This is a genomic window from Streptomyces sp. NPDC059247, assembly GCF_042754005.1.
Taxonomy (GTDB): Bacteria; Actinomycetota; Actinomycetes; order Streptomycetales; family Streptomycetaceae; genus Streptomyces.
On the sequence record NZ_JBHYZW010000005.1, the window covers coordinates 282,153 to 338,814 of the forward strand.

Annotated in this window: 50 protein-coding genes (2 of these 50 only partly in view); 18 read left to right on the forward strand and 32 right to left on the reverse strand. The window is 73.4% G+C overall.

What is annotated here, in order from left to right:
* The 17 genes from ACFXGN_RS13100 to ACFXGN_RS13180 form a co-directional block, all read right to left on the reverse strand.
* Positions 1-640, reverse strand: partial view of a VWA domain-containing protein gene (locus ACFXGN_RS13100; RefSeq protein WP_384857750.1) — the start only. 1,916 nt of this gene lie to the left of the window's left edge; the window shows 640 of its 2,556 coding nt (coding positions 1-640); it begins with the start codon at positions 638-640; its stop codon lies off the left edge, out of view.
* Between the two features lie 8 nt (positions 641-648).
* Positions 649-1,290 carry a Pycsar system effector family protein gene (locus tag ACFXGN_RS13105; RefSeq protein WP_384857436.1) on the reverse strand — a complete coding sequence of 214 codons (642 nt, stop codon included), beginning with the start codon at positions 1,288-1,290 and terminating at the stop codon, positions 649-651.
* Positions 1,287-2,966 (reverse strand): hypothetical protein, encoded by a 1,680-nt coding sequence (locus ACFXGN_RS13110; RefSeq protein ID WP_384857439.1) that lies wholly within the window; start codon positions 2,964-2,966, stop codon positions 1,287-1,289. The genes ACFXGN_RS13105 and ACFXGN_RS13110 overlap by 4 nt, the downstream gene beginning before the upstream one ends.
* Positions 2,963-5,452, reverse strand: coding sequence for a hypothetical protein (locus tag ACFXGN_RS13115; RefSeq protein ID WP_384857443.1), 2,490 nt, complete (start codon positions 5,450-5,452; stop codon positions 2,963-2,965). Before ACFXGN_RS13115 ends, ACFXGN_RS13110 begins: the two co-directional genes overlap by 4 nt.
* 6 nt (positions 5,453-5,458) lie before the next feature.
* Positions 5,459-6,442: a hypothetical protein gene (locus ACFXGN_RS13120; protein WP_384857445.1), complete on the reverse strand. Its 984-nt coding sequence runs from the start codon at positions 6,440-6,442 to the stop codon at positions 5,459-5,461.
* A gap of 92 nt (positions 6,443-6,534) precedes the next feature.
* Positions 6,535-7,260, reverse strand: a complete 726-nt coding sequence (locus tag ACFXGN_RS13125) for a Crp/Fnr family transcriptional regulator (protein ID WP_384857753.1) — start codon at positions 7,258-7,260, stop codon at positions 6,535-6,537.
* Positions 7,261-7,707: 447 nt separating this feature from the next.
* Positions 7,708-10,257, reverse strand: a complete 2,550-nt coding sequence (locus tag ACFXGN_RS13130; protein WP_384857449.1) for a polynucleotide kinase-phosphatase — start codon at positions 10,255-10,257, stop codon at positions 7,708-7,710.
* Positions 10,254-11,726 (reverse strand): 3' terminal RNA ribose 2'-O-methyltransferase Hen1, encoded by a 1,473-nt coding sequence (locus ACFXGN_RS13135; RefSeq protein ID WP_384857452.1) that lies wholly within the window; start codon positions 11,724-11,726, stop codon positions 10,254-10,256. Before ACFXGN_RS13135 ends, ACFXGN_RS13130 begins: the two co-directional genes overlap by 4 nt.
* A gap of 170 nt (positions 11,727-11,896) precedes the next feature.
* Entirely contained in the window at positions 11,897-12,808 is a 912-nt protein-coding gene (gene mmuM, locus ACFXGN_RS13140; RefSeq protein WP_384857454.1) for a homocysteine S-methyltransferase, read from the reverse strand.
* 13 nt (positions 12,809-12,821) lie between these two features.
* A complete protein-coding gene (locus tag ACFXGN_RS13145) occupies positions 12,822-13,745 on the reverse strand; it encodes an LLM class F420-dependent oxidoreductase (RefSeq protein ID WP_384857457.1) in 924 nt (307 codons plus the stop codon).
* Between the two features lie 586 nt (positions 13,746-14,331).
* The gene (locus ACFXGN_RS13150) at positions 14,332-14,817 is read right to left on the reverse strand and encodes a DUF6099 family protein (protein ID WP_384857460.1); all 486 of its coding nucleotides are present in this window, start codon (positions 14,815-14,817) and stop codon (positions 14,332-14,334) included.
* Positions 14,818-14,944: 127 nt separating this feature from the next.
* Positions 14,945-15,370, reverse strand: coding sequence for a nucleotide pyrophosphohydrolase (locus ACFXGN_RS13155; protein WP_384857463.1), 426 nt, complete (start codon positions 15,368-15,370; stop codon positions 14,945-14,947).
* 63 nt (positions 15,371-15,433) lie between these two features.
* Positions 15,434-16,834, reverse strand: coding sequence for an AAA family ATPase (locus ACFXGN_RS13160; protein WP_384857466.1), 1,401 nt, complete (start codon positions 16,832-16,834; stop codon positions 15,434-15,436).
* Between the two features lie 55 nt (positions 16,835-16,889).
* Positions 16,890-17,321, reverse strand: coding sequence for a cell division protein SepF (locus ACFXGN_RS13165; protein WP_384857469.1), 432 nt, complete (start codon positions 17,319-17,321; stop codon positions 16,890-16,892).
* 177 nt (positions 17,322-17,498) lie between these two features.
* Positions 17,499-18,062, reverse strand: a complete 564-nt coding sequence (locus ACFXGN_RS13170; RefSeq protein ID WP_384857472.1) for a DUF1707 domain-containing protein — start codon at positions 18,060-18,062, stop codon at positions 17,499-17,501.
* Positions 18,063-18,109: 47 nt separating this feature from the next.
* Positions 18,110-19,336 (reverse strand): PLP-dependent aminotransferase family protein, encoded by a 1,227-nt coding sequence (locus ACFXGN_RS13175; RefSeq protein WP_384857476.1) that lies wholly within the window; start codon positions 19,334-19,336, stop codon positions 18,110-18,112.
* Between the two features lie 380 nt (positions 19,337-19,716).
* On the reverse strand, positions 19,717-20,526 hold the full coding sequence (locus tag ACFXGN_RS13180) for a GntR family transcriptional regulator (RefSeq protein ID WP_384857479.1): 810 nt from the start codon (positions 20,524-20,526) through the stop codon (positions 19,717-19,719).
* Between the two features lie 298 nt (positions 20,527-20,824).
* Here ACFXGN_RS13180 and ACFXGN_RS13185 point away from each other — a divergent pair, with 298 nt between their 5' ends.
* Positions 20,825-22,072, forward strand: a complete 1,248-nt coding sequence (locus tag ACFXGN_RS13185; protein WP_384857481.1) for an SLC13 family permease — start codon at positions 20,825-20,827, stop codon at positions 22,070-22,072.
* A gap of 139 nt (positions 22,073-22,211) precedes the next feature.
* Positions 22,212-22,667, forward strand: coding sequence for a tellurite resistance TerB family protein (locus ACFXGN_RS13190; protein ID WP_384857484.1), 456 nt, complete (start codon positions 22,212-22,214; stop codon positions 22,665-22,667).
* A 64-nt stretch (positions 22,668-22,731) separates the two neighbouring features.
* Here ACFXGN_RS13190 and ACFXGN_RS13195 read toward each other — a convergent pair whose 3' ends face one another.
* Both ACFXGN_RS13195 and ACFXGN_RS13200 read right to left on the reverse strand, forming a co-directional pair.
* Positions 22,732-23,664 carry a M56 family metallopeptidase gene (locus tag ACFXGN_RS13195; RefSeq protein ID WP_384857487.1) on the reverse strand — a complete coding sequence of 311 codons (933 nt, stop codon included), beginning with the start codon at positions 23,662-23,664 and terminating at the stop codon, positions 22,732-22,734.
* A gap of 5 nt (positions 23,665-23,669) precedes the next feature.
* A complete protein-coding gene (locus ACFXGN_RS13200) occupies positions 23,670-24,074 on the reverse strand; it encodes a BlaI/MecI/CopY family transcriptional regulator (RefSeq protein WP_384857490.1) in 405 nt (134 codons plus the stop codon).
* Positions 24,075-24,254: 180 nt separating this feature from the next.
* On the opposite strand from ACFXGN_RS13200, the gene ACFXGN_RS13205 reads away from it, so the two are divergent.
* The gene (locus ACFXGN_RS13205; RefSeq protein WP_384857493.1) at positions 24,255-24,746 is read left to right on the forward strand and encodes a hypothetical protein; all 492 of its coding nucleotides are present in this window, start codon (positions 24,255-24,257) and stop codon (positions 24,744-24,746) included.
* A gap of 142 nt (positions 24,747-24,888) precedes the next feature.
* Positions 24,889-26,319: a flotillin family protein gene (locus tag ACFXGN_RS13210; protein WP_384857496.1), complete on the forward strand. Its 1,431-nt coding sequence runs from the start codon at positions 24,889-24,891 to the stop codon at positions 26,317-26,319.
* Between the two features lie 129 nt (positions 26,320-26,448).
* Here the strand turns inward: ACFXGN_RS13210 and ACFXGN_RS13215 are convergent, their stop codons facing one another.
* Positions 26,449-27,909: a cation:proton antiporter gene (locus ACFXGN_RS13215; RefSeq protein WP_384857499.1), complete on the reverse strand. Its 1,461-nt coding sequence runs from the start codon at positions 27,907-27,909 to the stop codon at positions 26,449-26,451.
* Positions 27,910-27,916: 7 nt separating this feature from the next.
* Positions 27,917-28,387, reverse strand: a complete 471-nt coding sequence (locus ACFXGN_RS13220; protein ID WP_384857502.1) for a cation:proton antiporter regulatory subunit — start codon at positions 28,385-28,387, stop codon at positions 27,917-27,919.
* 222 nt (positions 28,388-28,609) lie between these two features.
* On the opposite strand from ACFXGN_RS13220, the gene ACFXGN_RS13225 reads away from it, so the two are divergent.
* The 9 genes from ACFXGN_RS13225 to ACFXGN_RS13265 all read left to right on the forward strand — a co-directional run bounded on the left by ACFXGN_RS13225 (position 28,610) and on the right by ACFXGN_RS13265 (position 38,941).
* Positions 28,610-29,560 carry a histidine kinase gene (locus ACFXGN_RS13225; RefSeq protein ID WP_384857505.1) on the forward strand — a complete coding sequence of 317 codons (951 nt, stop codon included), beginning with the start codon at positions 28,610-28,612 and terminating at the stop codon, positions 29,558-29,560.
* Positions 29,557-30,219, forward strand: coding sequence for a response regulator (locus tag ACFXGN_RS13230; RefSeq protein ID WP_384857507.1), 663 nt, complete (start codon positions 29,557-29,559; stop codon positions 30,217-30,219). The genes ACFXGN_RS13225 and ACFXGN_RS13230 overlap by 4 nt, the downstream gene beginning before the upstream one ends.
* Positions 30,220-30,312: 93 nt before the next feature.
* The gene (locus tag ACFXGN_RS13235) at positions 30,313-32,322 is read left to right on the forward strand and encodes a hypothetical protein (protein WP_384857510.1); all 2,010 of its coding nucleotides are present in this window, start codon (positions 30,313-30,315) and stop codon (positions 32,320-32,322) included.
* A gap of 612 nt (positions 32,323-32,934) precedes the next feature.
* On the forward strand, positions 32,935-34,524 hold the full coding sequence (locus tag ACFXGN_RS13240; RefSeq protein ID WP_384857513.1) for an aldehyde dehydrogenase family protein: 1,590 nt from the start codon (positions 32,935-32,937) through the stop codon (positions 34,522-34,524).
* A complete protein-coding gene (locus ACFXGN_RS13245; RefSeq protein ID WP_384857516.1) occupies positions 34,521-35,006 on the forward strand; it encodes a type II toxin-antitoxin system RatA family toxin in 486 nt (161 codons plus the stop codon). Before ACFXGN_RS13240 ends, ACFXGN_RS13245 begins: the two co-directional genes overlap by 4 nt.
* A 25-nt stretch (positions 35,007-35,031) precedes the next feature.
* The gene (locus ACFXGN_RS13250; RefSeq protein ID WP_384857519.1) at positions 35,032-36,936 is read left to right on the forward strand and encodes an NAD(P)-binding domain-containing protein; all 1,905 of its coding nucleotides are present in this window, start codon (positions 35,032-35,034) and stop codon (positions 36,934-36,936) included.
* On the forward strand, positions 36,933-37,541 hold the full coding sequence (locus tag ACFXGN_RS13255) for a YdeI family protein (protein ID WP_384857522.1): 609 nt from the start codon (positions 36,933-36,935) through the stop codon (positions 37,539-37,541). Before ACFXGN_RS13250 ends, ACFXGN_RS13255 begins: the two co-directional genes overlap by 4 nt.
* Positions 37,538-38,284, forward strand: a complete 747-nt coding sequence (locus tag ACFXGN_RS13260) for a 4'-phosphopantetheinyl transferase family protein (RefSeq protein WP_384857526.1) — start codon at positions 37,538-37,540, stop codon at positions 38,282-38,284. The genes ACFXGN_RS13255 and ACFXGN_RS13260 overlap by 4 nt, the downstream gene beginning before the upstream one ends.
* Positions 38,285-38,335: 51 nt before the next feature.
* On the forward strand, positions 38,336-38,941 hold the full coding sequence (locus ACFXGN_RS13265) for a DNA-binding response regulator (protein ID WP_384857529.1): 606 nt from the start codon (positions 38,336-38,338) through the stop codon (positions 38,939-38,941).
* A 31-nt stretch (positions 38,942-38,972) separates the two neighbouring features.
* Here the strand turns inward: ACFXGN_RS13265 and ACFXGN_RS13270 are convergent, their stop codons facing one another.
* The 11 genes from ACFXGN_RS13270 to ACFXGN_RS13320 all read right to left on the reverse strand — a co-directional run bounded on the left by ACFXGN_RS13270 (position 38,973) and on the right by ACFXGN_RS13320 (position 52,357).
* A complete protein-coding gene (locus tag ACFXGN_RS13270) occupies positions 38,973-40,208 on the reverse strand; it encodes a sensor histidine kinase (protein WP_384857532.1) in 1,236 nt (411 codons plus the stop codon).
* Between the two features lie 76 nt (positions 40,209-40,284).
* Positions 40,285-41,772, reverse strand: coding sequence for a SagB family peptide dehydrogenase (locus ACFXGN_RS13275; RefSeq protein ID WP_384857535.1), 1,488 nt, complete (start codon positions 41,770-41,772; stop codon positions 40,285-40,287).
* Positions 41,773-41,805: 33 nt separating this feature from the next.
* Positions 41,806-44,085 (reverse strand): TOMM precursor leader peptide-binding protein, encoded by a 2,280-nt coding sequence (locus ACFXGN_RS13280; RefSeq protein ID WP_384857537.1) that lies wholly within the window; start codon positions 44,083-44,085, stop codon positions 41,806-41,808.
* A gap of 276 nt (positions 44,086-44,361) precedes the next feature.
* Positions 44,362-44,496, reverse strand: a complete 135-nt coding sequence (locus tag ACFXGN_RS13285; RefSeq protein ID WP_384857540.1) for a hypothetical protein — start codon at positions 44,494-44,496, stop codon at positions 44,362-44,364.
* Positions 44,497-44,619: 123 nt separating this feature from the next.
* The gene (locus tag ACFXGN_RS13290) at positions 44,620-45,933 is read right to left on the reverse strand and encodes a sulfate adenylyltransferase subunit 1 (RefSeq protein WP_384857755.1); all 1,314 of its coding nucleotides are present in this window, start codon (positions 45,931-45,933) and stop codon (positions 44,620-44,622) included.
* A 20-nt stretch (positions 45,934-45,953) separates the two neighbouring features.
* Positions 45,954-46,919 (reverse strand): sulfate adenylyltransferase subunit CysD, encoded by a 966-nt coding sequence (gene cysD, locus ACFXGN_RS13295; RefSeq protein ID WP_384857543.1) that lies wholly within the window; start codon positions 46,917-46,919, stop codon positions 45,954-45,956.
* Positions 46,916-47,512, reverse strand: a complete 597-nt coding sequence (cysC, locus tag ACFXGN_RS13300) for an adenylyl-sulfate kinase (RefSeq protein ID WP_384857546.1) — start codon at positions 47,510-47,512, stop codon at positions 46,916-46,918. Before cysC ends, cysD begins: the two co-directional genes overlap by 4 nt.
* Positions 47,509-49,368 carry a M20/M25/M40 family metallo-hydrolase gene (locus ACFXGN_RS13305; RefSeq protein WP_384857549.1) on the reverse strand — a complete coding sequence of 620 codons (1,860 nt, stop codon included), beginning with the start codon at positions 49,366-49,368 and terminating at the stop codon, positions 47,509-47,511. Before ACFXGN_RS13305 ends, cysC begins: the two co-directional genes overlap by 4 nt.
* Before the next feature lie 293 nt (positions 49,369-49,661).
* On the reverse strand, positions 49,662-50,432 hold the full coding sequence (locus ACFXGN_RS13310; protein WP_384857552.1) for an SDR family NAD(P)-dependent oxidoreductase: 771 nt from the start codon (positions 50,430-50,432) through the stop codon (positions 49,662-49,664).
* Positions 50,433-50,437: 5 nt separating this feature from the next.
* Positions 50,438-51,397 (reverse strand): sulfotransferase, encoded by a 960-nt coding sequence (locus tag ACFXGN_RS13315; protein ID WP_384857555.1) that lies wholly within the window; start codon positions 51,395-51,397, stop codon positions 50,438-50,440.
* 66 nt (positions 51,398-51,463) lie between these two features.
* Positions 51,464-52,357, reverse strand: a complete 894-nt coding sequence (locus ACFXGN_RS13320; RefSeq protein ID WP_366441244.1) for a family 3 encapsulin nanocompartment shell protein — start codon at positions 52,355-52,357, stop codon at positions 51,464-51,466.
* Between the two features lie 302 nt (positions 52,358-52,659).
* Between ACFXGN_RS13320 and ACFXGN_RS13325 the strand changes: the two genes are divergently transcribed.
* From ACFXGN_RS13325 to ACFXGN_RS13345, 5 genes are all read left to right on the forward strand, one after another.
* The gene (locus ACFXGN_RS13325) at positions 52,660-53,724 is read left to right on the forward strand and encodes a LysR substrate-binding domain-containing protein (RefSeq protein ID WP_384857558.1); all 1,065 of its coding nucleotides are present in this window, start codon (positions 52,660-52,662) and stop codon (positions 53,722-53,724) included.
* Between the two features lie 208 nt (positions 53,725-53,932).
* Complete coding sequence (gene lysW, locus ACFXGN_RS13330; RefSeq protein ID WP_384857561.1) at positions 53,933-54,115, forward strand: lysine biosynthesis protein LysW; 183 nt, start codon at positions 53,933-53,935, stop codon at positions 54,113-54,115.
* Between the two features lie 38 nt (positions 54,116-54,153).
* Positions 54,154-55,017: a RimK family alpha-L-glutamate ligase gene (locus ACFXGN_RS13335; RefSeq protein WP_384857565.1), complete on the forward strand. Its 864-nt coding sequence runs from the start codon at positions 54,154-54,156 to the stop codon at positions 55,015-55,017.
* Positions 55,014-56,039: an N-acetyl-gamma-glutamyl-phosphate reductase gene (gene argC / locus ACFXGN_RS13340; RefSeq protein WP_384857568.1), complete on the forward strand. Its 1,026-nt coding sequence runs from the start codon at positions 55,014-55,016 to the stop codon at positions 56,037-56,039. Before ACFXGN_RS13335 ends, argC begins: the two co-directional genes overlap by 4 nt.
* A gap of 40 nt (positions 56,040-56,079) precedes the next feature.
* Positions 56,080-56,662, forward strand: the 5' portion of a protein-coding gene (locus ACFXGN_RS13345) for a transketolase (RefSeq protein WP_384857571.1). It continues 353 nt past the right edge of the window; 583 of the gene's 936 nt are visible here — the first part of the coding sequence; the start codon lies at positions 56,080-56,082; the stop codon falls past the right edge of the window.

Below are 56,662 nucleotides of genomic sequence, written 5' to 3' on the forward strand. Positions count from 1 at the left end.
GCCGCCCGTCGGTGAGCAGGAAGACGACCTTGGGGACGGCGGGTGTCCCGGCGGCGGTGGGCGTCCGGCCCTCGGTGAGACGGGTGACGGCCTGCCGGACGGCGGCGGGGAAATCGGTGCCGGGGCCGGTGCGGGCGGAGTCGCGGTCGTTCAGGAGCTGGACGCAGTCGCTGAGCCGCTGGCGGCCCGCCGCGTCGACGGCGATGAGCGGGCAGACCTCGCGGACGGGTGACTGGCCGGGCTTCTCGGAGCTGCCGAAGCCGATGACGGTGGCCCGTGAGCGTTCCGATATCTCGCCCTGGCTGATGAGCGCCGCCGCCTCGGTCTCGCGCGCGAGGTCCTTGTCGGCGAGGCTGGCCGACTGGTCGACGACGACGGCGAAGTCGATGGGGTCGGGCCCGTCGGCGGGATCGACGGGGGCGACGGGGGCGAGCGGGGCGGCGGGGACGCGCAGGGCGGCTCGGGCGTACGGGAAGACCGGGACGTACGGGGCTGCCGGGGCGTGCGGGACCACCGCCGGGGCGGCCGGGCGCGCGGGCGTACCGGGCGCGCCCGTGGCGGTGGTCGCCGCGAACGGTCCGGAGAGGGCGACGAGCGCCCCGGCGAGGAGCAGGACGCTCCCCCTGGTGGTCCACTGCATGTTCACTCTCACCACAGTTCGCTGAAGAGGGCCAGAAGGGCGCCGAGCGCGAGCGCGGAGACGCCCAGGCGCAGCCACCGGTACTTCGCGGCGAGCACCAGACCGTGCACACCGGCCTGTTCGAGGAGCCAGCCGGTGGCGTCCGTACCGGTGGCGGCGAGCCGGGCGCGCAGCGCGGGTCCGGTCGGGCCCGCCGTCAGCTCGCGCAGCAGCGTGCGGTCGGCGCCGATCCGGGTGCGCGGCAGCACCACGGAGACGAGCATCACCGCACCGGCCGTCCACAGCGCTCCCGCGAGCAGCAGGAACACGAGTCCCGTCCCGGCGGTGGGCAGGGGGGAACGCTCCCCCGAGAAGACGACGGCGAGGAAGGCGAGCGCGCCGGAGAGCAGGATCGCGGCCTTGGTGTCGGCCCGCCCGATGTCCTCGCGGACGGTGGAGAGCAGGTGCTCCGCCATGAACCTCAGCTCCTCCTCCCGGAGCGCGGGGACCGGGTGCGGCCCGGTCCCCGCCGGGGACTCCCGTACGGGACGGGCCGCCGGACCCCGTACGGGACCGGGGACGGACTCCCGTACGGGACCGGGACCGTCCCCGGGCCCCCGTACGGGATCCGGCGGGGGCGCCGGGTCCGGTATCGGGACCGGCGCGGTCATGTCTCGTCCCAGTCGTCGAAGGCGGAACTGGCCCTGCCGGGGCGGGTGGTCCGCCGGGACCGGTCGTAGGGGTCGTCGCGGTCGTAGCGGTCGTTCCGCTCGTAGGAGTCGGTCCGCCCGTAGGAGTCGTCCGGGTCGTAGCGGTCGTGGCCCCCGTCCCGGCGGTCGGCGGGGGCTTCGTCCCGGGGGGCGTCGTCGTTCCCGTCGCGGGTGTCGTCGTCACGGGACCGCGACCGGTCGCGCCGCCTCCCCCGCTCCCGTTCCCGCTCCCGTTCCCGCTCCCGTTCGGAGCCCGACTCGACGCGGGTCGGCTCGTACACCCGGGGATCGCGGGGCGCGTCCCCGTGCTCCCCGTGTTCCTCGTCCCAGTCGGGGAAGCTCGGTTCGGGGAGGCCGGGCCCCGGGTCGAGGCGGCGGCGCCCGGTGTCGCCCGGCGGGTTGAGCACCCGGTCGGTGATGCCGCCGAGGACGCTGCCGGTCTGGGTCCGCAGATACATGAGCACCTGGTACATCTGCTCGCCGATGTCGTGCCGTTCGAGGACCCCGGTGTCCAGGAGCCGGTTGAAGACGGCCAGGTAGTCCTCCTGGCTCTCCCGCCGCTCCCGCTGGAGCTGGGTGCGGATCTCCCACTGCTTGTCGGGGTTCATCGCCATGTGGTGGGCGATCTGCGCGAGGTCGCCGCGCCGGAAGAGGGCCTCCATCTCGCGGGCGCGGTCGGCGATCAGGGCCCGCTCGGCGGCCTCCCGGCGCCGCTCGGCCTCGGCGACGCGCTCGTCCGCCTCCATGGTGACGCCGACCCGGTCCCGCCGGGAGACCTCCGCCTTGACGGAGTCGTCGAGGTCGATGAAGACGAGGACCCGGGTGCGCAGGCCGATGTCCCGGCCGAAGCTGAGCCGGCCGGCGGCCAGCTCCTCCCGCACGGCTTCGTCGGCGCGCTGCGCCTCGGTGATCCGGAATCTCCTGGAGAGCCTGCGCAGACCGTCGAGCAGTTCGTCGTGGAGCAGTTCGGCGACGTCCTCGACCTGTTCGCGGACGACCAGGTGCGGGTCGGTCACCACCCACTGGACCTTGGCGACGGCTTCGAAGAAGACGCCGTCCCCGGCGGCCGGGAGCTGGAGCCTGAACTCGGTGACGTTCCGCCCCAGCCGCACCTCGAAGACGGTGTAGGGGGTGCCGAACATCGGCTTGTTCACGTCCTCGGTACGGTCCGGCCAGATGATCCGGTGGCCGCCGTTGCGGTAGAGGAGAACGGCGGCGACCCGGCCGCTCCTGCGCCGGTACGGGGGCGCGTACTCACCGACCAGCGGTCCGCGCGGCCGACCGCCCCCGCCGGAGGCGGAACCGGAAGCGGAACCGGAGTCGGGGCCCCCGCCAGGGCCGTCGTACGGGTCGCCGCCCGGCCGTCCCCGCGCCGCGCCGTCCCGCTCACCGCCCGGGGCGTCCGGGTCCCGGTCCGTGTCCCGGTCCGGGTCCTCCGCGTCGTCGCGACCGCCCCTGCGACCGCCGTTCTGCCCCTCGTACCGCTGCCGTTCCCGGCCGTCCCCGGCGCGGGCCCGCTCGTCACGGGCACGGGCGCGGGCGCGGCCGTCGCGGTCCGGGTCGTACGCCCGCTCCCCGTCCTGCGGGCGCGCCCGCTCGTCCCGCCGCGGGTTCCTGTCCTGTTCGGGCCCGGTCATCGGTTCGCTCCTTCCGTCACGGCGTCCCACATGCGGCGCGCCGCTTCACGGTCCAGGGGCCTGTCACGGTCCCTGACCAGTTCGTTCAGCAGGCCCCTGAGCCGGTCGCGGTCGCGGCGGTCCACCGCGAGGAGCGGCAGGAAGCCACCGACGTGCCCGAGCGACTCCGGGTCCTTCGCGGCCCGCCGCAGCAGACCGCCGAGCGCCTCCAGGGCAGCTTCCCCGGATCGGGCCGTGGTCAGTGCGTGGCGCAGCAACCAAGCCAGCGGAGGGGCGAGTTCCGGCCGGGTGGCGAGCAGGGCGACGAGCAGCGGACGGGACGCGTGTCCGTCGAGTTCGGGCACCTCGCGCAGCCCCCACAGATGGGTGGTGCGGGTGGTGAGCGTCCGGATGACGGAGAGGTGCACGAGGTTGGCCAGATTGAGCCGTCCGTCCTCCAGCCAGTGCCGGAGCCTGCGGAGCACCGGCCCGGGTTCGCCGGAGGCGAGCAGCCGGGCCACGCTGAAGGAGGCGGGCACGAGGACCTCGATGTCGGTCGCCTCGCGGGCCCTGACGACCCGGGCCAGCGCGTCGAGGGAGCCGGGGACGCTCCCGGCGGCCAGGACGTAGCCGTGGGCGAGCAGGGCGGTCCTGACGAGGGACTCCTCGCCCGATCCCGCCCAGTCCTTGAGCACGGCGGCGACGGCGGGCCGGACGCGCGGGTCGCGGGCGGACTCGGCGAGGGCGGTCGCGGCGGCCATGTGGGCGACCGGTTCGTCGGTGACGGCCAGCGGGACGACCAGTTCGCGGAAGCCGTGGATCCAGTCCCAGGAGCAGAGCACTCCGGCCGCGATGGACGCCCGCACCCACACCTCGGGGCGGGGGTCGTCGCACAGGGCCCGCAGCCAGCGGGCGACCGGGCCGCGCACGTTGTGGTAGCCGTGCCACACCTCGCCGAGGACGGCCCCGGCGAGGGCCTCGCCCTGGAAGCGGACGGCCCGCACCGGGACCTTGGCCGGTCCGAGGTCCAGTTCGCCGTCCTCCAGGACGGCGCGGGCCTGCACCGGGCGGTGTTCGGCGTGGGTACCGAACAGGCGCCGTCCCGGGGCGTGTTCGGGGTCGAGGGTGACGGCGAGTTCCCAGGAGAGGAGTTCGGCGGCCTCGGCGGCGAGACTGTAGGCGGAGCCGTCGAAGACGGCGACGGCGATGCGGAACGCCCCGGCGTTCAGCGCGGGCAGCGCCTCCGGGAGCGCCCCCGGCCGGTCGGCCCCGGCGAACCACTCGCGGGCCTGCGACCGTACGAACGACCGGCACTCCACGAGGAGCCGGTCGTCCGACATCTCCCCGCGCCAGTGTCCGGCGAGGTGGTCGGCGAGCCGGGCGGCCTCGCGGGGGCGGAGCTCCTCCAGACCGAGCGCGGCGACGACCTCCCGCCGTCCGGCGTGCGCCCGCGCCTCTCCGACGGCCTCGTCGGACTCGGCGCGCAGCCGGTGCCAGAGGTGCCGCTGGAGGACCTCCTCGGCGGGCGGCGGCGCGCAGTACATCCCGTACCGGCCGCGCAGCAGCCGGTCGGCGAGTTCCCCGTCCTCGACGAGGACGACGCCGTACGCGTCCCGCCCGCGCAGCAGGTCCCCGAAGCGGTCCAGGTGCAGTTCGCTGAGCCGGGTCGCGGGACGGCGGCGGGAGGTGTTCCCCTCGCCCCGGCCGCCGGGGGGCTCGCTCTCGGCGCGCACGTCCTCGGCGAGCAGTTCGAGGAGGTGTCCGCCGCCCTCCTGGAGGACGTCCTCGGTGATCTCGTCGACGCCGTGGCGCGGGTCGAGCCGGAAGACCCTCCCGCCGGTCAGTTCGTCGAGGAGGGCGAGCGCGGTGGCCTTCCGGCCGCTGCCGGGCTCGCCGCACAGGACGAGCACCCGGTGGTCGCGGAGCCGGTCCCGCATCCGGGGGTACGCGGCGGTCGCGCAGTACACCCGCCCCAGGTGGTCGAGGGTCTCCCTCGGCACGGGGCCCTGGACGAAGTGCGCGGCGCGGTCGGAGCCGTACAGGGCGAAGATCTGGTTGCCCTCGAAGACCGTGCCGTCGCCGTGGATGGTGGTGAGCCGGTCGGCCCCGCCGCCCGCCCAGGTGCGGACGGCCCGGCGGGCGGTGGCGGCGCCGCCGGTGTCTCCCTCGCCCCCGAGGGGCCCCCGTTCGGCGGCGGCGAAGACGCTGGGCTCGCGGGGCGGCTGGTCGCCGCCCTCGGACGGGTCCCTGCGGGGATCGCCGTCCCGGCCCCCGCGCTCGCCCCTCTCGCCCCGGTCACCCCTCTCGCCGCGACCACCCCGGTCGCTTCGGTCACCCCGATCGCCTCGGCCTCCCCGGTCGCTCCGGTCACCCCGGTCACCGCGCTCGTTCCGGTCACCGCGGTCGGAGCCCCGGTCCGCGCCCCGGTCCTGGGCGTCCCCCCGGTCGCCGTACCCCGGCCCGGAGTCCGGGTCGCCGTGCGGCGCGCCCTCGTCCTCGTCGCTCACCGCGCCTCACCCGCCCCGGGCCCGGCGTCCGCCGCCGAGTCCGCGAGGGGGTCCCCCGCCGCGTCCCTCCCCTGGACCTCGCCCTTCCCCTGGACCCCGCCCTTCCCCCTGGACCCGTCCCCGCCCGCGCCGGGCCCGGGGCGCGCGTCCTTCCGGATGCCGGTGAACCCGCCGTGGATGGTGTTGCCGTGGACGTCGAGCAGATCGCCCCCGACCCGGTACGTACGGTTCCCTCCACCGGCCCGGGGCGTTGGGGCCGCCCCCCCCCCCCGCCCCAACGCCGGTCCGTGGCCCCTCCGCCGCCCGCTCCCCTCGGGCGGACGGCGTCGGCGGCGCCCCCTCGTCCCCCCGCGCCCGGTCCCCGTCGGCTCCGAGGAGCGGCGGCGCGGGGAGGCGCGGCACGTGGAACCAGGCGGTCTCGTCGGTCTCCTTGGCGCGGACCCGGGCCGCCCGGTAGTGACCGGGCTCCACGTACCGCCCGCCCTCGGCGACCACGCTCGCGTACAGCCAGTCCGAGACGACGACCAGCAGGTCGACCCCGGGGGCCTCGTCCATGATCCGCTTGGCCGGGGCGCTGTCGCAGAGCCGGGCGGCGAGGTCCACCGCACGGCCCACGAGCCCGTGCCGGTCCCGGACGACGAGCCCCGCGTTCATCCCGATCCGCAGCCGCAGCGGCGCCCCGCGCCCCTGGTTGTGGTCGCGCAGGCTCTCGTACAGGGTGTCGATCCACCGGCCGACCATCAGCGTCGGCGGCACGTCGGGCCGCAGCGCGGCGAGGATGCCGTCCCCCCGGTCCTCCTGGTGGAAGGTGCCGGGCTCGACGCCGACCGAGCCGAACGCCTCGTCGAACGCCTCGTACATCGCCGCCCGCTGGAGCTTCTTCTCCGCCAGGTCCAGCGACCCGGAGCCGCAGATGTCCCCGAAGACCACGAACCGGTGGATCCCGGCCGGTTCGCCGCCCGCTTGCCCGTTCCGTCCCGCAGTGCTCACTCTCGGACTCCCTGTGTGATGCCCCGGTGCCGTTCGTGCCGTGATGCCGTGCGTCCAGACTGACCGCGTCCCGCGATCGGCGATGTAGCCGTTTACACACCCGGCGGAGATTCGTCCGCCGAACCCGCGCCGGGGCGGGCGCGCCCCTCCGCGAGCAGCACGAGCACCCGCATGTCGAGGACGACGACGGTGCGGTGCGCGGTGCGGACCACGCCCTGCTCCCGCAGCAGCCGCAGGGCCTTGGCCACCGCCTCCCGGGTGGCCCCGACGGCGGCGGCCAGATCGTGCTGCGGAAGCGGGAGTTCCAGTACGGTCCCGGTGTCGCCCCGCCGTCCGGCGCGTTCGGCCAGTTCGACGAGCCGGGCCGCGAGACGCTGGAGGACGGTCTCGGAGGCGAGCGAGCGGCGCTCCACGTCGGCGCTGCGCAGCCGGGTGGCGAGCTGCCGCAGGATCAGCGAGGTGGCGTGCGGCCGGGCGGCGAGGAAGCGCCGGAACCGGTCACCGGAGATCGCCACCGCCTCGACCGTGCCGAGGGCGGTGACGCTGGCGCTGCGCGGGCGCCGGTCCACGGCGGCGAGGTCCCCCACGACCTCGCCCTCGCCCCGGAGGGCGAGGATGAGCCGCGAGCCGCGCTCGGTGCCGACCGAGACGACGGCCCAGCCGGAGAGGAGCGCGAGGACGTAGGCGCTGGTGTCGCGTTCGCGGATCATCACCTCCCCGGGCGCGAAGACCCGCCGGGCGCCCTCGGCGAGCAGCGCCCTGCGGTCGGCGGGCGGGAGGGCGTGGAGAAACGACCGGTCCTGGCCGAAGAGACTCACCGCGCTCACCCCCGTACCGTCGTCGGGCCCTCCGGGGAAGACCGCCTGCCGGTGATCGACCGGCGCGTTCGCGCGTACGTTTCCGTCCCATGCGCCTTGTGACGTCACGTTGTTGACGCTGTGTCACGTCACGGGGTGAAGAACGCTAGAGGTACGGGGGAAACGCGTCAACCGGCACGGGGGGCGCAGGGGAGCGCCACCCCCGACACCCCTGCGCCCCCGTGATGTGCCCACGGAATCCCCACGAGAACCTCCCGGAGACCGCACACCCCTCCACCGGACACCACCCGGGGAACGAATGGATCGCCACCTTTCCCTTCCGCGCGGCCCCGCCCCGGCCGCGAACCCGCCCACGGCTCCACCCGGGACCCGGGACCGGTGACCCGGGACCGGTGACCCGGGACCGGTGACCCGGGACCGGGGGAGGCTTCGCCTCCGCCCGGCCGCTCAGAGCCTAGGGTCCACCGGTTCCGACTCCAGGGCGAGGACCGCGAAGACGGTCTCGTGGACCCGCCAGAGCGGTTCCCCGTCCGCGAGCCGGTCGAGCGCTTCGAGGCCGAGCGCGTACTCACGGAGCGCGAGCGAACGCTTGTGCCCGAGGGAACGCTGCCGCAGCCGCTCCAGGTTCTCCGGCCGCGTGTACTCGGGACCGTAGATGATCCGCAGGTACTCCCGGCCGCGCACCTTCACGCCCGGCTGCGCGAGCCGTCCCTTCCGGTCGCGGACGAGCGCGGCCAACGGCTTGACCACCATGCCCTCGCCGCCCGCACCGGTCAGCTCCAGCCACCAGTCCGTGCCCGCGCGGACCGACTCCTCGTCGCCCGTGTCGACGACCAGCCTGCGGGTGACCTGGAGGAGACCCGTCGGATCGTGCTCCACGAGCCGGTCGAGCCAGGAGAGCTGCTCGTCGTGCGGCACCGCCGCCAGCGAACGCCCGCGCGCCGCGAGCACCTGGAACGGCGCGAACCGCACACCGTCCAGGTCCTCGGTCGGCCAGCAGTACCTCCGGTACGCCTCCGTGAAGGCCGCCGCGTCCACCGTCCGCTCCCGCTGCCGCCCGAGCAGCCCGTCCACGCCCCCGACCCCGCGCGCCACCGCCCGTTCGAGCGCGGAGACCGCTTCCGGCAGGACCGCCCCCGAAGCCGCGCCGACCGCCGCGTACTGCGCGCGCAGCAGCCCCATCGACTTGAGCGACCACGGCATCAGCTCGCCGTCGAGCAGCAGCCAGTCCGTGTCCAGTTCGGCCCACAGCCCGGCGGCCCCGATCGCGGTCCGCAGCCGGTCGAGGACCCGCTCGGTGACCTCCCGGTCGTCGAAGAAGGGCCGTCCGGTACGGGTGTGGAGCGCTCCGGTCACCCCCTCCTCCTCGACGCCGAACCGCTCGCGGGCCGCCGCCGCGTCCCGGCAGACCAGGGCCACGGCCCGGGAGCCCATGTGCTTCTCCTCGCACACGACCCGCTCGACGCCGTCCGCCCGGTACTGGGCGAAGGCCTCGGCCGGGTGCTCCAGATAACCGTCCTCCTTCGAGGTCGCGGTCGGCGCCATCGTCGGCGGCAGATGGGCGAGCAGCCGCGGATCGACCGCGAACCGGCTCATCACCTCCAGGGCCGCCGCCGCGTTCTCCTCCCGTACGGCGACGTTCCCGAACTGCCGGGTCTCCACGGTCCGCCGCCCGTGCACGTCGGCCAGGTCGAGGGGCCGCCCCTGATGCCCGCCGGGCACCCCGGTGGCGAGCGGCCTCGCCGGCTCGTACCAGACCCGTTCGGCCGGTACGTCGACGAGTTCCCGCTCGGGCCAGCGCAGCGCGGTCATCTTCCCGCCGAAGACGACCCCGGTGTCGAGACAGAGGGTGTTGTTGATCCACGAGGTGTCGGGCACGGGCGTGTGCCCGTAGACGACGGCCGCCCGCCCACGGTAATCCTCCGCCCACGGATAGCGCACCGGCAGCCCGAACTCGTCGGTCTCGCCCGTGGTGTCCCCGTACAGCGCGTGCGACCGCACCCGCCCGGACGTACGGCCGTGGTACTTCTCCGGCAGCCCGGCGTGACACACGACGAGGTTCCCGCCGTCGAGGACGTAGTGGCTGACGAGCCCGTCGATGAACCGTCCGACCTCGGCGCGGAACTCCTCGCTCTCCCGCCCCAGCTGCTCGATCGTCTCGGCGAGACCGTGGGTCTCCCGCACCTTCCGGCCCTTCAGCCAACGGCCGAGCTTGTTCTCGTGGTTCCCGGGGACGCACAGCGCGTCGCCCGAGGCGACCATCCCCATCACCCGGCGCAGCACCCCCGGCGAATCGGGCCCCCGGTCCACGAGGTCGCCGACGAAGACCGCCGTACGCCCCTCGGGGTGACGGCCGTCGACGTAGCCGAGCCGCGCGAGCAGGGTCTCCAGCTCGGAACGGCAGCCGTGCACGTCACCGATCACGTCGAACGGCCCGGTCAGCTGACGCAGATCGTTGAAACGGCGCTCCATGACGACCTCGGCCGCCTCGACCTCCTCGACGGAACGCAGCACATGGACCTTCCGGAAGCCCTCCCGTTCCAGACCGCGCAGCGAGCGGCGCAGCTCGCGCCGGTGCCGTCCGATGACGTGCGCGGGCATGTCCGCCCGGTCGGGACGGCCCTCGTTGCGCTCCCGGCACACCGCCTCGGGCAGATCGAGGACGATCGCGACGGGCAGCACGTCGTGCTCCCGGGCCAGCCGCACCAGCTGCCGCCGCGCCTCCTGCTGCACATTGGTCGCGTCGACGACCGTCAGCCGTCCCGCCGCGAGACGCTTGCCCGCGATGTAGTGGAGGACGTCGAAGGCGTCCCGGCTCGCCGACTGGTCGTTCTCGTCGTCGGCGACGAGCCCCCGGCAGAAGTCGGAGGACATGATCTCGGTCGGCTTGAAGTGCCGCCGCGCGAAAGTGGACTTGCCGGAACCGGTGGCCCCGACGAGCACCACCAGGGACAGGTCGGGGACGGGGAGCGCCCGGCGCTCGACGGGAACGGTCATGCCCGTCCCTCCTTCTCCATGGGCAGGTCGGCGGTACGGGTGAAGACGGCCATCTGGGTGGGCGGACCGACCTCCGGGTCGTCCGGGCCGACGGGGGTGAACCCGACGCCGTACCCGTACCGCCCGGCGACCGTCTCCGCCCAGCTCCGGAACTCCTCGCGGGTCCACTCGAAACGGTGGTCGCCGTGCCGGACGTGCCCGGCGGGCAGCGACTCCCAGCGCACGTTGTACTCGACGTTCGGCGTCGTCACCACCACCGTGCGCGGCTTCGCCGCACCGAACACCGCGTACTCCAGGGCCGGCAGCCTCGACAGGTCCAGGTGCTCGATCACCTCGCTGAGCACGGCCGCGTCATAACCGCCCAGACGCTTGTCGGTGTACGCGAGCGAGCCCTGCACCAGACGGACGCGGGCCGCCTGCCGCTCCCCCATCCGGTCGAGCCGCAGCCGCCGCGCGGCCACGGTCAGCGCGCGGACCGACACGTCGACGCCGACGACCTCCGTGAACCGGACGTCCCTGAGCAGCGCCTGCACCAACTGGCCCTGGCCGCACCCCAGATCGAGGACACGGGCCGCCCCCGCCGACGTCAGGACGGCGAGGATCGCCGCCCGCCGCCGCTCGGCCAGCGGCACCGGCCGATCCTCGGTGTCCTCCGTCTCGTCGACGGCGTTGTCCACCTCGTCCACGTCCAGCCCCTCGGCCTCCGCGAGCCGCACCAGCTCCAGCCGTTCCGTCGCCTCCCGCGCCAGACCCCGGCGCCGGGACAGGTACCGGGCGGTGATCAGCTCGCGCTCGGGGTGCCCGGCGAGCCAGCCGTCCCCGGCACGCAGCAGCTTGTCCACCTCGTCGGGCGCGACCCAGTAGTGCTTGGCGTCGTCGAGCACCGGCAGCAGGACGTACAGATGGTTGAGGGCGTCCGCGAGCCGCAGCTCCCCCTCCAGGACCAGCCGCACGTACCGCGAGTCGCCCCACTCGGGGAACCGCCCGTCCAGAGCCAGCGGCTCGGCCTCCACCGTGTCCCAGCCCAAGGGCCCGAACAACGCGCGCACCAGCCTGGGCCCGCCCCGCGCGGGCAGCACCGGCACCTCCACCCGCAGCGGCAACGGCGCCGCCGCCCGCTCCGGCATCGCCCCGCACACCCCGTGCAGCGCCGTCTTGAAGACCTTCGCCAACGCCACCGCCAGCAGCGAGGACGCCGCGTAGGGCCGGTCGTTCACATACTGCGCGAGCGCCGAATCCGGCGCACCACCCCTGCCCTTGCCCCTCCCCCGGCGCACCAACGCCACGGGGTCCACCTCCAGAAGGAGCGCCGCCGTACACCGCTCGACGCCCGCCTCCGGATAGAAGACGTGCGCCGCGCCGTGAGAAGTCGAGAACACCTGCGCCCGCTCAGGATGCTTGTGCAGCAGAAAGCCGAGATCGGTCGCGGGACTCTCCGGATCGCCGGTCGTACTGATCGTCAGGAACACACGGTCGAGTATGTCGACCCCCCACCCACGGCGACCACGCATTTTCGGGGGAGGGGGAGAGGGAGAGGCGAGCGGGGGGAGGGGGGAGGGGGCGCTTGCCCCGGGAGGCTCCTCTCGGGAGCACCTTTCGGGGGGGGCTCCCCCTCCCCCCCTCCCCCCTCCCCTTCCCCTCAGACCCGATACGTCGACAAAGCCGCGTCGACGTCCTCGATCACTCTCGGGCCGACCCGGCAGCAGCCGCCGATCAGGCGGGCGCCCGCCGTGGCCCAGTCGGTGGCGCGGGCCGGGTCGAAGGTGGAGCCGCCGTGCCAGTCGTGCGCGGCGGCGTCCCACCGTTCCCCGCTGTTCGGGTAGACCACGCCCGGCCGTCCGGTCACGGCGACGGCGAGCGCCACGGCGTCCCTCGCCCCGGCCGGGTCGCAGCAGTTCACTCCGACCGCCACGACCTGTTCGTTCCCGGCGGCGACCGCGAAGGCCTCCGCGAGGTCCTGCCCGGCCCGGGTCCGGCCGCCGTCCACCGTGTACGAGAGCCACACCGGCACCCCGCACCCCTCGGCGGCCCGCAGCAGGGCCTCGGCCTCCTCCATGTCCGGCACGGTCTCCAGCGCCAGCACGTCGGGCCCCGCCTCGGCGAGCGCCTCGATCCGTGGACGGTGGAACGCCTCCAGTTCCCGTACGGACAACCCGTACCGTCCCCGGTACTCGCTGCCGTCCGCGAGCATCGCGCCGTACGGTCCGACCGACGCCGCGACCCACACCTCCTCGCCGGTTCGTTCGCCCGCCGCCCTCGCCAGCTCCACGCTCCGGGCGAACAGCCCTGCCGTCTCCTTCCTGTCCATGCCCCGCTCGGCGAAGCCTTCGAAGGTCGCCTGGTAGCCGGAGCTGATCAGCACCCGCGCCCCGGCCCGTACGTACGCCGTGTGGGCCGCCTCGATCTGCTCGGGGCCGTCCGCGAGGAGCCGGGCGGACCAGAGCGCGTCCGAGAGGTCGCATCCCTGCGCCTCCAGTTGGTTGGAGAGTCCGCCGTCGAGGACGAGGACGCCCGTCCTGAGGGCTTCGGCCAGTGCGCGGGCCGGTTTCATCGGGCTGCCCCGCTCATCCCAGCTGTGACTGGACCCGGGAGGAGATCAGCTCCAGGTGGTCCAGGTCGTCCAGGTCGAGGACCTGGAGGTAGACCCGGGAGGAGCCGACGGCCGCGTACCGCCCCAGTTTGTCGACGACCTCGGCGGGTGAACCCGCGAGCCCGTTGGCCTTCAGCTCGGCCACGTCCCGCCCGATGGCTTCGGCACGCCGGGCCACTTCGGCGTCGTCCTTGCCGACGCAGACGACCAGCGCGTTGGAGTACACGAGGTCGCCGGGTGCCCGCCCGATGGCCTCGGCGGCGGCCCGGACCCGGCCGAACTGCCGCTCGGTGTCCTCCAGGGAGGCGAACGGGATGTTGAACTCGTCCGCGTACCGCGCGGCCAGGCGCGGTGTGCGGCTCGCTCCGTGTCCGCCGATGAGGACCGGGATGCGGTCCTGCGCGGGCTTGGGCAGTGCGGGCGATTCGGTGAGCTGGTAGTACGTGCCGTCGTAGCTGAAGGTCTCGCCGACCTCGGTCTCCCACAGACCGGTGACGATCGCCAGCTGCTCCTCCAGCCGGGCGAACTTCTCCTTCGGGAACGGGATGCCGTAGGCCTTGTGCTCCTCCTCGAACCAGCCCGCGCCGAGTCCCAGTTCGACCCGGCCGCCGGACATCCGGTCCACTTGGGCGACCTGGATGGCGAGGACGCCGGGCAGCCGGAACGTACCGGCTGTCATCAGTGTGCCGAGCCTGATCCGCCGGGTCTCCCGGGCGAGCCCGGCCAGGGTGATCCAGGCGTCCGTCGGCCCGGGAAGCCCATCGGCGGAACCCATCCGGAGATAATGGTCCGACCGGAAGAAGGCGTCGAATCCGAGTTCCTCGGTGGCGCGGGCCACGGCGAGGAGGGTGTCGTAGTCGGCCCCCTGCTGGGGCTCCGTGAAGATGCGAAGGTCCATGCCTCCATCCTGCACCGCCCGGTGCGGGTCGACCTTTCCGTCAGCCCGCCGGGGTCCCGCCCCGGTCGGGTGAATATCGCGCCCTCCTGGTGGGCGGCGTCCGCCCCGGTCAGTGACCGTGACCCGGCGCCCGTCGTCGGCTCGGGCGGAGCCCGACCGCCCGGCCCACGTGCCGACGGCCGATGCCGGTGCGCCGCTCTCTTCCGTGTCCCGCCCTCGTCGGGGTCCGGACCGAGGAGTCCCCCGGGTCCCGGGAAGCCGCGCCGGAGCGGGCCGTACCCGAGCCGCCGGTGTCGCGGTCCGTGCCCGAGCGGAAGGGATGCTGTGCCGCCAAGGGCCTGCTCCAGCAGATGGAGGAGCCGATGGCGGCGCTCTCCGCCGATCTCACCCGGTCGGACGCCGACCACCGGTCCGCCGCCGACCGCCAGGAGGCGGAACACGGCACGGCGGAGCTTCGCGCGGAGGCGGAGGAAGGTGGTCCGCGGGAGGGCGCCGGTCCCCACACGCCGGTCCGTCGTGCGGCGGACCGCCACGAGCCCGGACAGCACGGGCACCACCGCTTCCAGCGCGTCCGCCGCCGCTCCCCTCATGACGGGCCCCGTCCGGGGCCCGCCCGGCCGCGCGCCGGGTCGGGAGGGCGGGCCCGCTCCCCGTCGCGCACCGCGAGACGGTGCAGCATTCCCCGCACCCGGTCGCTCGACTCGTCCGCCGCGTCGATGGCCTCGATGCACGCCCAGTAGAGCCCTTCCTCGTCGGTGGCGCACGCCACCCCGACGAGGGCGATCCCCACTTCTCCGAGCAGTGCCCCCAGCGCGGTCAACGCCCCGTGGGGGTCGGCTACTTCCGTCAGCCGGGCCGCCCTCGGGCCGCCGGGCCCCCAGGCCGGGGAGTCGCCGGTCTCGCTCAGCCCCCGCGCCTCGCCGCGCAGTTCCTGCGGTCCGCAGAGCGCGAGCCGGTTCCCTATGGCCTGGGCGAGGGCCTGGGCCTGCCAGGCTTCCGCCACGATGTCCTGCGCCGTGCCGCTCTCCGCCAACGCCTGTCGGCCGAGCCCGATGAGCCGTTCCGCCTCCATCAACACCGCCCCCGTTCGAACGACTTATCCACTCATTCATTCCATTACCCAGAGTGAGGCAGGCTGAGCCCCAACGGCAGGGGAATTCGGAAATCTGTGGACAGGCGGCCCGACGGGGACAAGTCGATCACTCCGAAGAGTGACGATCTCCGTCCGGAGCCGCCTCGGAAGCCTCTTCCGCGCCGGCTCCCGGGGTCGTCCCGGGGTCCTTCGTCGTCTCTTCGCCGCTCTTCCGCGCCGGGAAGCGGACTTCGTTCCGCTTGATCTTGGCCGCGAGCGCCTCCAGCGGATCGACCCCGAGTACCGCGCAGAACTGGAGGAGGTAGGCGAGCACGTCCGCCACCTCGTCCGCCACCCGGTGCGCGGACTCGGGTTCTTCCATCACCCGTTCGGCCTGCTCAGGCGTCAACCACTGGAAGATCTCCAGGAGTTCGGACGCCTCCACGCTGAGGGCCGCCGCCAGGTTCTTGGGGGTGTGGAAGGGCTGCCAGTCGCGGGCGGCCGCGAATGCGGCCAGCCTGCGCTGCAGTCCCGCTACGTCGTTGTCGGTCATCCGCCCAGGTCTACCACCCTTCTCCTCCCCCACCCGTCACGGGCCTGGCGGACGGGGCGGCCCTCATGGCTCCAGGTCCACCACGGTCACCCCCGGCATCGGGCGCGCCATCCCCCCCGTCCGCGAGCCTGCCGTGCCCGCGAGCCGGATGTGTCCGTCGGCGGCGATGTCCACGGCCAGTCCGAGCAGTCCGCGCGCCTGCCGCTCGTCGAGCCCCCGGTCGAGGCCGTCCGCGAGCAGTGTCAGGGACTGCATGGCGTCGGGCACCTCGGCGATCCGGTCCATAGCGAGGACTCCGGGGCCGGTGAGCAGTGTCAGCGCGAGTGCCAGGTAACGCAGTTCGCCGTCGCCGAGGCGACTGAGCGGGGTGACGGGACGGCCGCCCCGTTCGAGGACCGCGCGGACGGTGCCCTCGGGCAGTTCCTGGACGCCGACTCCCGTGACGGCGCCGACGCAGCCCGCCCCCGCCACGGTGGCGAAGCGCTGGTGGCGGCGCGGGCAGTCGTTGTGGGTGCGATGCAGGACCTCGGCGAGGTTGTCGCAGCCGCGCCGCAGGCGTCCCTCGCCCACGGGTACGGGCGCCCGCATCCCCTCCGGCCGGGGGTCGCAGGAGAAGGCCGACCGGAGTCCGATGACGACCTGTTCGGCGGCGGCGAGGACCTCCAGTTGCCCCTTGGTCTTGCCCGCGACCCTCAGCGGCAGCAGGGCCGTACCGAGGAGGTCGTCGGGGAGCGGGGCGCGGGTGACGGGGGTGGTGCCCGCGGTGTGCCATTCGGCCTGGACGCTGGAGCGGCCGGGGTCGCGCAGCGCGGTGGAGAGCAGGGTGCGACCGCGGCCGGTGAGCCGTTCGCCGACGATGCGGAGCTCGGGTTCCGCCTGGACCGCGAGATCGAGGTGGACGGGGCCCTCGGGCCCGTCGACGGTGCATCCGATCCGGAAGCCGCGCCTGCCCTGGGCGTCGGGCCTGGCGCGCTCGGGGACGAGGTCCGCGGCGTCGGGGAAGACCTCTTCGAGCGGGTCGCCCGCGCCGAGCCGGGCGAGTGCCTCGTACGCCCTCAGGGTGGTGGACTTGCCGCTGCCGCTGGGTCCGGCGAAGAGCGTGACGGGTCCCAGGGGGAGGGTGGCGGAGCGGTGACCGGCGAAGGCGGACAGGCGCAGTTCGGTGACGGCTGGCCGGGTGTGGAGCCGCCCGCCGCTCCCGCCCCGCTGTCCGGGTGGGACGGCGGCGGCCGGAGCGGCGGGGGCCGGGACTCGTGGAGCCGGACCGGCCTGGGCCGGGACCAGAGCGTCGGCGGCCGGGGCGGGGGCGTCGACGGCCGGGCCGGGGGCGGACGATGCCGGAGGGGCGAAGGCCGTGGCCGGGCCGGTGGCGGCCGTGGTCCGGGCGGGGGCGGCCGGGGAGGGGACGGCGGGGAAAGAGGCGTCTGGCGTGCGGGCGAGCGCGGGGCCGCCGGTGAGATCCATGCCCGGACCGTACGCAGTCCATTCCCTGACGAACCGTTACGTCTAGATGACCTTCCTACGTTCGGGGGACTCCGGCGGTCCTGCCACTCATGACGTCCTCCTCGTCCTCGCCCTCGGCGCCCTCGACCTCGGTGCCGGCGGGGGCGAGGAGGAAGACGTTCCGGTCGACGCGGTGCATTCCGCTGCCGAGCCCGAAGACGACGCCGCTGCTGAAGTCGAGGATGCGCTTGGCGACCTCGGTGTCGGCGCTGGTCAGATCGAGGAGCACCGGGATCTGCGCGGTGAGGTACTCGGCGACCTCGCGGGCGTCGGCGAACACCTGCACCCGGAGCACGACCATGCGGCGCTGTTCGGCGGATTCGTACTGCTCGGGCATCGTGCGGTGGTCGACCCTGGACGGCCATTCGTCACGACCGCGCAGGGGCACGACCTGGGCGAGGCCCTCCCACTGCTCGTCGGTGACGTCGTACCTCTCGTACCTACTCATGGGCCCATCCTCCCGCTCCTCACCCGTTCGGCCCAACAACGACACGAGGTGATGGTGAGGGAGGACAGCACGGCGGGCGCGGAGGGCCGGTCGGCCCGGGTGCGGGCATCTGCCCGCCCGTACGCGCGGTGGGCGGGTGGAGCGGCGTCCGGAGGACGGCGTTCCACGGTCGGACCGTCACTTCTTGGTGCGGGTCACCACCGCGCCGAAGAGTGCAAGTCCCTTGATGACGAGGCGTGGAGCTCCCGGGGTGCCGGTCTTCCTGGCGGCGCGTCTGTCGAAGACGCCGAACAGCCCGAGTCCGCGCACCTCGACGTCGATGTCCTCGGGGACCACGATCCTGGTGCCGCCCCAGAGGGCGACGGCGCGGATCTCGGTGTCCTGATGGCTGAAGCGTGCTTCCGTCAGGTCCAGTCTGCCGCCGCCCCACATGGACCAGAGGGTCATCCTGGGCGGTACGACCCAGGCTCCCTTGCGCTGGAACCCGCCGAAGATCCCGGCGAGGAAGCCCCGCGAGGTCGGGGCGCGGTCGACCACGAGGGAGTCGCGGGGTCCTGGTGCGGGCAGGCCGCGGCAGGCGGTCTCCAGATCTGCCCGGGTGCGGGAGGCGTGCACCTCGTCGAGCCGGGGGGAGAGTTCGGCCAGGGTGAGACGGCCGCTCTCCACGGCGGCCCGCAGTCGTTCCTCCGCCCGGAACCGTTCCTGGTCGGAGGCGAGGATGTCCAGGTCGTACCGGGTCATGATGTTCTGTCCTCCACGGGCCTCGCGTCGACGGGTGGGTGGACGCCCTAGGTGAAGCTCTTCGCCAGCCTCCGGAGCCCTTCCCTGATCTCGTCCGCCGAGTGTGTGGTGAACGAGAGGCGCATCGCGCCCGGGTCCGGCTCTCCGCAGAAGAACGGCGCCCCCGGCACGTACGCCACCTCGTGGCCGATCGCGGTGGTGAGCAGCGCCGTCGCGTCGTGCCCCTCGGGCAGGGTCGCCCAGATGAACATGCCGCCCTCAGGTCTGTTCCACCGGCTGCCCTCGGGCAGGGCTCCGGGCAGTCCGTCGAGCATCGCGTCCCGGCGCTCCCGGTAGGCGGCCCGGATGACTTCGACGTGTGCGTCGAGGTCGCTGTCCCGCAGGTAGCGCGCGGCAGCCGCCTGGTCGACGGTGGAGGTGTGCAGGTCGGCGGCCTGCTTGGTGATCACGCAGGAGCGCCGCAGTCCGGCGGGGGCGCGCAGGTAGCCGAGCCGCAGGCCGGGGGCCATCACTTTGGAGAAGGAACCGAGCAGGACGGTGCGGTCGGCGGCGAGGGGGTCGGCGGCGACGAAGGGGACGCGCTCGCCCTCGTAGCGCAGTTCGCCGTACGGATCGTCCTCGACGATCCAGAAGCCGTGCCGTGCGGCGGCCTCGGCGACCGCGTGGCGGCGCTCGGCGGGCAGGGTGCGGCCCGTCGGGTTCTGGAAGGTGGGGACGAGGTAGAGGAGCGTGGGCTTCTCGCGGGCGGCGATCTCTTCCAGGGCGGCCGGGACGATGCCCTGGTCGTCGGTGGGGACGGGGACGATCCGGGCACCGGCGAAGCCGAAGGTCTGCAGGGCGGCGAGGTAGCAGGGGTCTTCGACGAGGACGACCGAGCCGGGCTCGACGAGCGCGGTGGTGAGGAGGGTGAGGGCCTGCTGCGAGCCGGTGGTGACGAGCAGGTCGTCGGGCCCGGTGGGCAGTTCGCGGGCGGTGAGCCGGTCGGCGACGGTCGCGCGCAGTTCCGGGTCGCCCTCGGTCGTGGAGTACTGGAGGGCGTATTCCGGGTTGTCCGTCAGGACCCGGTCGTACGCCGCCCGGATGCCCTCGACGTCGAACAGTTCCGGCGCCGGGAGACCGCCCGCGAAGGAGATCACCTCGGGCCGCGCGGTGAGCGCCAGGATCTCCCGTACCGGTGACGAGCCGACGTCGGCCAGCCGGGCGGCGGTGGCCGGGACGGGCGCGACGGGGAAGGGAGGAGTGGCGTTCGCGGGCGCGGAGGCGGCAGAAAGCATGGTGTCAGCATATAGAGCTTCAAGATGCTGTCCAGATGGTGGGATTCCCGCCCGACCCGGGCGAGTTGGGAATTCCGGAGAGGCCGGGAGGACCGGGTTCCCCCGGCGTTCCAAGGCCCTCCGGGGGTGTCGCCGGGGTGTTCTCCGGGTGCTTCCGGGGCGTCTTCGGACTCCTGGAATCCGGGTCGCGTCCGGGTCCGTGTCCGGGGTGCGTCCGGGTCGCTTCCGGGTCGGTCTCCGGGGCGCGTCCGGGTCGCTTCCGGGTCGGCCTCCGGGGCGCGTCCGGGTCGCTTCCAGGTCCCCGAGATGTTTCCGGGGCCCGGTGTCGTCGTGGGGTCCGGGACATCTCAGGGTTCCCGGGGGGGGTCCCGGTAGCTCCGTCAGCCGTGGTGCCCGGCCGGTTCGAGGCCCCGGGTGGCGGTCCGACCGGGTTCGCTCGCGGCGGGACGACCCGGTCCGTCCGTGCGGGCGCGATCCGGTTCGCGGACGGCGGCCCGACCCGGTTCGCGTGCGGCGGCCGGTTCGTCGTGGGCGACGGCCCACAGGGAACGGACGTGGCCGAGGTGGCGCATCATGCACGCCTGGGCGCCCGCCGCGTCCCCGGCGATCATCAGGTCGAGGAGTTCGAGGTGTTCCTCGGCGGAGGAGACGAGCCTGCCCGCCTCGTCGAGCCCGTTCAGACCGTAGAGGCGGGAGCGTTTGCGCAGTTCGCTCACGGTCTCGACCAGGCGGCCGTTGCCGGAGAGGGCGAGGACCGCCAGATGGAAGCGGCGGTCCGCCTCCAGGTAGCCGATGAGGTCGTGCTGCCGGGCGCGGGCGACGATCTCCTCGGCGACCGGCCGCAGCGCCTCCAGCCGCTCCCGGTCCGCCGTCCGCGTGACGCGTCCGATGGTGGGGACCTCGATGAGGGTGCGCAGTTCGGTGTACTGGTCGAGGTCCCGTTCGCTGACCTCGGTGATGCGGAAGCCCTTGTTGCGGACGGGTTCGACGAGTCCTTCCCGCGCCAGGTCGAGCATGGCCTCGCGGACCGGGGTGGCGGAGACGCCGAGGTCGCCCGCGAGTCCGGGTGCGGAGTAGATCTGGCCGGGGCGCAGTTCGCCCGCGATGAGCGCGGCACGGAGGGCGTGGCCGACCTGGTCGCGGAGTCGTTCCTGCGCCCTGACCAGGCCGTACTGTCTCAGGTCACCCATCGTGCGCCCTCCGGGAAGTTACCGAGGTCGCATTGTACAATGTCACGTTGCAGAAGTCTGGGGTATGGGCGCCATCCGACCACCGGACCGGCCGCTCTCCCTCCTGTCGGACCGACCGCTTCCCCTCCTGTCGGGCCAGCCGCTCCCCTACCTGACCGCCGGATTCCCCGAGTCCACCGCCGGGCGGGCCCCCGCCGTGGATCGCCGCGCCCGCGCCGCCGGACGCTCTCCGACCGGCCCGCCCCCGTGGCCGTACCCGCCGACACGCCGACTCGGGGCGACCCGGATGATCGGGCACATGCTCGTCACGTCCGTGTCCGCACTCGCCCTCGCCGTGGTGCTGGTCTGCGCCGTCGTCCGCCCGTTCCGGCTGCCCGAGGCGGTCTTCGCCGTGCCCGCCGCGGGCGCCGTCCTCGCCGTGGGCGCGATCACTCCCGAAGCGGCGCTCCAGGAGGCGGAACGCCTCGGTCCGGTGATCGGTTTCCTGGCCGCCGTCCTCGTTCTCGCCAAGCTCTGCGACGACGAGGGGCTCTTCCGGGGGTGCGGCACATGGACGGCCCGCTGGGCAGACCGTCGCCCACGGCGGCTGCTCGGCGCCATGTTCGCCCTGGCCTCGCTGATCACCGCCGTCCTCAGCCTGGACGCGACGGTCGTCCTGCTCACTCCGGTGGTGTTCGTGACCGCCGCCAGGATGGGGGTCCGTCCCGCACCGCACGCCTACGCGAGCGCCCATCTCGCGAACACCGCCTCGCTGCTGCTGCCCGTGTCCAACCTGACGAACCTGCTCGCTTTCACGGCCAGCGGTCTCGGCTTCACCCGGTTCGCGCTGCTGATGCTGCTCCCCTGGCTGACCGCGATCGCGATCGAGTACGTGGTCTTCCGGCGTTTCTTCACGCGCGATCTGGCCGCTCCCGCGGCTCCGGTCGAGCCTCCGCCGCCCGCTCCCGTTCCTCTGTTCGCCCTGCTGACCGTCGCCGCGACCCTGGTCGGCTTCGCCGTGGCGTCGGCGACCGGGATCGATCCCGCGTGGGCGGCGGCGATGGGCGCCGCCGTCCTCGCCGTACGGGCCCTGGCGCGGCGGCATACGACCCCGCGCGCGCTGGCGCGTTCGGCCGCACTGCCGTTCCTGGCGTTCGTCCTGGCCCTCGGCGTCGTCGTACGGGCCGTCGTCGACAACGGCCTCGGGGCCCTCCTCGGCCACGTCCTGCCGGACGGCACCTCCCTCCCGGCGCTGCTCGGGATCGCCGCCGTCGCCGCCGTGCTCGCCAACCTCATCAACAACCTGCCCGCGACCCTCGCCCTGGTCCCGCTGGTGGCGGCCACGGGCCCGGGGGCGGTGCTCGCGGTCCTGCTCGGGGTGAACATCGGACCGAACCTCACGTACGCCGGGTCCCTCGCGACGCTCCTCTGGCGGCGGATCGCCCGGGAGCACGAGCACCCGGTGGCCCTCGGGGAGTTCACCAGGCTGGGCCTCCTGACGGTTCCGGCCGCCCTCACGGCCTCGACGGTGGCGCTGTGGGCCTCGCTCGGACTCGCGGGGCTCTGACAGACCCAGCCGCCCTTTCCCTCGCTCCCGCCCCTCCTGCCCCTCCCGTCCCTCATGAGGCTCTCGGCTCCCCCGGGAACCCTTCAGATCATCACCACGTTCTACAGAAGCGTAGAAGTAATCGACGTCTGGAGTGTTCATGGCCCTGTGGGACCGCGTCAGGGAGTCCGCATCGACGATGCAGACCCAGTTGACGGCGAAGAAGAACGATCTGCGGTCCGGTGCCTTCCGGGACGCCTCGATGGCCATGTGCGCGCTGGTCGCCGCCGCCGACGGCACCGTCGACCCCGCCGAGCGCCAGCGGGTCGCCCAGCTCATCGCGGCCAACGAGGTCCTGCGGAACTTCGACGCGGCCGACCTACGGCGCCGCTTCGACGCCCACCTCGACACCCTCGCCGCCGACTTCGACTTCGGCCGGGTCGGCGTCCTCCAGGAGATCGCCAAGGCGAAGAAGAAGCCCGCCGAAGCCCGCGCCGTCATCCAGATCGGCATCGTCATCGGCGGCGCCGACGGCCACTTCGACCAGACCGAACAAGCCGCCGTCCGCGAAGCCTGCCACACCCTCGGCCTCCCCCCGCACGAATTCGACCTGTAGGCGGGGAGGGACGAAACGGGTCGGAGGGAGGCCCCCCGACCCGCTTCTCGCACCGCACCGCACCTCACACCGGCGCGGCGACCTCACGCAGGACGAGGAACAGCGCGACCGCCGAGTTGGCGGACGACAGGGCCGACACGGTCGCGCCGAACGCGGCGCACCAGGCGGCGAGGCCGACGGCCGTCCAGGCGGGCGGCCAGGCGTGACCGGCCGGAGCCGGGCGCATCAGGGCCGCGACCCTGCGGGGTACGGGCCCGGCGCCCGCGAGCGCGGGCAGCGTGGCCGCGGGAGCCCGGGGCGCGAGCAGCGCCGCCTTCCCGATGGCACGGGCGACCACCCGGCGACTGCCGACCTCGGCGGCGGCCTCCTCGTCGGCCCAGCGCTCGGCGGTGTACGACACGGCGGTACGCAGCGGCCGGAGGAACGGGTTCGCCCGCGCCGCCAGATGGACCGTCAGGAGGTGACGGTGGTGGCGCCCGGCCAGATGGGCGCGCTCATGGGCGAAGAGGGCGCGGCGCTCGGCCGAGGTCAGCCCGGCGAGCATTCCGGTGCTGACGACGACCCGGCCCCGCCCGCCGGGCAGCGCGTACGCGTAGGGGGTACGGTCCGGCAGCACCGCGACGGACGTCGGCGGCAGCCCGGCGAGCGCCCCCGAGGCCCGGCGGCGCACCCTGAGCTGGCGCCAGGCGGCCACGCCGCAGGAGGCGAGGACGGCGAGGAGGGCGGGGATGGCGGCGCGCCCCGCGATCTCGTCATAGGGGACGGCGGCGCGCACATCGGGGTCGGACCAGGTGTCGGGAAGGGGATTGCCCGGCAGTTGGGCGGTGCCGACGATCATGAGCAGACCGAGGCAGAGCGTGCTGCACACGGCACAGACCCCGGCGACGGCGGAGAGCAGCCGGGTCGCGGTACGCGGATGGAGCCGCTGTGCGGCGAGGCGGGCGACCGGCCACGCGGTGAGCGGAAGGACCAGGGGAAGGAAGACGAAGACTCCCATGGCGGTCAGCCTTCCTCCTCCTCGGCGTTCTGGGCGAGGAGTTCACGAAGGAGTCGCTCCTCGTTCGGCGGGAGTGCGGTCACGAAGCTGGCCAGCACCGCCTGGCGGTCGGCCTCCGCGTCCAGGACCTTGCGCATCCGCAGGGCGGCCAGCCCCGCCTCGTCGGCGACGGCCGTCCACCGGAAGGAACGTCCGTCGCGCTCGCGTTCGACGGCACCCTTCGCCCGGAGGCGCGTGAGGATGGTGATGACGGTGGTGTACGCGAGGCCACCGCCGAGCCGTTCGCGCACCCAGGCCACCGGTACGGGCTCCGACGCCTCGCGCAGCACGGCGAGCACCTGGTTCTCCAGTTCGCCCTGTCCGCGTCTGCGCGCGGGGAACTCGGCCCCGTCCTCGCTCAGGTCCGTCATGTGGCCCCTCCTCCGCTTCGGATCAGCGACTCATCGTACTGAACGGCCGCCGATCCCCTAGGGGAGTCAATGGGTGGTACCACCCATATCCCCCAGGCCACCCACGTGGAACAATTTGGAAAAGGAAAGGGATCGAGGGCATCGAGAGGGCACGAGAAAGAACGAGGGGGGCCGGTTCGCATGGGATGGTTTCTGGGATTCGGCGTCGCGGGACTGGTCGTCCTGGCGCTCGCGCTCGTCTTCGACGGGCTTCTGGAAAGCATAGGCGGCGGTCCTGATGGATTCCTCTCGCTCCCGGTGATCGCCGGATTCGTCTCCGCGCTCGGTTTCACCGGTGCCGTCGTGATGGGCGCGGCTGGTGCCGGACCGTTCGTCGCGACCCTCTCCGGGGTCGTCGCGGGTGTCGTCGCGGGCTGGTCGACCTGGTGGTTCAGTCGCGCTCTGATACGGAGCGGGGAGCCTGCGCCCCGGGGAGAAGACCTGGCGGGCACCTCGGGGGCGGTCGTCACGGCGATTCCCGTCGGCGGGTACGGCGAGGTGCTGCTGTATCTCGCGGGCCAGCCGGTGAAGTACGCGGCGAAGTCGACCGGGCCGGTCGCGCGGGGCACCGAGGTCTGGGTGGATTCCGTTCTGTCGCCGACGTCGGTCACCGTCCGTCCGGTGGACCACTGACGGCACCGCCGTTCCGGGGCGCCTCTTCCGGGCCCGCCGATCCGGTACGGGTTCCCGCGCGGAATTCGGTTCGCCGCCCTTTCCCGCTCCCTTCCCCGTTCATGTCTTTTCTTCCGTTCATTTCCTTCAAGGGGATTTCGTCATGAGCCCTGTCCTCACCGCCGTGGTGGGAATCGTCGTCCTCGTCGTGCTGCTCGGCCTCGTCGTCGTCACGCGCTACAAGGTCGCCGGTCCCAGCGAGGCGTTCATCATCACCGGTCGGCGCGGCAAGAAGGCCACCGATCCGGCCACCGGCCGGGTGTTCACCGACAACAGCGGCCAGAAGGTCGTGGTGGGCGGCGGTGTGTTCGTCGTCCCGTTCGTCCAGCAGAAGTTCACCCTCGACCTGTCGAGCCGCCACATCCCGGTGGCGGTGCGCGGCGCGGTCACCCTGCGCGGTGTGAAGGCGAACCTGGAGGGGGTCGCGATCGTCAAGGTCGGCGGCACCGAGGACTCGATACGGGCGGCGGCGCAGCGGTTCCTGATGCAGCAGAACGGCATCGTGGGGTTCACCCAGGAGGTGCTGTCCGGTGCGCTGCGTTCCATCGTGGGCCGGATGTCGGTCGAGGACATCATCCGGGACCGTGCGGCCTTCGCCGGGCAGGTCGCCGAGGAGGCGGAGGCCAGCCTGTCCGGGCAGGGCCTGGTCCTGGACGCCTTCCAGATCCAGGACATCACCACCGAGGGCTCCTACCTGGAGGACCTGGGCCGTCCCGAGGCCGCCCGCGCCAAGCAGGAGGCGGACATCGCCGAGGCCGTCGCCCGGCGCGCCGCCGAGCAGGCGCGGCTGAAGGCGGAGGAGGAGATCGCCATCGCCCAGCGGACGCTGTACCTGAAGCAGGCCGAGATCAAGGCCCAGACCGACGAGGCTGCCGCGCAGGCGAACGCGGCGGGACCGCTCGCCGAGGCAGCCCGGCAGCAGGACATCCTGAGCGAGCGGGAGAAGGTCGCGGTGCGGCAGGCCGAGCTCACCGACCGGCAGCTCGACACCGAGGTCCGCAAGCCGGCCGACGCGGCCCGCTACCAGGCCGAGCAGGAGGCGGAGGCCCGCCGGATCGCCCTGGTGAAGGAGGCGGAGGCGGACGCGCAGCGGGCAAGGCTCACCGGTGAGGGTGAGAAGGCCCACCGCGCGGCCCTCGCCGACGCCGTACGGATCGAGGGCGAGGCCCAGGCCGCGGCGATCGCCGCGAAGGGCTCCGCCGAGGCCGAGGCGATGCGGAAGAAGGCCGACGCCTTCGACCGGTACGGTGACGCGGCCGTGCTGCAGATGCTGGTCGAGGTGCTGCCGCAGGTGGTGGCGAAGGCGTCCGAGCCGCTGTCCGCGGTGGACAAGCTGACGGTCATCTCCACCGACGGGGCGAGCAAGCTGTCCCGTACGGTCACCGACAACGTCGCCCAGGGCATGGAGCTGCTGTCCTCCACCACCGGGGTGGACCTCGCGGCGCTCCTCCAGGGCATGACCCACAAGGACGGCGGGCGTGAACCGGCGAAGGGGCGGCCCGTCGAGCAGGAGGCGATAGAGATAGCGGACTGAGCCGCACGGCCCCGCTCACCCCGGCGGCACGCTCGGACGGCTCGCTCCGGCCCGTTCGTCCAGCCCGTCCATCCGGCCCGTCCATCCGACTCGCTCATACGTGGTCGGCGGACTCCGGGTGCGGGCGGGTCAGGGAAGGGCCTCCGGCACGGGAACGCTCTCGTCGAGCGGGTCCGTGGCCGAGCCCGGCTCCTTCACCGGTTCCGGCCGCTTCACGGGACCGGGATCCTTCGACGGTCCCTGGTCCCCCAGCGGTCCCTGGTCCCTCAGCGGCTCGGGTGTCCGGACCGGCTCGGGCTCCGGGACGGCGCCCGGGATGGCGGCTGGCACCGGGAGGGCGACCGGGACGGCGGCCGACACCGGGACAACGGCTGGGACCGGGAGGGCGGCGGATTCCAGGACGGCGGCCGACTCCGGGGCGGGGGCCACCGGGGTCCGGCGCCCGATGAAGTAGGCGGCGACCGGTTCGGTGTAGCGGGCGGTGAGCGGCCCGATCACCACGAGGATGAGCACATAGGCGGTGGCGAAGGGTCCCAGTTGGGGCTGGACCCCGGCGGTGACGGCGAGTCCGGCGATGACGATGGAGAACTCGCCGCGGGCCACCAGGGTGCCGCCCGCCCGCCAGCGGCCCTTGACCCCGATCCCGGCGCGGCGGGCGGCCCAGTGACCGGTGGCGATCTTGGTGAAGGTGGTGACGACGGCCAGCGCGAGCGCCGGGAGGATCACCGGGGGGATGCTGTTCGGGTCGGTGTGCAGTCCGAAGAAGACGAAGAACACGGCGGCGAACAGGTCCCGCAGCGGGCTCAGCAGGGTGTGGGCGCCCTCGGCGACCTCACCGGAGAGGGCGATGCCCACGAGGAACGCGCCGACGGCGGCGGACACCTGGAGCTGCTGGGCGATCCCGGCGACCAGCAGGGTCAGGCCGAGGACCACGAGGAGGAGCTTCTCCGGGTCGTCGCTGGAGACGAACCGGGAGATCAAGCGCCCGTAGCGGACGGCGACGAAGAGCACCGCACCGGCCACGCCGAGGGCGATGGCGAGGGTGGCGCTGCCGGCCGCGAGGCCGACCCCGGCGAGCAGGGCCGTGATGATCGGCAGGTAGACGGCCATGGCGAGGTCTTCGAGGACCAGGATGCTGAGGATCACCGGGGTCTCGCGGTTGCCGAGCCGTCCGAGGTCGCCGAGGACCTTGGCGATGACCCCGGAGGAGGAGATCCAGGTGACACCGGCGAGGACGACGGCGGCGACCGGGCCCCAGCCGAGGAGCAGCGCGGCGGCGGCGCCGGGCAGGGCGTTCAGGGCGAAGTCGACGAGCCCGGCGGGGTACTGGGTCTTGAGGTTGGAGACGAGATCGCTCGCCGTGTATTCGAGGCCCAGCATGAGGAGCAGCAGGATGACGCCGATCTCGGCGCCGATGGCGACGAACTCGTCACTGGCGTCGAAGGGCAGCAGACCGCCCTTGCCGAAGGCGAGCCCCGCGAGGAGGTAGAGGGGTATGGGAGAGAACTGGAACCGTCCGGCGAGTCGTCCGAGGAGGCCGAGCCCGAGGATGATCGCGCCGAATTCGATCAGGAAGACCGCGGAGTGCACGGGGCCCTCACTCCCGGCCGAGGATCGCGGCGGCGGCGTCGACGCCCTCGCGGGTGCCGATGACGATGAGCGTGTCACCGCCCGCGAGCCGGAAGTCGGGCGTCGGGGACGGTATCGCCCCGGAGCGGCGCAGTACGGCGACGACGGAGGCGCCCGCCTCGGTGCGCATCCGGGTGTCGCCGAGCACGCGCCCGTTCCAGTACGAGTGCGCGGACAGCTCGACGCGTTCGGCGACGAGGCCCAGGTCGGTGGTGTGCAGGACGTTCGGGCTGTGGTGCGCGGGCAGCAGCGCGTCGATCAGGGAGGCCGTCTCGGCCTCGGTGAGGTGCAGCGACTGCGCGCAGGCGTCGGGGTCGTCGCCCCGGTACACGTTCACGGTCCGGGTCCCGTCGCGGTGTGCGATGACCGACAGCTGCCGGTGCTCCCGGGTCGTGAAGTCGTACTGGACTCCGATGCCGGGCAGGGGTGTCGTTCTCATCCGCGGAGCAGGCACGGGCCCGTCCCTTCCTTGGGGTGGTGGGGTGGATGGTCGTGGTGCGCGGGCCATCGTGCCATCCGGCGGAAGGAGGCGGACATGGGTGTCGGCACGGATGGACAAGACCCCGCGGAACTGGTCAGGATGGGTCGGGGACCCAGGTCCTTTCGCAGGTCAGGGGTCCGCCGGGACCCCGGTGCACGATTCGACGGGAGAGCCGGAGCAGTGTCGCTGTACTGGCGCATCTTCCTTCTCAACGCGTCCGTCCTGATCACGGCCGTCCTGTTGCTGTTCGGCCCGGTGACCGTCTCCTCGCCCGTGCTCTTCGGCGAGGCGATCGTGCTGATGGCGGGTCTGACGGCGATGCTCCTGGCCAACGGATTCCTCCTGCGGGTCGCGCTGGCGCCGCTCCAGCGCCTCACCCGGGCGATGCGGACGGCGGACCTGCTGCGGCCGGGACGGCGTCCGGAGGTGTCGGGGCAGGGCGAGATCGCCGAGCTGACCCGTACCTTCAACACGATGCTGGACCGGCTGGAGGCCGAGCGGGCCACGAGCACCGCACGGGCCCTGTCGGCGCAGGAGGAGGAGCGGCGGCGGATCGCGCGGGAGCTCCACGACGAGGTGGGACAGACCCTGACGGCCGTACTGCTCCAGCTGAAGCACGCGGCGGACCACGCGCCCGCCGAGCTGCGGACGGAGCTCCACCAGGCGCAGGAGACGACGCGGGCGGGGCTGGAGGAGATCCGCCGCATCGCCCGCCGTCTGCGCCCCGGGGTCCTGGAGGAGCTGGGGCTGCACAGCGCGCTCCGGTCGCTGGCCTCCGAGTTCTCCACCCGTTCCCTGACCGTGCGGGCGCACATCGAGCCCGGTCTGCCGAAGCTCGACGACGCCACCGAGCTGGTGCTGTACCGGGTGGCGCAGGAGGGCGTGACGAACACGGCGCGGCACGCGTCCGCCGGTCAGGTGGACATCCGGCTGCGCCGCCTCCCGCACGGCGGGGTCGGACTCCTGGTCGAGGACGACGGGCGGGGGCTCGGCGGGGCGCCCGACGGCGCGGGGCTCCTCGGGATGCGGGAGCGGGCCCTGCTGATCGGCGCGGAGCTGACCGTCCGCGAAGGCGACGGCGGCGGCACGCGGGTCCGCCTCGACACACGGAGCACGAGGGCAGGGGCATGACGGAACCGAAGACTCCCACCCGCATCCTGCTGGCGGACGACCACGCGCTGGTGCGCGGAGGAGTGCGCCTGATCCTCGACGCGGAACCGGACCTGACGGTGGTGGCCGAGGCGGCGGACGGGGCGGAGGCGGTGGCCCTGGCGCGTTCCGAGCGGATCGACCTGGCCGTCCTGGACATCTCGATGCCCCGCAGGACCGGCCTCCAGGCGGCCCGGGAACTGAGCAGGCTGCGGCCCGAGCTGCGCATCCTGATGCTCACGATGTACGACAACGAGCAGTACTTCTTCGAGGCGCTGAAGGCGGGCGCGAGCGGCTACGTGCCGAAGTCGGTGGCGGACCGCGATCTGGTGGAGGCGTGCCGGGCCGCCGTGCGCGACGAGCCGTTCATCTATCCGGGTGCGGAGACGGCCCTGATCCGCACCTACCTCGACCGGGCGGAGCGGGGCAGGCCCCTGCCCGCCAAGGCGGTCACGGAACGCGAGGAGGAGATCCTCAAGCTCGTGGCGGAGGGCCACAGCTCGAAGGAGATCGGCGACCTCCTGGTCATCAGCCCCAAGACGGTGGAGCGGCACCGCGCGAACCTCCTCCAGAAGCTGGGCCTGAGGGACCGTCTGGAGCTGACGCGGTACGCGATCAGGGTGGGTCTGATCGAGCCTTAGCGGCTCTTGTCCGGATGTGTGGTCCCGCTCCCGGGGAACCGTACGGTCACAGGTCCGAGGTGACGGCACCGCCCGGAGGCTCGTTGGTCGGTCATGTCGTCCCGTCATGTCACCGCAGGCACCTCGATACCTCACGGGCGCCCGGCCCGTGAGACCGCCGAGGCGGCCCTCGTAGAGAACTACCCGCGACTCGTCCGGCTCGCCTATCTGATCCTGCCGCCGTCCCTCGGCCGCCACCGCCGCGTCCTCACCGCCCACGCCCTGGTCCAGCGGACCCTGGCGGACGCCACGAGCCGCCCCGGTCCGTGGCCGGGGAACGAGCCCGCCGGGGCCCCGGCTCCCGGCGGGTCCGCCCCGGCTCCCCGGTCCGGGCCGTCGCTCCCCGGGCAGCGGAGCGCCGAACGTCCGGTGGCCTCCTGGCTGCGGGCGACGGTCGTCCGGACGGCGCTCAGGCCCCGGCACCCGTTGCGCCGCCCCGGCCCGTTCCCCCCGCTCGTCCTCGGGCTGAGGCTGTTCCCGCGCGCCGGGGGCTCCGACGAACTCTCCCTCGACCGCGCGCTGGCCGGAGTCGGTGCGGAGGTCCGGGCGGCGATCGCCCTGCGGGCCCTCGAACGGCTCCCCGCCGACGCGGTCGTCGAACTGCTGGCCTCGGCGGGCGTCCCCGAGCCCGAGGCCGCCGTCCGCGCCGCCGACCGGCTCGGCGCGGCGACCGGCACCGATGTCGCCGCGCTGCTCTCCGGCGGCGAGTTCGACCCGTGTGTCGTCCACACCCGCCCCACGGACCTCCTGCGCCGCCGTCGCCACGGCCGTCTGGCCGTCCTCGCCGGGGCGGCGGTGCTCGCCGGAGCCGCCGTCGTCGCCACGGCCGGGCTCCGTCCGGGACCGGAACCGCGCCCGGAGCGGGCCGCGAACGCCCTCACCGCCGCCGCCCTGGTGCGGGCCCCCGCCGAGCGCTGGGCGGACACCGCGCGCGTCGACCTCACCGCCTGGCCCCCGCGCGGCGCTCGCACCGGTGACACGGCGCTCCTCCGGCGCGCCCTGGACTCCTGGTCGGGGCGTACGGACACCGGTGTACGGGTGACGGCGGCGCGCGGCACGGCCACGGCGCCGCCGGGAGAGCCGCCCGCCCTGCTCTTCGCGGGAACGGTGGACGGCTCCGGGGTGGTGCTGCTGTACGACGGGCGGCGGCTCGCCCGGTACGCCGAAGCCTCCGACGGCCGGACCGGAGCCTCCCTCCAGGTGGCGCGCGCGGACGACAGCGACGTCACGACGGGCGCGGCGGTGGTCCTCACCCGGCGCGACGGGCGGGCGCGTCTCCTCCTCGCCCCGTGGATCGCCCGCGCGGAGGTACGGGACCTCCGGGCGCCGGGCGCCGCGACGGTTCCCCTGGCCGTGACGGCCGAAGGGGTCACGGCCCCGGTGCCGTACGGGAGCGGGGGCGGGTGCGACCGGGTTCCGGTGCTCCGGCTGACCTCGTCGGCGCGGATCGTCGAGGACCACGCCTTCCTGCTCGCGGACCTCGGTGAGCTGGTCCCGGCGCATCTGACCTGGACCCCGGCGCCGGACCCGGGTGCGCGGGCCCGTTCGCCCCGCGAGGCGGCGGGGCCCGGGGGTCTGGCGGCCTGGGCCCGGTCCGCCTGTTCGCTGGCACCGCTGCGGCTCGCGGGGGTGCGTTCGGTCAACCGCTGGGAGTACGCGGTGCAGACCCTGCCGGAGCGGGCGGGCACGGCGCTGTGGGTCTGCTCCCGGGCGGACACCTGGGAGGGCCCCGGGCGGACGACGGTCGACTTCGAACCCCCGGGCGCCCGCCCGCCTCGGCGGGTGGCGGCCCTCGGCGACTCGGCGATGTGCAGCCGTTTCGGCCAGCACGTCCTGGCCGCCACCCCGTGGGTCTCGCCCTCGGGCACGCGCTACCTCCTGTCCGCGGGGAGCCGGTACGTCGGAAGCATCACGACCCGGGGCTCCACCACCACGACGACCCGGGGCCCCGCCCAGGCAGTCGAGTTCCCGAAGCCCGTCCTGGTCCGCGTCGAGGGCCGACTGCCCGACGGCTCTCCCCTGGAGGGCCTGGTCTCCGGCCAGCCCCCGGACCCCGCGCACTGACCCACCCACCCACCCACCCACCCACCCACCCACCGGCTCCGGCTCCGGCTCCGGCTCCGGCTCCGGCTCCGGCTCCGGCTCCGGCTCCGGCTCCGGCTCCGGTGGGGGAACGAGGTCCGCGATCACGGGCTTCGGCCCGGAGGGCCCGGCACGGGACCAGCCGCCCGGCGTCGGGCCCTCCCCGGTCGGCGGCTGAGCCGGTCGACTGCTGAGGACGAAGAATCGCGAACAGGAATTCGACCGCAGGAAAGAATACGGCGGCGGGTGACCGAGGGACGCACCCGTCCGGTGAATGGCCGAATCACGATTCCGCTCCCGTGGACCGGGCCGCGCATTCCGCTCCCGGCCTCATCGCTTTCGACGGCGGAAGCCCGCCCGTCGAGTTGCCCGGAGCCGATGATCGGGTACCGGGAAATTCCGGCAGTCGCTCGGGACCAGAGCCTCTCACAAGTCAGTGACCAGGGCTTTTACCCCGTACTCGTCTCGCCCCGGGCGCGGCCCCGCATCGGTCCGATAAGCAGGTTTGATCGTGGACTCATGAGGTCGGGGAAGTCGCCGTCCTAGCGTGTGAGGACACACGTCAGCCGTATCGGACTGACCGAAGGGGGCGAAATGAAGTTCGGGGTTTATCCGGCCTACATCGGCGGCCGGGACATCGTCGGTGACGATCCGCAGTACGTGCACACCGTCACCGCGCGTTCCCTCATCGAGGACACGTTCACCGGTCTGCGTCTCAAACAGGATCTCGACCGGGGTCTCGTCGATCCCGCCGCCGCCGGGGACAGCGTCGTCGGAGCCTGTGTCGTCGCCGACGAGGAGATGGCGGCGCTCGCCCTGGAGGCGGCAGCGGGTGCCGCCGACGCGTGGCGGCGGGTGCCCCTGGCCCGGCGCCTGGAGATCGGGCGGATGATCGGGGAGCGGCTGCTCCAGCACCGGGAGCCGCTCGTCGAGATCCTGGTCGCGGAGGGAACACCCCGGTCAGCGGCCGAGGGAATGCTCACGGGCATCCCGTACACCAGCTGGAGCCGGGAGACCCTCGAATGGTGCGCCGAGCAGCTGGAGTTCCGGCGCCGGGACGGCGAGCGGGAAATGATCCTGCGCCGGATCCCCGACGGTGTCGTCTGCATCAACCCCCCGCAGAACGCGGCGACGGTGAACGCGCTGAACGGGCTCACCGCCCTGCTCGCCGGGAACACCGTCGTGGTCCGGGCGCCCCGAGGGGTCGCGCTCAGCTGCATGTACGCGATGCGGGAGGTCGTCGCCCCGGTCCTGGAGGAGATGGGCGCGCCCGCCGGGACGGTCAACGCGTTCTGCGGACCGCCCGCGCTGGAGACCTGGCTGGCCAGTGAGCACGTCGACGACGTCCTCTACTTCGGCGGCAGCAAGAAGGGCCTGGAGTTCGAGGCCGACGCCGTCGCGGCGGGCAAGAAGCCCGTCCTCGAACTGGCGGGCAACGACTGCTGCGTGGTGTGGCACGACGCCGACCTCGACGCCGCCGTGGAGACCATCACCCAGTTCTTCCTGAACTCCGGCCAGATCTGCAACGTGCCCAACCAGGTCGTCGCCCACCCCGCCATCGCCGACGAACTCGTCGAGCGGCTCGTCGTCGCCACCCGCGAGATCAAGCCCGGATACCCCGACGACCCCGAGGTGGTCCTCACCCCCGTCCTCGGGATCGACTGGTTCTACGGCTGCCTCGGCGAGGCGCTCGCCCGGGGCGCGAAGCTCGTCCACGGCGGGCGGCGGCTCGAAGTGGACGGCACGCCCTCGGAGACCGGGTTCTTCGTCGAGCCGAGCATCGTCCGGGTCGAAGGGCTCCGGGACGCCCGGTCGTTCTCCGTCGTCCGCGACGAGACCTTCTTCCCGCTGCTGCCGGTCATCGTGCCCGAGGCGGGCGCCTCGGACGAGGACCTCCTGGAGGAGGTGCTGGCCTTCGTGAACTCCAACGCGTACGGGCTGCGCAACTCCGTCTGGACCCAGGACGCCCCGACGGCCGACCGGTTCCTCGAAGGCGTCACCAACGCGGGCAACCTCAAGATCAACGACTCGCACAGCGGTTTCCTGCCCTTCCTGCCCAACCAGGGCGGCCCCGGGCTCACCGGCGGCGCCTTCGGAGAGGCGAGCCACCCCATGCTGCGCACCACACGGCTCCAGGCCGTCAGCATCCTCCGCCCGGCCACCGACAAGGAGCCCACGTCATGACGACCCGCGTGCTGAAGGCCACGGTCCCGGCACCGGCCGCCGAGGTGATCGAACGCCTCGCGGACGGCGGCGCGTTCCCCGCCCACGCCGAGGACGTCCGGTCCGTGTCCGAGACCGGCGACGGCCACCAGGCGTGGGAGCTGGCCTTCCGGGGCGGCTCCGCCCGCTGGGTGCAGCGCACCGGGCGGACGGGCGGCGGCGAGGCCCCGTACCGCATCGCGTTCGAGCAGGTCGACGGGGACTTCCAGGAGTTCGGGGGCAGTTGGACGGCCACCGACGTCCCCGGCGGCAGCGAGATCGCCTTCCGGGTCGACTTCCGTACGAGCGTCCCCCATCTGGCCGGTGCGATCGACTCCGCCGTCGGCGTCGTCCTGGTCCGCACCGCCCACCGGGTCCTCTCCGCCGTCGGGGGCGGCGAGGTCCGCGTCACCGCCGGTGGCCACTGGCTGGGTGACCCGTCCGCGTACGTCCGGCAGCCCTGAGCATCCCCACAAGGAGAAGGACACCATGGAGAACGTCTGCATCATCGGAGCGGGCTGGTCGGGGCTCGCCTCCTGCCAGGTCCTGCACGAACGCGGCATCGACTTCGACTGCTACGAGGCCGGTTCCGAGGTCGGCGGCAACTGGCGCTACCAGAACGACAACGGGATGTCCTCGGGCTACCAGTCCCTGCACATCAACACGTCCAAGAAGCTGTCCGAGTACCGCGCCTACCCCATGCCCGCGGACTACCCGCACTACCCGGGCCACGCCCGGATCGCCCAGTACCTCGACGACTACGTGGACCACTTCGGCTTCCGCGGGTCGATCACGTTCCGCACCCTGGTCTCCCATGTGGAGCCCGCCCGGGGCGGTGGCTGGAACGTGACGGTGCGCCACCGCGAGACCGGTGAGGAGACCACCCGGCACTACGGCTCGGTGATCGTGGCCAACGGCCACCACTGGGACCCCCGGGACCCCGAGCCCGCGTTCCCCGGCGCCGACACCTTCACCGGCACCCAGATCCACTCCCACCACTACCGGGTCCCCGACGAGTACGCGGGCAAGCGGGTGCTGGTCCTCGGCTTCGGCAACTCGGCGTCGGACATCGCGGTGGAGACCTCCGCCGTCTCCGAGCGCACCTTCCTGTCCGTGCGCACCGGCGGGTACGTGTTCCCCAAGTTCATGTTCGGGAAGCCCGGCGACGACATGATCAGCCCCTTCATCACCCGGGTGATGCCGCGCGCGACACAGCGCTGGGTCATGGCCGCCCTGCTGCGGATGTCGATCGGGAAGGTCACCGACTTCGGTCTGCCGAAGCCGGAGGCCAAGCTGTTCGGCTCCCACCCGACCGTCTCGGAGACCCTGCTGCCGCGCCTCGGGCACGGCGGGCTCGCGGTCAAGCCGAACGTCTCCCGCTTCGACGGTGGCACGGTGCACTTCACCGACGGCAGCAGCGAGGAGATCGACGCGGTCATCTACAGCACCGGCTACAAGGTCAGCTTCCCGTTCCTGGACGAGTCCGTGATCGCCCCCACCGACAACGACGTGTCCCTCTTCCACCGGGTGGCCGATCCGCACCACCCCGGGCTGTACTTCGTGGGCCTCTTCCAGCCCCTGGGCGCGACCACGGTCCTCGCCGAGGCCCAGTCGCACTGGGTGGCCGACCTGCTCCAGGGCAAGGCCGCGCTGCCCTCCAAGGAGGCGATGCTGCGGGAGATCACCCGGTACCGGGAGAAGCTCGCCAAGCGGTACGTGACGTCCAAGCGCCACACCATGCAGGTGGACCACTACCCGTACCTGGCCGAGCTGCGGGGTGCCCGGCGCGCGGGTGCCAAGCTGGCGCGCAAGGGGGGCGGGACGCCGGTCGCGACGCCGGTCGTCGCGCCGGAGGAGCTGTCGATCCGGATCGCCGCCTCCCCCGAGACGGTCTGGGACCTCGTCAGCGATGTGACGCGGACCGGCGAGTGGAGCCCGGAGTGCCGCCGCTGCCGGTGGCGCGGCAAGGAGCGCGGGGTCGGTGCGCGCTTCATCGGGTTCAACCGGCGCGGCTGGGTCTGGTGGGTCACCTCCAACACGGTGGAGCGGTCGGAGCGGGGCAGGTCCTTCGCCTTCCACACCACCACCAACGGGGTGCGCTGGGGCTACCGGATGGCGCCGGACGGCGCGGGCGGCACCCTGCTCACCGAGACGTGGGACGTCTCCGGGCAGAACGCGGGCCAGAGCAAGCGGACCGCGTCCTTCGCCAACTCGATGCTCGGTGGCTTCGAGAACCACACGGAGGAGCTGCGCGACGGCATCCGCGTCACGCTGGAGCGCGTCAAGGCCGCCGCCGAGGCACTGGGCGGGACGCCGGTCCCGGTGCGCGGCGCGGAGGCGGCCCGGCCGGGCGTGCGGACCGCCGAGCCGGTGGAAGTGGAGACCGCCGCGTGAGCGTGGCCGTGACGCTGGCGGAGGGCCATCTGCACTGCGTCTCCGTGGCGGAGTTCGCCGCCTGGCTGGAGGAGCACCACGAGGGCGCGGACGAGGTGTGGATCGCCCTGCCGAAGAAGGGCACGCCGGTGCCGTCGATCAGCCGGGACGAGGCCCTGGACGTGGCCCTGTGCTACGGCTGGATCGACGGCAAGGCCTACTCCGGGAACGTGCCGGAGGGCTGGTGGGCCCAGCGGTTCTCGCCCCGCAAGCGGCGCAGCCCCTGGTCGAGGATCAACTGCGCCAAGGTGGAGAAGCTGATCGGGGCGGGCCGGATGCGGCCGTCCGGTCTCGCGCAGATCGAGCTGGCGAGGGCCGACGGGCGCTGGGACGCGGCGTACGCGCCGCAGAGCACGGCGGAGGTGCCGCCCGATCTGCGGGTGGCGCTCGACGCCTCCCCCGTGGCCGCGACCGCGTTCGAGGCGCTGAGCCGGAGCAACAGGTACCAGATCCTGCTCAACGTGGCGAAGGCGGTGCGGCCGGAGACCCGGGCGCGCAGGATCGCCGGGTACGTGGAGCGGCTGACGGCGGGCGATCCGCCGACCGGGCCCCGGAAGAGTCCGTGACGTCCGCGCTGCTCGGCCCGCGCGCGCCGGGGACGGCGGCGCGGCCGGTGACGGTGCGGCTGGTCGAGGCGGAGAGCCTGGCCGGCTGGGCCGGACGGCTCGCTCCCCGGCTGCTCGACGCCGGGGAGCTGCGGCGCACGCAGGAGCTGCGGCGCCCGGGGGACCGGCGCAACCATCTGGTCGCCCGGGTGCTGCTGCGGACCCTCCTCGGCGATCTGCTGGGGCTCGCGCCGGAGGCGGTCCGCCTGGGACGGGACGTGTGCCCGTGCTGCGGCGGGCCGCACGGCCGTCCGGTGGTGCTGGGCGGGGGCGCCCACTTCTCCCTGTCGCACACCGGGCCGCTGGTGCTGCTCGGCATCGGCCCCGTACCGCTCGGCGTGGACGTGGAGCGGGTGCCGGACGCGGCGACGGTCGCGGAGACGGCGTCGGCGCTGCATCCCCGGGAGGGGGCGGAACTGGCCGCCCTGGACGAGGCGTCGCGTCCGGTGGCCTTCGCCCGCGCGTGGACGCGCAAGGAGGCGTACCTCAAGGGCATCGGGACGGGGCTCGGGCGCTCGTCGGCCCTGGACTACCTGGGGACGGGGCCCGTCCCTGCGGCGGGGCCGGACGGCTGGGCGCTGGCGGACGTGTCGGCTCCCGAGGGGTACGCCGCGGCCGTGGCGACCGCGCCGGACCGGTCCCGAGGCGCGTCCGGGGCGGTGCGCGACCGTCGGGAACCCGCCAACTCTCTTCACCCCCAGTAGCATTCACCTCACACGCGGGCCCTATGGGGGGGCACGTCAGGGGGGACTGTTGTGATCAGAGTGCTGCTCGCGGACGACATGGTGATGCTCCGCCGGGCCTTGGTCTCGCTCCTCGAACTGGAGGAGGACCTGGAGGTGGTGGGTGAGGCGGGGAACGGCGACCAGGTGCTGCCCGTCGCCCTGGACACCCGGCCGGACGTGGCCGTACTGGACATCGACATGCCCGGCATCGACGGCATCCGGGCCGCGGAACTGCTCAGCCGGGAGCTCCCGGCCTGCCGGACGATCATCCTGACCAGTCTGGGCAGGCCGGGGAACCTGCGCCGGGCGCTGGAGGCCAGGGTGTCCGGGTTCCTGCTGAAGGACACCGACCCCACCCGGCTGGCCGCCGCGATCCGTCAGGTGGTCGCGGGGGAACAGGTCGTGGACCCGCAGTTGGCGCTCGCCACGCTCCAGGCGGGGAGCAGTCCGCTGAGCGCCCGGGAGAACGAGGTGCTGCGGCTGGCGGCCCGGGGCATGGACGCTCCGGAGATCGCCACGAAGCTGTTCCTGTCCGCGGGGACGGTCCGCAACTACCTGACCACGGTGGTGACCAAGCTCAACGCCCGCAACCGGATGGACGCCGTACGGATCGCGCGGGACGCCGGCTGGCTGTGAGACCGGGCCGACGGGAACGTGACGACGGGTCCTAGGCGGTGGCCCCGGTGGTCCCGGGGCCGCCGGGGTTCCGGGAGGTGTCGGTGGCCGGGCGGAGCGGGAGTTCGGCGACGAGTTCGAACCAGCCGTCCTGGCGTACGCTCCAGCCGAGCCGTCCGCCGAGCGCCTCGGCCCTGATGGTCAGGCTGCGCAGCCCGACACCGCCCGTGGCACCGGAGCGGTCGGGCTCGTAGTGGGCGGTGTCCGTCTCGCTCAGCCCGTCGTTGGCGATGGAGAACCGGACGGTGCTCTCGTCCGCGTACGCCGTGATCGTGCAGTGCTGCGCCTTGCTGTGGCGCAGCAGGTTGGTGACGCCCTCGCGCAGGACGGTGGCGAGGACGGTGTCCACGGAGGCGTGCAGCGGGGTCTCGGTGACCTGGATGTCGGTGCGGATGCCCACCGCGCGCAGCAGCGAGGCGGCGGACGCCACCTCCCGGTTCAGTGCCATCTGGACGTAGCTGCTGGCCACGGACCGGACGTCGGTGAGCGCCTGCCGGGCGGTCTGGACGATCTCGGTGAGTTCCATCTCGGCGCGCTCCGGCTGGACCCGGATGAGCCGGTGGGCGAGTTCGCACTTCAGGGTGATGGTGGAGAGGCTGAAGCCGAGCAGGTCGTGGAGGTCGCGGGCGAAGCGGAGACGTTCCTGCGTGACGGCGAGCCGGACCAGTTCCTCGCGGGCCATCTGTACTTCGCGGACCAGTCCGGAGAGGCGGCTGAGGCCGTACACGACCAGTCCGGTCAGAACGGTGGCCAGGCTGTTGTAGGCGAGGTGGCCCATTCCGTAGCCCACGGCGAACTGGACGAAGCCGGTGGCGACGATGACCCCGGCGAAGACCGTCCATCCCCAGCCCGACCGCAGGACGAGCAGCGCGGAGGCGGCGAGGAAGCCCGGCATCCCCAGCCAGGCGGCGCCGAACAGGGTGAAGGGGGCGAAGGTGAGCACCGCCTGGAGCGCCAGGGTCAGCGCGCGGTGGCGGGCCGCTCTGGGTATCCACAAGGGGAACGAATGGTTCAGCTGGAGGAACAGCAGCGTCAGCATCAGTACGCCGCAGAGGGCCAGTTGACCGGCCCCCATCCCCGCGCCGACCGCGTAGGTCAGGCCCACCGCGAAGAAGCAGAGGATGACGACGAGCGTGATCGTACCGGCGACCTTCGGCGCCAGATCACCTCCCTCGACGGGACGGTGAGTGCGAACTATGTCTGGACCGGCGGGCCGAGACCATCCCACAGGAGCCCCCTACTCGACTTCGGTGCCGCACGGAAGTGCAGCATAGACGGCGCCGGGGGTGTTCGGTATTTTTCGTTCAGGGGTATCTCGTACCGGTTCGGCCGTGATCGGCGGAAGGTGCCCCGCCGGGCAGCGCGGCCAGCACGAACTCCCCCACGCCCGACTCCGCGCGCCAGTCGAGGCCGAAGGCGCTGGCGGAGGTCGCGGTGTCGCCGAAGGCCAGCGCGCACGGTCCGATGCCCATGGCCGTGGAGACCAGGTAGAGCGTCTGCTGGAGGGCGCCGACCTCCTTGAGCAGCGCGCTGTAGGCGATGCCCGGGTAGGCGGCGCTGATCCGCCGGAAGCGGGCCGTCATGCTGATCAGTACGGGGGGTTCCGCGCTCAGGCCCGCGGTGGCGCCCGCCTCGCCGAGCAGGGCGTCCACCAGGGCGGGCCGGGTGTCCAGCGGGTGGAGGGCGTGGGCCGCCGGGTCGTAGTGGTAGGAGCCGCGCGGGAGTTCGGCGGAGCCGACCACGGTGACGTACAGCTCCAGCGGGTAGACGGAGCCGACGCTCGGATAGGGCCGTCCGCCGGCCGGGCGGGCGCGGGCCGCGCGGTACAGCAGCTCGCCCAACTGGGCCGGGGAGAGCGGCAGTCCGTCGTCCGCGCGGACCGAGCGGCGGGCTTCGAGGGCGGTGGTCAGCCGGGGGTCGGTGGCGAGGACCCGGTCGAGGTCGGGCACCGGCAGCGGCAGCGGCGGGCCGCCGCCTTCCCGGCGGCGCTCCCCCGGGTCGCCCGGTTCCTCGGCGGACCTGCGGGCCAGGCCGAGCGGTTCGTCGTGGAGTCCGGGCCTGCTGCGGTTGTGCAGCATCAGTTCGCGCGGCGACCAGTGCTCCAGTGCGGGGTCCCGGTCCTCGGCGAAGGAGTGGCCCTCGTCCGGGCCGTCGGAGCCGGGGACCAGCATCCCGGACGCCTCCAGATAGCCGACCGCCTTGCGCACCACCTCCAGCGGGATGTCGAGGAGCCGGGCCGTGTCGCGGACGGAGGCGGGCCGGACGTAGCAGCTGACCAGCCACATGGCCTGGGGGGTGTGCAGCACCACCCGGTGGGTGCTGAGCGGGGATTCGAGGACCATGTCCCCGGTGCCGACGCGCAGGGTGGCGAACCGGGACAGCCGGTGCGTGGTCTCCGGGGCGGGCATCCGGGGGGTGAAGCGGGCCTCGCGCACGATCGGGACCACCGAGAGCTGCTCGGTGCCGTCGGTCAGGGCGAGGGTGCGGATCACGGCCTGCCGGACCGCGTCGAGGGTGGAGCGCAGGGCGGCGCGGCGCGGATCGCGGGAGACGGCGCCGGTCACGCTGAAGCCGGGCAGGACGTTGTCCAGCGACACCGGGCCGTACGTCATGCGTTCGAGCGCCCGGTGGACCACCGGGTCGGACATCGGCAGCCGGATGTCCTCCCAGAGGGTGCTGACCAGGCCGGTCCCGGCCTCGTCCGCCGCCGTCCGCACCTTGGTGTCCTCACGGAGCGACCAGAGTTCGATCAGGCGGGTGTCCCGCGGCGCGGGCGGGGCGGAAGACTTCATGGCGGGGACCTCACGGATGGTACGGCGACGGTGTCACAGGAAGAGGGGGACCGGGTTGAGGTCCTCGTATCGGGTGGGAGCGGCCAGGCGGCCCAGACGTACCGGGACGTCGTAGAGGCGGCCGGGGGCGAAGCGGGTCCAGAAGGTGCGCAGTCCGGGCACGATCACCTTGACGACGGGCAGTCCCACGTCCGCCCTGGTCTGGTCGAGCACCAGCAGTTCGCTGCCGAGGCCTCGGGCCAGTTCCTCGGCCGCCGCCACGTCGGCCGCGAGGTCGGCGCGGGGGGTGTACGGGAAGTCGGCGGCGGTGCGGTGCGGGCCGCCGGGGTCGGGGACCAGATAGGGCTGGTTGTCGGTGGTGGCGGTCTGCCACCAGTACAGCGGGACGGGTTCGTCGCAGGTGTAGCCGTCGCCGTCGGCGGTGGCGGCGACGACCGGCGGCAGCATCTGGTTGACCTCGGCCACCGCCCGCCGCAGCGCCACCCGGGGGTCGAAGTGGGCGCCGAAGCCGAGGGTGATGTCCTGGGCCGGTTTGTCGGTGCGCCGGGAGAGCGCGGCGAACACGGGGATGCCGAGGTCGCTGGTCAGGTCGAGGACCCACAGGTCGCGGTCGAGGCCGAGGTGGGCCCGGCGCATCTCCTCGATCCAGGGGTCGCCGAAGGAGGCGAGGTCGACGCCGGGCTGCCGGGTGCGGTTGTACCACCACAGGGCCACGGCGTCGCGTTCGACGAGTTCCAGGAAGCCCTGGACGATGGCGTCCTCGCGGGAGCTGCCCGCGGCCGTGCCGTTGGAGTGGGCCGAGAAGGAGCCCGTGGGGCAGGGGGCGTCGTAGTAGAGCATGGACGTGGGCAGCAGCCGGTGGCGGCCCGCGGTCAGGGACCACACGGGGGTCCAGTCGACCGGGGTGTCCTCCTCGAAGGGCGTGCAGATCCGGTGGGCCGGGGCGTGTTCCGAGTTCCAGACCTCCCGGCCGACGAACTGGCGCGGGTGGAAGAGCTGGACGGTGTCGGGGTGGACGGCGCGGTCGGCGACCTCGCGGTAGGTGGCTCTCAGGGTGGGCTCGTCGCCCTGGCGGTAGCCGCTGTGTCTCTCGACGGCCTCGCACAGTGCGCTGACCCGCGCCTGGAGGGGGGTGGTGCCCTTGCCGGAGCTGTGGCTGCGCAGTCCGGCGCGCACCGCGGCGAGTCCGGTGGGCGAGGAGGCCGGGTTGTGCCCGGAGTGGTAGCAGTTGAGGAAGCCGGGGTCGCGCCGGTCGCGGCGGACCTCCTTGACCACGCCGGTGAGTTCGTCGACGAGGTGTCCGTACCGTTCCAGCATCTCCTCGGGGGTCAGTGAGCGCTCGCCGGTGCCGGTGGCGGCCTTGGGGCGGCTGGTCGGGCGGATGGGGGCCCAGATGCGGCGGGCCGTCACGTCGGGGTCGCCGCAGGAGGGGCACTGGGGGCGGCGGCGCACGGGGTGGTGGCGGCCCGCCAGGGTCAGGGTGTCCATGGTCCACAGGGCGCTCTGGCCCGGGTGGCGGTGGCCCGCCATCCATTTGACGGCTTCGAGGCAGGCGAGGTGGAGTCCGACGGCGCGGCCCGCCGCCAGACCGGAGGGCGGGACGCTGACGGGGCGGCCGAGGGCCCGGCCCAGATAGGTCTCGGCGGGGTGGTTGCGGCGCAGCGGTTCGGCCAGGCAGTGCCAGCAGGGGCCGTCGGCGGGCTGGAACACCGGTCCGATCCAGGGCTGTTCGCCGTTCAGCCGGACGGGCAGCCAGGGGGTGCCCGCGGCACGGTAGGCAGCGTCGAGCTCGGCGAGGGCGGGGTCGAGGTAGGTGTCGCAGAGGACGAGTGCCAGGCCGGGTGTCCCGGCGCCCTGGCCGGGCCGGTGGACGCGCAGTCCCGCGCCGCCCAGCGCGGCGAGGAGTTCCTCGGTGCCGGCGCCCGCTTCGCTGCCGCGCCCGGTGGCGGCGACGGTTCCGCTGCCGGTGCGGCGGGCGGCCTCGTCCCCGTCGACTCCGGCGAGTTCCCAGAAGGCCTCGCCCGCGGTGCTCGCGGCGGGGGTGCCGGGGTCGCGGTGGGTGAGGAGTCCGGAGCCCAGGAGCCGGGTGACGACCTTCCTGACCTGGTCGGCGGGGAGGGAACCGGCGTCGGCGACGAGCCGGTCGAGGGTGCGGGTGCCGTCGAGCAGGGGGGCCAGAACGGTGACACAGGATCCGCGCAGCGCGGTGACTCCGCGTTCGGAGATGAGGAACACGCCTTCTCCCGGGACGACTTCGGCCTTCAGATGCGGCTTGAAACCGAGTCCGTGCGTGGTGCCCTGGCGCTGTGCCACCGATTCCTCCTCTGGTGTGCGGCCTGTGGACCTTGCTCGGGTGCGTGTCGTGCGGTGCCTGTGCGGTGTCCGTGCGGTGTCCGTGCCGTGCGCTGGGGTGTGCGGGTGCGGGGTCGCGTGTGTCCTGTCGTGCCGTGCGGGGTGCGAAGGGGGTACGTGTGCCGTACGTGCTGTGCGTACGTGCTGTGCCGTACGTGTTGTGCCGTGCGAGGCGTGCTGTGTGTGCCGAGCCTTGCGTGTCGTGCGAGGCGTGCTGTGCGGGTCGTACGGGGAGGGCTACTCGGCGAGCGGGTCGCCCGTCCAGCAGATGCAGGTGCCGGGCTGGTACGGATCGGTGCCCGCGCCGGAGAAGTCCTCGATGACCAGGTCCTCGGCTATGGCGGTGACGGCGGTGGCGATGTCGAGGTTCATGTCGGCCCTTCCCGGTGTGTTTCGGCTTGCTGACGAGAAAGAGTCTGCTGTGCCGGGGGAAGGGCCGACAGTGCCTGTGTCACCGGGCCGACATGAAGTTCTCATGGTCATCTTCCGAGGGCGTCACCCCCCTTCCGACGGAGCCGGAGAGTCCGCCATCCCGGCGGTGAGGGTGCTGCCGTCGAGGGGGTCGATCAGCAGGAACGAGCCGGTGCGCCGGAAGTCCTCGTAGCCGTCCAGGGCGACCGGTGCGGCGGTGCGGACCGTGATCCGCCCGATGTCGTTGACGGCGAGGCGGTCGGGTCCCGGACGCTCGGAGAGGTCCTGCATGTCGAGCCGCGAGGAGATCTCCGCGACCACCGCCCGGACGGTGCGGGTGGCGTGCCGCAGCAGCACCTGCCGGCCGACGTGGAGCGGCTGCTCGCCGAGGTGGCAGACGGTGGCCGTGAACCGGCGGACGGGCCGCGGCGCGGTGGCCGCCGGGGCCAGCAGGTCGCCCCGGGCGATGTCGAGGTCGTCGGCCAGGCGCACGGTCACCGACTGGGGCGCCCAGGCGGTGTCGGTGCCGGTCCCGTCGAGGGTGTCGATGCCCACGACGGTGCTGACCGCGCCGGACGGCAGGGCCGTGATCCGCTCGCCGACCCGGAGCACCCCGGAGGTGATCTGGCCCGCGTAGCCCCGGTAGTCGGGGTGGGCGGCGGTGCCCGGCCGGATGACGTACTGGACGGGCAGGCGGGCCGACTCGCTGCGCGGATCGGCGCCCACCGGGACCGACTCCAGGTGTTCGAGGACCGTGGGTCCCGCGTACCAGTCCATGCGTTCGGAGGGGCGCACCACGTTGTCCCCGGCGAGGGCCGAGATCGGGATGGCGGTCACCCGTTCGACCCCGAGGGCGGCGGCGCACTCGGCGAACGAGGCGGCGGTCCGGGCGAACACCTCCTCCGAGCAGTCCACCAGGTCCATCTTGTTGACCACCAGGGTCACGTGGCGGATGCGGAGGAGGGCGGCGACGGCGAGGTGTCTGCGGGTCTGCTCGACGACCCCGTTGCGCGCGTCGACGAGGACGAGCGCGAGGTCGGCGGTGGAGGCGCCGGTGACCATGTTCCGGGTGTACTGCACATGGCCGGGGGTGTCGGCGAGGATGAAGCGGCGGCGGGCGGTGGCGAAGTAGCGGTAGGCGACGTCGATGGTGATGCCCTGCTCGCGTTCGGCCCGCAGACCGTCGGTGAGCAGTGCCAGGTCGGGTGCCTCCTGGCCGCGTTTCCTGGAGGCGTGTTCGACGGCCTCCAGCTGGTCGGCGAGGACGGACTTGGAGTCGTGGAGGAGACGGCCGACCAGGGTGGACTTGCCGTCGTCGACGGAACCGGCGGTGGCGAACCGCAGGGTGTCCACCGCGGTGCCCGGACCGTACGGCGCGTGGTGCGGCGCGGAGTTCAGCGCATCGGTGAGGTTCACGGCTAGAAGTACCCTTCGCGTTTGCGGTCTTCCATGGCGGCTTCCGAGAGCTTGTCGTCGGCGCGGGTGGCGCCGCGTTCGGTGAGCCGGGAGGCGGCGATCTCGGTGATCACCGCCTCCACGGTGGCGGCGGCGGACTCCACCGCTCCGGTGCAGGACATGTCGCCGACCGTGCGGTAGCGGACCAGGCGGGTCTCCAGCCGTTCGGCGGCGCGCGGGCCGCCCCACTCGCCGGGCGCCAGCCACATGCCGTCGCGGGCGAAGACCTCGCGGTGGTGGGCGTAGTAGATCTCCGGGAGGTCGATCGCCTCGCGCTGGATGTACTGCCAGACGTCCAGTTCGGTCCAGTTGGAGAGCGGGAAGACCCGGACGTGTTCGCCGGGGGCGTGGCGGCCGTTGTAGAGCGACCACAGCTCGGGGCGCTGGCGGCGCGGGTCCCAGGCGCCGAACTCGTCGCGCAGCGAGAACACCCGCTCCTTGGCGCGGGCCTTCTCCTCGTCGCGCCGCCCGCCGCCGAACACCGCGTCGTAGCGGCCGGTGGTGATGGCGTCGAGCAGGGGGACGGTCTGGAGCGGGTTGCGGGTGCCGTCGGGGCGCTCGCGCAGTCGGCCGTCGTCGATGAAGTCCTGCACCCGGGCGACGTGCAGCCGCAGCCCGTGCTCGGCGACCACCCGGTCGCGGTACTCCAGGACCTCGGGGAAGTTGTGGCCGGTGTCCACGTGCAGCAGGGTGAAGGGAAGGGGCGCGGGCCGGAAGGCCTTCAGCGCCAGGTGGAGCATGACGATGGAGTCCTTGCCGCCGGAGAAGAGGATCACCGGCCGCTCGAACTCGCCCGCCACCTCGCGGAAGATGTGCACGGCCTCGGACTCGACGGCGTCGAGGTGGGAGAGGCCGTAGGCGTCCCGGGGGCGGACGGTGGACGGCGGTGCGGCGGGCGCGGCCGTCCCGGTGACGGTCGTGGCGGTCATGCCAGCCCCCTTTCGGCGAGCAGGGCGAGCAGCTCCTGCGCGGACTCGGTGACGGTCTGGGTGTGCGAGGCGATCCGCAGGTCGGGTGCGAGCGGCTCCTCGTAGGGGTCGTCGACGCCGGTCAGGCCGCTGATCTCGCCGGCCGCCTGACGGGCGTAGAGGCCCTTGACGTCGCGGCGGGCGCAGACCGACAGGGGGGCGGCCACATGGACCTCCAGGAAGTCGGTGTCGCTGCCCCGGTGCCAGGAGCGCACCAGGTCGCGGGCGTCGGCGTAGGGGGCGATGACGGGGACGAGGACGGTGACGCCGTTGCGGGCGAGCACCTGGGCGACCCGTCCGATGCGTTCGACGTTGCTGCGCCGGTCGCCGCGGGAGTAGCCGAGGCCGGAGGAGAACGTCTGGCGCAGTTCGTCGCCGTCGAGGACCTCCACGCGGCGGCCTCGTGAGCGCAGGATCTCGGCGGCGGCGTACGCGACGGTGGTCTTGCCCGCGCTGGGCAGGCCGGTCAGCCAGACCGTCGATCCCGGGTAGCAGGCGCAGTGGACGAAGGGGGCCGCGAGATCCTGCCCGGGGGCGGCCGTCAGGACGGTCACATCAAGCTCCATTCTCGGACCGCGGTCGCCAGCAGGCGCTGGGCCCGCCGGAATTCGTCCGCGTGCAGGTGTTCGTCTGGGGTGTGGTCGAGCTTCGCGTCGCCGGGCCCGTAGGCGACCATGGGGACGCCGTGCCAGGTGGTGGCAAGGGTGTTCATGTCGCTGCTGCCCTTCTTCATCAGGTACCGGGGGGTGACTCCTCCGGCCCTGAAGGCCCGCTGGAAGGCCTTGACCAGGGGGCTGGTGCGGCCGGTGCTCACTCCGGGGGTGGCCCGCAGGACCTCGAAGCGCACCGGGTCGGCGGCGAGCGCCCGCAGGGCGTCCACCGTCTCGGTGACGTCCAGGCCCGGGGGGACGCGGACGTCCACCACGGCCTCGCCCGCCTGGGTGTCGCCCTGGTTGAGCGCCCGGACGCCGAGGACGGCGGTCAGCGCGTCCGGGTGCAGTCCGGCCACCGCCGCGGGCAGTCCGGCGAGCACCTCCACCATGCGGTCCCCAGCGGTGCGGACGCCTTCGCCCGCGGTGTGTCCGGTGGGTTCCCGCACGCTGTAGCGGATCTTGACGAGCCCGTAGTAGCCGAGGGTGAGGGCTTCGGCGCCGCTGGGTTCGCCCACGATCACCGCGTCGGCGACGGGCTGGGCGTCGCGGACGTGGAAGGCTCCGGCGCCGGTGATCTCCTCCTCGACCGCGCCGACGACGCGGACCTCGACGCCCTCGGGCGGGTCGAACGCGGCCAGGGTCTGGAGGAAGGCGACCAGGCTGCCCTTGGCGTCCACCGAGCCCCGGCCGGAGAGGACCTCGCCGTCCCAGCGGGCCGGCCAGCGGTGCGGGACGGTGTCCAGGTGTCCGAGCATCAGCAGCCGCCGGGGGCCCGCCCCCTTGGTGGCGACCAGGTTGTTCGCGGCGTCGATCTCGGCCTTGATGCCGTTCTCCTCGCACCATCCGGCGAGGAACTCCGCGATCTCGCGTTCGTCGCGGGAGACCGAGGACAACTCGACGGTACGGGCGAGCAGTTCGAGGTCGGGGGCGGGGGCGGGGGCCCGCCAGAACCAGGTGGCGCCCGCCGCGGACAGGGTGTGCGGGCCGGTGATGGCGGTGTCGGAGGTGCCCTTCAGGGCGATCTCGGCCGCTCTGACCTTCTGCCGCATCCTGCCCTTGGCGTAGCGCCGTCCCTCGCCCTCGGTGAGGTGGCGCAGGCTGCTGGCGGGGTCGGCGGGGTCGGTGAGCAGTCCCGCCGTGCCGGTGACGAGGCGCAGGTGGTCGGCGTCCAGGGCCAGGGCCGCCTCGGCGGCGAGCACGTCGGCGTCCACGTTGAGCGGGGTGCCGCCGTCGGCGTCGGCGACCGGCGGGGAGAGGCAGACCACGTCGAAGGTGGCGAGCAGACCGCTGAGCCGGGGCACGTCCACGGAGCTGACGGTGCCCGCGCGGTGGTCGCGGACCAGTCGGGTCCGCCCTTCCTCCTGGATGCGCAGCGGACCGTTGGCGGTGGCCTTGACCAGGGCTCCGGTGCGGGCGACGGCGGCGAAGACGGACAGTCCCCGGCTGGTCAGCTCCTCCTCCACCAGGGGGAGGGTGACCTCCTCGTACGCGGCGACGATGTGCCGCATCTCCTCCGGCGGGCAGTAGCGGATCTCGTCGCCGGTGCGGGAGACCAGGGTGCGGATCTCGCGGCCGGTGCGCCGGTAGTGCTCGGCGATCCCGGCCGCTCCCCCGGCGATGACGAGGAGCCGGGCGCCGCGTCGGCTGAGTTCGAGCAGCTCGTCGAAGACCTTGCTGTGGAGCAGAGTGGCGCTGCCCAGCTTGACCACGTAGAGCGCGGCCTCGCGTGAACTGGCGACTTCCCCGAGGACTTGCATGAACGGGACTCCTTCGGATGGGGGCGGTGGGCGGGCGGACCGGTGGTGCGGCGGTCACGGGCCCGGCGGGCGGGGCGTACGGGCTGAGCTGGTTCGCTGCGGGCGGGGGCGTGCGGGTGGGGGCCGGGCGCGATGGGGACGCGTACGGACCGGGGGCGTGAGGGAGGGGATGTCCCGTACGGGCGGGGGATTCCCGTACGGGACGGCTCGGGGGGCTGCCGGTGCGGCAGCCGGTGGGGGCGGCGGGTGTGGCGGGCGGTACGGGGTCGCGGGCGGTGCGGGGGCGGGCGGGGTCAGCCGATGCCCCGGGTGTTGCCGCCGTCCGCGACCAGCACCCCGCCGGTGACGTACCCGGCCTGTTCGCTGGCGAGGAAGGCGACCAGGGCGCCCAGGTCCTCGGCGCGGCCGATCCGGCCGAGCGGGATCCCGGCGGCCACCTCGGCCAGCCGCTCCTCGACCTTCTCCCCGTACTGCACGTCGAGGATCGGGGTGCGGTGGAAGCCCGGCGCGAGCACGTTCACGGTCACCCCGGCCGGGCCGAAGGCGTGGACGAGCCCCTTGGCGAAGCCGAGGACGCCGAGCCGGGCCACCGAGGACAGTCCGCTGCCCGGATGGGGCTGGCGCACCGACTCCGAGGTGAGCATCACGATCCGTCCCCAGCGGGCCTCCCGCAGGTACGGGGCGGCGGCCAGCGACAGCGACACGTGGGGCAGCAGGTTCTCGTTGACCGCCGCCCGGTACTCGGCGACCGCGAAGTCCTCCACGGGGCCGAAGGGCACCCCGCCGGAGTTGGTGACCACCACGTGCAGGGCCCCGAACTCCTCGGCGGTGCGCCGCACCCAGGCCGCGGCGGCGTCCTCGTCGCGCAGGTCCACCACGGTGCTCAGCACCCGGCCGGGCCCGGAGTCGTCCACCTCCCGGTGGGCGCGGGCCAGCCGTTCGGGGTCCCGGCCGCAGAGCGACACGTCGGCGCCCTCCGAGGCCAGGACGCGGGCCACCGCGAGGCCGATCCCGCTGCTGGAGGCCGCGACGAGCGCGACCCGTCCGGCGAGTCCCAGGTCCACCGCCATCACCCCGCGAGGGCGGCGCGCACGGGGGCCAGCGGATAGCCGTAGCGGGAGAGCAGGGGGGCGGCGGCGGCCGTGGCCGCCGCGATGGCGGTGCCCGGCAGCGCGGTGCGCCACCGCTCGTCGGGCCGGATGTGGGTGACGCCCCTGCGCAGCCGGTCCGGGTTGCCGGTGACGGTGTGGTTGGCGCCGAGCGGTACGCGTCCCAGGGCGTCCACCGGGGACTCGTCGTCGAGTCCGGCGAAGCGGAGCACCCGGGCCGTGACCTCGCGCGGATCGCGGGACAGGTCCTCGTGGCGGACCCGGAGGTACCGTCCGCCCGCCGTACGGCCGACGAGCTCGGAGGCCAGGTTGAAGGCGGTCCAGTAGCCGCTGCTGCGGGCCGGGGACATGGGGTCGATGTACTCCTTGGCCCTGCGGTAGGACAGGGCGGTGGCCCGGGGGTCCCGCACGATGTGCAGCACCCGGACGTCCAGGTCGCGGCGGCCGAGGAGGGCCGCCGCCTCCGCCGGGTACTTCGAGCCGTCCACGATCAGCCGGTCGGCGCCGAGGGCCGCCACCCGCCGGTAGACGGCGGCCGACCGGTCGAGGAGTTCGTCCACGCCGGGGGGCGCGGGCCGTTCGCCGCGGGCCTCGGCGAGCCGGGCCGGGGTGTGGCGGGTGCGCAGCAGGGCGCGCTGGAGGGTGGTCGTGCGGTGTGCGACGGCCTCGACGGAGCCCTCGGGCAGCTCGGCGAGGACCTCGGACCAGAGCGGGCAGGAGCGGACCGGCTCGCCGCAGCCGCAGCTGGTGTTGGTCCCGGCGCCCAGGACGCCGTTGCGCCAGAGGTAGTGGAGTTCGCCGACGTGCCGGACGCCGGGGATCTCGTTGAGGACGTTGCCGAGCAGGGTGCTGCCGCTGCGCATCCATCCGGTGATGTAGAGGACGCGCGGCGGGCGGTCCGCCGGGGAGGGGCCGGTCATGGTGGGGGTCCCTTCGTGGGTGCCGTCGGCGCGGTCGGCCGCGCCGGGTGGCGGGTCGGTCGCGCGTCAGCCGCTGGTCAGCAGCAGGAAGTGCTGGGGCAGGTGGACGGCGAGGCCGATGCGGCTGCTCGCCTCGACGGCGTCGGAGCCGCCGGGGCCCGCGCCCCGGCGCAGGGTCAGCGAGGCCACGCCCGGGACGAGCAGGGTGACGGCGGCCCGGAAGTCGCCGAGCAGGACCTGGCCGCGCGGGATCATGCGGGTGCGCGAGACGGTGATGCCGGCGGCGCCCAGCTGGCCGAGCACTCCGGTCCTGACCAGCTCCCAGTAGGTGAAGGGGTGGACGACGATCCCGTCGCAGGAGCCGCCGGTCTCCTCGACCTCGGCCGCTGCTTCGGTGATGGAGGCGTAGACGTCCTCGCCGAGCTGTCCCCGGCGGATCTGCGGGAGGTTCAGGAGGCCGCTGATCGCCTTGTCGGCGCTGCCGTGCAGCAGGGTCTCGTTCTCGACGACGGAGAGGCGGACCAGGACCCGGTAGTCGATGAAGGAGGCGAGCAGCGCGGGCTGGTCGAGGAGCCCGTCGGGCAGCGGCACGCGCACGGTCAGGTCGGTGAGCTCGGCCCGCTCCAGGCGCGGGGCGAACGCGCCCTCGGGGGTGGCCTGGTAGGAGGTTCCGGCGGCGGCCAGCTTCGCGGCGGGCGGCTCGTGCACGAAGGTCACCGGCGCGTCGGCCACCGAGGCGGTCTTGAGCAGGTGGCGTACGGCGTAGCGCGGCCGGGTCGCGAACAGCGGGAAGACGGCCGGGAGATGTGCCTGGAAGGGCACCGTGTGGTCCTGGTCGGCGTCGGCGGCGCGGACCGACCAGGCGAACTCCTCACCGGGGCTGCGGGTGGTGAGCGCCGGGTCGGCGAACTGTATCTGGACTCCCTGCTGGACCGCGGGACCGGCGGTGGCTGCGAGCATGACGTCTCTCCTCGGGTTCCGTGAAATCGCTCTTCGGTCATTCACATTAGACAGCCGGGAGAATTGCGGGGAAGAAATCCGATGGCGCGTGTTTATGAATCGAATAAGACGGGCTGATTCCTCGTTCTTGAACAGCGCATACCGACGGCATGACGATGTCACATGCGGTCCGTGAGCCCATCCATGGCGGCGGCGAAACCCCCGGATCTACGCTTCATTCACGACCTCGCGGAACACTCGGCAAGGAACACGCGACACCGGAACGCGGAAGACGGAACGTCCCCGACGATGTGGGTGGGAGTATGCATCACGACTTGCAGATCAACAGGTTGAGGACTTTGGTCGCCGTGGTCGAACTCGGTGGCTTCCGGCGGGCGGCGGAGTCCTTGCACATCACTCAGCCCGCGGTCAGCCAGCAGATACGGCAGCTGAGCGGCCTCATCAGAAGTCCCGTGTTCGCCTCCACGGGCCGCAACCTGCGGCTCAGTCCACGGGGCGAGGAACTCCTCAGATACGCCCGCCGGATGGTGGCGCTCAACGACGAGGCGGTCGACCGGTTCATCCCGCAGACCGGCAACGTCATGCTCTCGGTGGGCGTGGCGAGCCAGCTCGGGGAGGTGCTGCCGGAGTTCCTCCGGGTGCTGAACCGGGGGATGCCCCAGGTCCAGCTGAGCGTACGGACCGGGTCGAGCGAGGAGTTGGCGGCGCAGCTCACCGGCGGCCAGCTCGACGCGGCGCTGCTGCTCCAGAGCGAGCCGACCGGCCCCGGCACGGACAGCGTCGAACTGGGCAGGATGCGGCTGGCCTGGTTCGGTCGGCCGGCCCACGGGGAGCGGGAGGCGGTGCCGCTGGCGCTCTTCCCCGAGCCGTGCACCCTGCGCGGACGGGTCCGTGACGCCCTCGACGCCGCGGGCATCGCCTGGCGGATCTCGTACGAGAGCGAGGAGCTGATCGGGCTGCGGTCGGCCGCCAAGGCGGGCCTCGGCATGACGTGCCTGGTCGCCAACGGGGACGAACTGTGGGGCCTGGCACCGTCGGTGCGCCCGGGGCTCCCGGCGCCGCCGGAGCCGCTGCCGGTGACGCTGGCGGTGGCCACCGGGGCCGTACCGGAGGGCTTCACGGACATCGCGGAGAAGGCGCTCCGCCAGGCCCTGCGGTCCTACCCGCTGGTCTCGCCCCCGGACGGCACCGGCCCGGAGACCCCTCCGGTGGAGGCGGGGCCCGGAGCGGAGGCCGGACCGGCGGACGGACCCGGCGCGGGAGGGGAGGCCGGACCTGCGGACGGACCGGCGCACCGACCCGGCGCGGGACCGGCGGACGGGAAGGCGGACGGGGCGGGCCAGGTGCTCGCGGGCGCCGCCGCCTGACGGTCCGTGACCCCGGCCGACCTGGTCGGTCCGGCCGACCCGGCCCCGTCCGGCTCCCCCTTCGCTCCCGCCCCATAAGTATTCGCCTCGGTTCCGATCCAGAGCATTCATTGGACTGGACCGGGCGGACCGAAATGCAGCACTAAAGTAATTCTCGGTTGACCGTCTCCCGGATTTACCGCCCTTCGGAAGAATTGAGGAAATCGTCATGCAGAACACTTTGATCGCCCCCGCGTGCCCCGAGTGCGACGCCGAGGTCTCGCTGGGCCAGGACGCCCGGGTCAGCGAAATAGTCGAATGCCCCGACTGCCGGCTGGAGCTGGAGATCGAGTCGGTCGAGCCGCCGCGGCTGCTGCTGGCCCCCGAGGTCGAGGAGGACTGGGGCGAGTAGACGGACCGGCCACCACCATCGAGAAGGAGATCACCCTGATGAGCCCTGCGGCAGCGCGACTCGGTGTCCTCGCCTCCCGGGTCCGGTTCGAGGAGAAGAACATCCTGACCGCGCTGGAGAGGCGCGGCGCCGTATGCGAACACATCGACCCCCGCGCCCTTTCGGTCCGGGCCGGTGAACCCTGGGACGGTCCGCGGACCGTGCTCAACCGCGAAGTGGGCCACTACCGGGCCCTGTACGCGGCTGCCGCACTGGAGTCGGCGGGCGTGACGGTGGTCAACAGCGCCGCCGCCACGGCCGTCTGCGGGGACAAGTGGCAGACCTCGGCGGCCCTGGTCGCCGGGGGCGTGCCCACCCCCGACACCATCCTGGCCCTCACCCCCGAGGCCGCGCTCAAGGCCCTGGACGAACTGGGCTATCCGGCGGTCATCAAACCCCTGGTCGGTTCCTGGGGCCGGCTGGTGACCCGGGTCACCGGCCGGGCGATGGCCGAGGCGGTGCTCGAACACGTCGCCGCCCTGCCCTCCCCCCAGTCGCACGTCGTCTACGTCCAGCGCGAGGTCGCCAAGGCGGACCGGGACATCCGGGTCCTCGTGGTGGACGGCCGGGCGGTCGGGGCGACGTACCGCAGGAGCGAGGACTGGCGCACCAACGTGGCGCGCGGCGCGGTCAGCGAACGCTGCCCGCTGACCGACGACCTCACCGCCCTCGCGGTCCGGGCGGCGGACACCGTCGGCGCCACCCTCGCGGGGGTGGACCTCCTGGAGGAGCCGGGCGGCCTGCTCACCGTCCTGGAGGTCAACGACCGGGTCGAGTTCCGGGGCCTGCAGTCGACGTACGGAACGGACCTCGATGTGGCGGACGCGATCGCCGCCCTCCTGACAGCAAAGGCAGAGTCATGATCCGCGCAGCAGTGGTGGGGGCCGCCGGGTACATCGGCGGGGAGCTGCTCAGGCTGCTCGTGGGCCACCCCCAGGTCCAGGTGGTCGCCGCCACCTCCCGCACCCTCCAGGGACGCCAGGTCGACGGCGTCCACCCCAATCTGCGGCACCGCACGAAGCTGACGTTCTCGGCCGAGGACCAGCTCACCCGCTGCGACGTGCTGTTCCTGGCGACCCCGCACCGCGAGACGATGCAGCGGATGCCGGAGTTCCTGGAGAAGGCCGGGGTCGTGATCGACCTGTCCGGCGACTTCCGGCTGAACGACCCCGAGGTGTACGAGGACTACTACGGCGCCTCCCACGAGGCCGTCGCCCTGATCGACACCTTCGTCCAGGGACTCCCCGAGTTCCACCGCGAGCGGCTGCGCTCCGCGGACCGGATCTCCGTGCCCGGCTGCATGGCCGCCGCCGGGATCCTGTCCCTGGTGCCGCTGGCCGAGGCCGGTCTGATCGCGGGCGACATCACGGTGGACGCCAGGACCGGCTCCAGCGGCTCCGGGGCGAAGGCGGGCGCGGAGAACCTGCACGCCGAACGGAGCGGCGCGCTCAGGGTGTTCGCCCCCACCCGGCACCGGCACGAGGCCGAGATATCCCAGGCCACCGGACACACCGTACGGATGTCGGCGACCGGGGTCGAGGCGGTCCGGGGCGTCCAGCTGCTGAGCCGCGCGAGCCTGGCCGAGGGCGTCGACGAGCGGGCGATCCGGTCCGCCTACCGGAGCCGCTACGCGGGTGAGCCGTTCGTACGGATCGTGGCCGCCCGGCGCGGGCTGCACCGCTTCCCCGACGCCAAGATCCTCTCCGGCTCCAACTTCTGCGACATCGGTTTCGCCCTGGACCGGGGCGCCTCCACGGTCACCGTGATCGCGGCGCTCGACAACCTCGTCAAGGGCGGCGCGGGCAACGCCGTGCAGTGCATGAACGTGCGGTTCGGGGAGCCCGAGGGACGCGGTCTCGAATTCACCGGCCTCCACCCCAACTAGACCGCCCCCACCCACCACGGACCCAGCGAAAGGACCTGGCATGAGCAGCCCGCCTCTGCTGCGGGGCGCCCCCGCCCGCACCGACACCACCGACCACGCCCGCACGGACACCACCGCCGTCGGCATCACCGGTCCCGACCCGCACGGCCCCGGCGCCGCGGAGCTGGCGGTGATCGCCGGGCGGATCAGGGAACACGTCGTCGCCATGTGCGCCGGACCCGAGGGCGGCCACCTGGGCGGGTCGATGTCGCTCGTCGAGATCCTGTCCGTCCTCTACTTCCGGGTGATGCGGCACGACCCCCGCTTCCCCGGGCTGCCCGAGCGCGACGTCCTGCTCCTCAGCAAGGGCCACGGCGGCATCGCCCTCTTCGCCGCGCTGTGCGAGGCCGGCTACTTCCCGGCCGAGGCCCTGGAGGAGTACGCCAGGCCCGGCAGCCACTTCATGGCCCACCCGCACCCCGAGATCCCCGGTGTGGAGATCGCCTCCGGCTCCCTCGGCCACGGTCTGGCGCTCGGCGTCGGCTACGCCCTGGCCAACCGGCTCGACGGCTCCGACCGGCGCTGCTTCGTGGTGATGGGCGACGGCGAGCTCCAGGAGGGCTCCGTGTGGGAGGCCGCCTCGG

Excerpts from the sequence above, each read along its gene's own strand:
- ACFXGN_RS13105 (WP_384857436.1), bottom strand. The coding sequence starts at position 1,290 with ATGACCGCGCCGGTCCCGATACCGGACCCGGCGCCCCCGCCGGATCCC.
- ACFXGN_RS13110 (WP_384857439.1), bottom strand. The coding sequence starts at position 2,966 with ATGACCGGGCCCGAACAGGACAGGAACCCGCGGCGGGACGAGCGGGCG.
- ACFXGN_RS13130 (WP_384857449.1), bottom strand. The coding sequence starts at position 10,257 with ATGACCGTTCCCGTCGAGCGCCGGGCGCTCCCCGTCCCCGACCTGTCC.
- mmuM (WP_384857454.1), bottom strand. The coding sequence starts at position 12,808 with ATGAAACCGGCCCGCGCACTGGCCGAAGCCCTCAGGACGGGCGTCCTC.
- ACFXGN_RS13145 (WP_384857457.1), bottom strand. The coding sequence starts at position 13,745 with ATGGACCTTCGCATCTTCACGGAGCCCCAGCAGGGGGCCGACTACGAC.
- ACFXGN_RS13150 (WP_384857460.1), bottom strand. The coding sequence starts at position 14,817 with ATGGAGGCGGAACGGCTCATCGGGCTCGGCCGACAGGCGTTGGCGGAG.
- ACFXGN_RS13155 (WP_384857463.1), bottom strand. The coding sequence starts at position 15,370 with ATGACCGACAACGACGTAGCGGGACTGCAGCGCAGGCTGGCCGCATTC.
- ACFXGN_RS13160 (WP_384857466.1), bottom strand. The coding sequence starts at position 16,834 with ATGGATCTCACCGGCGGCCCCGCGCTCGCCCGCACGCCAGACGCCTCT.
- ACFXGN_RS13165 (WP_384857469.1), bottom strand. The coding sequence starts at position 17,321 with ATGAGTAGGTACGAGAGGTACGACGTCACCGACGAGCAGTGGGAGGGC.
- ACFXGN_RS13170 (WP_384857472.1), bottom strand. The coding sequence starts at position 18,062 with ATGACCCGGTACGACCTGGACATCCTCGCCTCCGACCAGGAACGGTTC.
- ACFXGN_RS13175 (WP_384857476.1), bottom strand. The coding sequence starts at position 19,336 with ATGCTTTCTGCCGCCTCCGCGCCCGCGAACGCCACTCCTCCCTTCCCC.
- ACFXGN_RS13180 (WP_384857479.1), bottom strand. The coding sequence starts at position 20,526 with ATGGGTGACCTGAGACAGTACGGCCTGGTCAGGGCGCAGGAACGACTC.
- ACFXGN_RS13185 (WP_384857481.1), top strand. The coding sequence starts at position 20,825 with ATGCTCGTCACGTCCGTGTCCGCACTCGCCCTCGCCGTGGTGCTGGTC.
- ACFXGN_RS13190 (WP_384857484.1), top strand. The coding sequence starts at position 22,212 with ATGGCCCTGTGGGACCGCGTCAGGGAGTCCGCATCGACGATGCAGACC.
- ACFXGN_RS13195 (WP_384857487.1), bottom strand. The coding sequence starts at position 23,664 with ATGGGAGTCTTCGTCTTCCTTCCCCTGGTCCTTCCGCTCACCGCGTGG.
- ACFXGN_RS13200 (WP_384857490.1), bottom strand. The coding sequence starts at position 24,074 with ATGACGGACCTGAGCGAGGACGGGGCCGAGTTCCCCGCGCGCAGACGC.
- ACFXGN_RS13205 (WP_384857493.1), top strand. The coding sequence starts at position 24,255 with ATGGGATGGTTTCTGGGATTCGGCGTCGCGGGACTGGTCGTCCTGGCG.
- ACFXGN_RS13210 (WP_384857496.1), top strand. The coding sequence starts at position 24,889 with ATGAGCCCTGTCCTCACCGCCGTGGTGGGAATCGTCGTCCTCGTCGTG.
- ACFXGN_RS13220 (WP_384857502.1), bottom strand. The coding sequence starts at position 28,387 with ATGAGAACGACACCCCTGCCCGGCATCGGAGTCCAGTACGACTTCACG.
- ACFXGN_RS13230 (WP_384857507.1), top strand. The coding sequence starts at position 29,557 with ATGACGGAACCGAAGACTCCCACCCGCATCCTGCTGGCGGACGACCAC.
- ACFXGN_RS13235 (WP_384857510.1), top strand. The coding sequence starts at position 30,313 with ATGTCGTCCCGTCATGTCACCGCAGGCACCTCGATACCTCACGGGCGC.
- ACFXGN_RS13240 (WP_384857513.1), top strand. The coding sequence starts at position 32,935 with ATGAAGTTCGGGGTTTATCCGGCCTACATCGGCGGCCGGGACATCGTC.
- ACFXGN_RS13245 (WP_384857516.1), top strand. The coding sequence starts at position 34,521 with ATGACGACCCGCGTGCTGAAGGCCACGGTCCCGGCACCGGCCGCCGAG.
- ACFXGN_RS13250 (WP_384857519.1), top strand. The coding sequence starts at position 35,032 with ATGGAGAACGTCTGCATCATCGGAGCGGGCTGGTCGGGGCTCGCCTCC.
- ACFXGN_RS13275 (WP_384857535.1), bottom strand. The coding sequence starts at position 41,772 with ATGAAGTCTTCCGCCCCGCCCGCGCCGCGGGACACCCGCCTGATCGAA.
- ACFXGN_RS13285 (WP_384857540.1), bottom strand. The coding sequence starts at position 44,496 with ATGAACCTCGACATCGCCACCGCCGTCACCGCCATAGCCGAGGACCTG.
- cysD (WP_384857543.1), bottom strand. The coding sequence starts at position 46,919 with ATGACCGCCACGACCGTCACCGGGACGGCCGCGCCCGCCGCACCGCCG.
- ACFXGN_RS13305 (WP_384857549.1), bottom strand. The coding sequence starts at position 49,368 with ATGCAAGTCCTCGGGGAAGTCGCCAGTTCACGCGAGGCCGCGCTCTAC.
- ACFXGN_RS13315 (WP_384857555.1), bottom strand. The coding sequence starts at position 51,397 with ATGACCGGCCCCTCCCCGGCGGACCGCCCGCCGCGCGTCCTCTACATC.
- ACFXGN_RS13320 (WP_366441244.1), bottom strand. The coding sequence starts at position 52,357 with ATGCTCGCAGCCACCGCCGGTCCCGCGGTCCAGCAGGGAGTCCAGATA.
- ACFXGN_RS13325 (WP_384857558.1), top strand. The coding sequence starts at position 52,660 with ATGCATCACGACTTGCAGATCAACAGGTTGAGGACTTTGGTCGCCGTG.
- lysW (WP_384857561.1), top strand. The coding sequence starts at position 53,933 with ATGCAGAACACTTTGATCGCCCCCGCGTGCCCCGAGTGCGACGCCGAG.
- ACFXGN_RS13335 (WP_384857565.1), top strand. The coding sequence starts at position 54,154 with ATGAGCCCTGCGGCAGCGCGACTCGGTGTCCTCGCCTCCCGGGTCCGG.
- argC (WP_384857568.1), top strand. The coding sequence starts at position 55,014 with ATGATCCGCGCAGCAGTGGTGGGGGCCGCCGGGTACATCGGCGGGGAG.